46 protein-coding genes and 2 pseudogenes (2 of these 48 only partly in view) are annotated in these 57,419 nt (G+C 71.6%); 18 read left to right on the top strand and 30 right to left on the bottom strand.

The genetic code is table 11. The annotated features are described in order from the left end of the window. Together ACWD4G_RS06030 and ACWD4G_RS06035 are read right to left on the bottom strand one after the other, a co-directional pair. Window positions 1–4,238, bottom strand: partial view of a non-ribosomal peptide synthetase/type I polyketide synthase gene (locus ACWD4G_RS06030; RefSeq protein ID WP_451290980.1) — the 5' end (the start) only. It extends 5,539 nt beyond the left edge of the window; the window shows 4,238 of its 9,777 coding nt (coding positions 1–4,238); it begins with the start codon at window positions 4,236–4,238; its stop codon lies beyond the left edge, outside the window. 218 nt (window positions 4,239–4,456) lie between these two features. Beyond that, the gene (locus tag ACWD4G_RS06035; RefSeq protein ID WP_451290981.1) at window positions 4,457–4,693 is read right to left on the bottom strand and encodes a hypothetical protein; all 237 of its coding nucleotides are present in this window, start codon (window positions 4,691–4,693) and stop codon (window positions 4,457–4,459) included. 261 nt (window positions 4,694–4,954) lie between these two features. Between ACWD4G_RS06035 and ACWD4G_RS06040 the strand changes: the two genes are divergently transcribed. Next, a complete protein-coding gene (locus tag ACWD4G_RS06040) occupies window positions 4,955–6,358 on the top strand; it encodes an NAD(P)/FAD-dependent oxidoreductase (protein WP_451290982.1) in 1,404 nt (467 codons plus the stop codon). Here the strand turns inward: ACWD4G_RS06040 and ACWD4G_RS06045 are convergent. Then, window positions 6,297–9,071, bottom strand: a complete 2,775-nt coding sequence (locus tag ACWD4G_RS06045) for a cation-translocating P-type ATPase (RefSeq protein WP_451290983.1) — start codon at window positions 9,069–9,071, stop codon at window positions 6,297–6,299. The genes ACWD4G_RS06040 and ACWD4G_RS06045 overlap by 62 nt on opposite strands. Window positions 9,072–9,237: 166 nt before the next feature. On the opposite strand from ACWD4G_RS06045, the gene ACWD4G_RS06050 reads away from it, so the two are divergent. Further along, complete coding sequence (locus ACWD4G_RS06050; protein ID WP_451290984.1) at window positions 9,238–9,579, top strand: hypothetical protein; 342 nt, start codon at window positions 9,238–9,240, stop codon at window positions 9,577–9,579. A gap of 38 nt (window positions 9,580–9,617) precedes the next feature. On the opposite strand, the gene ACWD4G_RS06055 is transcribed toward ACWD4G_RS06050, so the two are convergent. After that, complete coding sequence (locus ACWD4G_RS06055) at window positions 9,618–10,148, bottom strand: hypothetical protein (RefSeq protein ID WP_451290985.1); 531 nt, start codon at window positions 10,146–10,148, stop codon at window positions 9,618–9,620. A 118-nt stretch (window positions 10,149–10,266) separates the two neighbouring features. On the opposite strand from ACWD4G_RS06055, the gene ACWD4G_RS06060 reads away from it, so the two are divergent. Together ACWD4G_RS06060 and ACWD4G_RS06065 are read left to right on the top strand one after the other, a co-directional pair. Next, a complete protein-coding gene (locus ACWD4G_RS06060; protein WP_451290986.1) occupies window positions 10,267–12,648 on the top strand; it encodes an ABC transporter permease in 2,382 nt (793 codons plus the stop codon). A 193-nt stretch (window positions 12,649–12,841) separates the two neighbouring features. Continuing rightward, window positions 12,842–13,744 carry a sigma-70 family RNA polymerase sigma factor gene (locus ACWD4G_RS06065; RefSeq protein WP_451290987.1) on the top strand — a complete coding sequence of 301 codons (903 nt, stop codon included), beginning with the start codon at window positions 12,842–12,844 and terminating at the stop codon, window positions 13,742–13,744. Here ACWD4G_RS06065 and ACWD4G_RS06070 read toward each other — a convergent pair. After that, the gene (locus ACWD4G_RS06070) at window positions 13,724–14,536 is read right to left on the bottom strand and encodes an RNA polymerase subunit sigma (protein ID WP_451290988.1); all 813 of its coding nucleotides are present in this window, start codon (window positions 14,534–14,536) and stop codon (window positions 13,724–13,726) included. The genes ACWD4G_RS06065 and ACWD4G_RS06070 overlap by 21 nt on opposite strands. 236 nt (window positions 14,537–14,772) lie before the next feature. Between ACWD4G_RS06070 and ACWD4G_RS06075 the strand changes: the two genes are divergently transcribed. Together ACWD4G_RS06075 and qcrB are read left to right on the top strand one after the other, a co-directional pair. After that, window positions 14,773–15,063 carry a WhiB family transcriptional regulator gene (locus tag ACWD4G_RS06075; protein WP_451290989.1) on the top strand — a complete coding sequence of 97 codons (291 nt, stop codon included), beginning with the start codon at window positions 14,773–14,775 and terminating at the stop codon, window positions 15,061–15,063. 68 nt (window positions 15,064–15,131) lie between these two features. Further along, window positions 15,132–16,757 (top strand): cytochrome bc1 complex cytochrome b subunit, encoded by a 1,626-nt coding sequence (qcrB, locus tag ACWD4G_RS06080; protein ID WP_451290990.1) that lies wholly within the window; start codon window positions 15,132–15,134, stop codon window positions 16,755–16,757. 7 nt (window positions 16,758–16,764) lie between these two features. Here the strand turns inward: qcrB and ACWD4G_RS06085 are convergent, their stop codons facing one another. Then, on the bottom strand, window positions 16,765–17,604 hold the full coding sequence (locus ACWD4G_RS06085; RefSeq protein WP_451290991.1) for a sigma-70 family RNA polymerase sigma factor: 840 nt from the start codon (window positions 17,602–17,604) through the stop codon (window positions 16,765–16,767). A gap of 245 nt (window positions 17,605–17,849) precedes the next feature. Between ACWD4G_RS06085 and ACWD4G_RS06090 the strand changes: the two genes are divergently transcribed. Together ACWD4G_RS06090 and ACWD4G_RS06095 are read left to right on the top strand one after the other, a co-directional pair. Continuing rightward, entirely contained in the window at window positions 17,850–20,621 is a 2,772-nt protein-coding gene (locus ACWD4G_RS06090; RefSeq protein WP_451290992.1) for a helix-turn-helix transcriptional regulator, read from the top strand. A 100-nt stretch (window positions 20,622–20,721) separates the two neighbouring features. Further along, complete coding sequence (locus ACWD4G_RS06095) at window positions 20,722–21,243, top strand: MarR family winged helix-turn-helix transcriptional regulator (RefSeq protein ID WP_451290993.1); 522 nt, start codon at window positions 20,722–20,724, stop codon at window positions 21,241–21,243. Window positions 21,244–21,436: 193 nt separating this feature from the next. Here ACWD4G_RS06095 and ACWD4G_RS06100 read toward each other — a convergent pair whose 3' ends face one another. After that, complete coding sequence (locus ACWD4G_RS06100) at window positions 21,437–22,087, bottom strand: FMN-dependent NADH-azoreductase (protein WP_451290994.1); 651 nt, start codon at window positions 22,085–22,087, stop codon at window positions 21,437–21,439. 178 nt (window positions 22,088–22,265) lie between these two features. On the opposite strand from ACWD4G_RS06100, the gene ACWD4G_RS06105 reads away from it, so the two are divergent. From ACWD4G_RS06105 to ACWD4G_RS06130, 6 genes are all read left to right on the top strand, one after another. Further along, window positions 22,266–22,934 (top strand): nitroreductase, encoded by a 669-nt coding sequence (locus tag ACWD4G_RS06105; protein ID WP_451290995.1) that lies wholly within the window; start codon window positions 22,266–22,268, stop codon window positions 22,932–22,934. Between the two features lie 104 nt (window positions 22,935–23,038). Next, window positions 23,039–23,989: an alpha/beta hydrolase gene (locus tag ACWD4G_RS06110; protein ID WP_451290996.1), complete on the top strand. Its 951-nt coding sequence runs from the start codon at window positions 23,039–23,041 to the stop codon at window positions 23,987–23,989. 184 nt (window positions 23,990–24,173) lie between these two features. Beyond that, window positions 24,174–25,082, top strand: a complete 909-nt coding sequence (locus tag ACWD4G_RS06115) for a patatin-like phospholipase family protein (RefSeq protein ID WP_451290997.1) — start codon at window positions 24,174–24,176, stop codon at window positions 25,080–25,082. Next, a complete protein-coding gene (locus tag ACWD4G_RS06120; protein WP_451290998.1) occupies window positions 25,079–26,302 on the top strand; it encodes a macrolide family glycosyltransferase in 1,224 nt (407 codons plus the stop codon). Before ACWD4G_RS06115 ends, ACWD4G_RS06120 begins: the two co-directional genes overlap by 4 nt. Window positions 26,303–26,305: 3 nt before the next feature. Beyond that, window positions 26,306–26,791 carry a hypothetical protein gene (locus ACWD4G_RS06125; protein ID WP_451290999.1) on the top strand — a complete coding sequence of 162 codons (486 nt, stop codon included), beginning with the start codon at window positions 26,306–26,308 and terminating at the stop codon, window positions 26,789–26,791. Then, the gene (locus tag ACWD4G_RS06130; protein ID WP_451291000.1) at window positions 26,788–27,726 is read left to right on the top strand and encodes a hypothetical protein; all 939 of its coding nucleotides are present in this window, start codon (window positions 26,788–26,790) and stop codon (window positions 27,724–27,726) included. Before ACWD4G_RS06125 ends, ACWD4G_RS06130 begins: the two co-directional genes overlap by 4 nt. A gap of 42 nt (window positions 27,727–27,768) precedes the next feature. Here ACWD4G_RS06130 and ACWD4G_RS06135 read toward each other — a convergent pair whose 3' ends face one another. From ACWD4G_RS06135 to aceE, 5 genes are all read right to left on the bottom strand, one after another. Further along, window positions 27,769–28,686: a UTP--glucose-1-phosphate uridylyltransferase gene (locus ACWD4G_RS06135; RefSeq protein ID WP_451291001.1), complete on the bottom strand. Its 918-nt coding sequence runs from the start codon at window positions 28,684–28,686 to the stop codon at window positions 27,769–27,771. A gap of 60 nt (window positions 28,687–28,746) precedes the next feature. Then, complete coding sequence (locus tag ACWD4G_RS06140) at window positions 28,747–28,935, bottom strand: hypothetical protein (RefSeq protein ID WP_451291002.1); 189 nt, start codon at window positions 28,933–28,935, stop codon at window positions 28,747–28,749. 70 nt (window positions 28,936–29,005) lie between these two features. Then, a complete protein-coding gene (locus ACWD4G_RS06145; protein ID WP_451291003.1) occupies window positions 29,006–29,752 on the bottom strand; it encodes an SDR family oxidoreductase in 747 nt (248 codons plus the stop codon). 76 nt (window positions 29,753–29,828) lie between these two features. Next, window positions 29,829–31,529, bottom strand: coding sequence for an L-aspartate oxidase (locus tag ACWD4G_RS06150; protein ID WP_451291153.1), 1,701 nt, complete (start codon window positions 31,527–31,529; stop codon window positions 29,829–29,831). Window positions 31,530–31,690: 161 nt separating this feature from the next. After that, complete coding sequence (gene aceE, locus ACWD4G_RS06155; RefSeq protein WP_451291004.1) at window positions 31,691–34,342, bottom strand: pyruvate dehydrogenase (acetyl-transferring), homodimeric type; 2,652 nt, start codon at window positions 34,340–34,342, stop codon at window positions 31,691–31,693. 167 nt (window positions 34,343–34,509) lie between these two features. Between aceE and ACWD4G_RS06160 the strand changes: the two genes are divergently transcribed. After that, window positions 34,510–34,953: a cupin domain-containing protein gene (locus ACWD4G_RS06160; protein WP_451291005.1), complete on the top strand. Its 444-nt coding sequence runs from the start codon at window positions 34,510–34,512 to the stop codon at window positions 34,951–34,953. Window positions 34,954–35,013: 60 nt separating this feature from the next. Further along, window positions 35,014–35,220 carry a hypothetical protein gene (locus tag ACWD4G_RS06165; RefSeq protein WP_451291006.1) on the top strand — a complete coding sequence of 69 codons (207 nt, stop codon included), beginning with the start codon at window positions 35,014–35,016 and terminating at the stop codon, window positions 35,218–35,220. Window positions 35,221–35,247: 27 nt separating this feature from the next. On the opposite strand, the gene ACWD4G_RS06170 is transcribed toward ACWD4G_RS06165, so the two are convergent. Together ACWD4G_RS06170 and ACWD4G_RS06175 are read right to left on the bottom strand one after the other, a co-directional pair. Next, window positions 35,248–36,159 carry an alpha/beta hydrolase gene (locus ACWD4G_RS06170; protein ID WP_451291007.1) on the bottom strand — a complete coding sequence of 304 codons (912 nt, stop codon included), beginning with the start codon at window positions 36,157–36,159 and terminating at the stop codon, window positions 35,248–35,250. A 141-nt stretch (window positions 36,160–36,300) separates the two neighbouring features. Further along, window positions 36,301–36,711, bottom strand: coding sequence for an FCD domain-containing protein (locus ACWD4G_RS06175; protein ID WP_451291008.1), 411 nt, complete (start codon window positions 36,709–36,711; stop codon window positions 36,301–36,303). Between ACWD4G_RS06175 and ACWD4G_RS06180 the strand changes: the two are divergent. Further along, window positions 36,668–37,218 (top strand): annotated as a pseudogene (locus ACWD4G_RS06180) (amino acid synthesis family protein). The gene ACWD4G_RS06175 and the pseudogene ACWD4G_RS06180 overlap by 44 nt on opposite strands. Window positions 37,219–37,294: 76 nt before the next feature. Continuing rightward, window positions 37,295–38,289, top strand: a pseudogene (locus ACWD4G_RS06185) (aldehyde dehydrogenase family protein). 58 nt (window positions 38,290–38,347) lie between these two features. Here ACWD4G_RS06185 and ACWD4G_RS06190 read toward each other — a convergent pair. From ACWD4G_RS06190 to ACWD4G_RS06265, 16 genes are all read right to left on the bottom strand, one after another. After that, complete coding sequence (locus ACWD4G_RS06190; RefSeq protein ID WP_451291009.1) at window positions 38,348–38,941, bottom strand: GNAT family N-acetyltransferase; 594 nt, start codon at window positions 38,939–38,941, stop codon at window positions 38,348–38,350. A 5-nt stretch (window positions 38,942–38,946) separates the two neighbouring features. Further along, window positions 38,947–39,213, bottom strand: coding sequence for an acyl carrier protein (locus ACWD4G_RS06195; protein WP_451291010.1), 267 nt, complete (start codon window positions 39,211–39,213; stop codon window positions 38,947–38,949). Next, a complete protein-coding gene (locus ACWD4G_RS06200) occupies window positions 39,203–40,723 on the bottom strand; it encodes an AMP-binding protein (protein ID WP_451291011.1) in 1,521 nt (506 codons plus the stop codon). The genes ACWD4G_RS06195 and ACWD4G_RS06200 overlap by 11 nt, the downstream gene beginning before the upstream one ends. Continuing rightward, a complete protein-coding gene (locus ACWD4G_RS06205; RefSeq protein WP_451291012.1) occupies window positions 40,720–42,735 on the bottom strand; it encodes a class I tRNA ligase family protein in 2,016 nt (671 codons plus the stop codon). The genes ACWD4G_RS06200 and ACWD4G_RS06205 overlap by 4 nt, the downstream gene beginning before the upstream one ends. Next, window positions 42,732–43,823 carry an NAD(P)/FAD-dependent oxidoreductase gene (locus ACWD4G_RS06210; RefSeq protein ID WP_451291013.1) on the bottom strand — a complete coding sequence of 364 codons (1,092 nt, stop codon included), beginning with the start codon at window positions 43,821–43,823 and terminating at the stop codon, window positions 42,732–42,734. Before ACWD4G_RS06210 ends, ACWD4G_RS06205 begins: the two co-directional genes overlap by 4 nt. After that, the gene (locus ACWD4G_RS06215) at window positions 43,820–45,133 is read right to left on the bottom strand and encodes a lysine N(6)-hydroxylase/L-ornithine N(5)-oxygenase family protein (protein WP_451291014.1); all 1,314 of its coding nucleotides are present in this window, start codon (window positions 45,131–45,133) and stop codon (window positions 43,820–43,822) included. The genes ACWD4G_RS06210 and ACWD4G_RS06215 overlap by 4 nt, the downstream gene beginning before the upstream one ends. Before the next feature lie 104 nt (window positions 45,134–45,237). Then, window positions 45,238–46,338 (bottom strand): saccharopine dehydrogenase, encoded by a 1,101-nt coding sequence (locus ACWD4G_RS06220; protein WP_451291015.1) that lies wholly within the window; start codon window positions 46,336–46,338, stop codon window positions 45,238–45,240. Continuing rightward, entirely contained in the window at window positions 46,338–47,570 is a 1,233-nt protein-coding gene (locus ACWD4G_RS06225; RefSeq protein WP_451291016.1) for an acyl-CoA dehydrogenase family protein, read from the bottom strand. The genes ACWD4G_RS06220 and ACWD4G_RS06225 overlap by 1 nt, the downstream gene beginning before the upstream one ends. 156 nt (window positions 47,571–47,726) lie before the next feature. Next, a complete protein-coding gene (locus tag ACWD4G_RS06230; protein WP_451291017.1) occupies window positions 47,727–49,586 on the bottom strand; it encodes an FAD/NAD(P)-binding protein in 1,860 nt (619 codons plus the stop codon). 33 nt (window positions 49,587–49,619) lie between these two features. Then, on the bottom strand, window positions 49,620–49,868 hold the full coding sequence (locus ACWD4G_RS06235; protein WP_451291018.1) for an acyl carrier protein: 249 nt from the start codon (window positions 49,866–49,868) through the stop codon (window positions 49,620–49,622). Window positions 49,869–49,903: 35 nt separating this feature from the next. Further along, window positions 49,904–51,124 (bottom strand): FAD-binding oxidoreductase, encoded by a 1,221-nt coding sequence (locus ACWD4G_RS06240; protein ID WP_451291019.1) that lies wholly within the window; start codon window positions 51,122–51,124, stop codon window positions 49,904–49,906. A gap of 25 nt (window positions 51,125–51,149) precedes the next feature. After that, complete coding sequence (locus tag ACWD4G_RS06245; RefSeq protein WP_451291020.1) at window positions 51,150–52,655, bottom strand: phytoene desaturase family protein; 1,506 nt, start codon at window positions 52,653–52,655, stop codon at window positions 51,150–51,152. A 71-nt stretch (window positions 52,656–52,726) separates the two neighbouring features. Beyond that, window positions 52,727–54,397 carry a class I adenylate-forming enzyme family protein gene (locus ACWD4G_RS06250; protein WP_451291021.1) on the bottom strand — a complete coding sequence of 557 codons (1,671 nt, stop codon included), beginning with the start codon at window positions 54,395–54,397 and terminating at the stop codon, window positions 52,727–52,729. Continuing rightward, the gene (locus ACWD4G_RS06255) at window positions 54,394–55,968 is read right to left on the bottom strand and encodes a lyase family protein (protein ID WP_451291022.1); all 1,575 of its coding nucleotides are present in this window, start codon (window positions 55,966–55,968) and stop codon (window positions 54,394–54,396) included. The genes ACWD4G_RS06250 and ACWD4G_RS06255 overlap by 4 nt, the downstream gene beginning before the upstream one ends. Further along, entirely contained in the window at window positions 55,968–56,888 is a 921-nt protein-coding gene (locus ACWD4G_RS06260; RefSeq protein ID WP_451291023.1) for a 4'-phosphopantetheinyl transferase family protein, read from the bottom strand. The genes ACWD4G_RS06255 and ACWD4G_RS06260 overlap by 1 nt, the downstream gene beginning before the upstream one ends. Further along, window positions 56,885–57,419, bottom strand: the 3' end of a protein-coding gene (locus ACWD4G_RS06265; RefSeq protein WP_451291024.1) for a C45 family autoproteolytic acyltransferase/hydolase. It continues 566 nt past the right edge of the window; only the last 535 of its 1,101 coding nucleotides appear in the window; the start codon falls outside the window, past its right edge; it ends in the stop codon at window positions 56,885–56,887. The genes ACWD4G_RS06260 and ACWD4G_RS06265 overlap by 4 nt, the downstream gene beginning before the upstream one ends.

Consider the following 57,419-nt stretch of genomic DNA (forward strand, 5'->3'; position numbering starts at 1 on the left):
GTCCGGCGGGCGGCCAGGAGCCGGGTGAGGTCGGTGGCGGAGGCGGGGTCGACGGTGGCGGGGCGGCCGTCCCCGGCGGCGCGGTACCCGGTGCCCGGCCGGACCAGCTCGCAACTGCCGCCGCGTGCGGTGATCCGCTCGGCCAGTGCCTCGGCGACGCCCTGCCGGTCGGCGAACAGCAGCCAGTGGTCCGGCTGCCCGGCCGACAGCGCGGAGGCACCCGGGGTGTCCGTCGTGTCGTGGGCGTCCGGCAGCTCCGTCCAGACCGGTTCGGCGAGCCAGCCGTCGATGGTGGCCGTGCCCACCGCAGTGGCGGCACGCTCGACATCGGCGGCCCGGAACCCGGTGATCACGCCGAGCGCCACGCCCCGCTCGTCGTACACCGCGAGGTCGCCGACCAGTTCGGTGCCGGTGTCCCGGGTGACCGTGGCGTGCACCCACAGCGGTCGGTCGCCGACCGGGTCCAGCCGGACCTCCTCGATGGCGACCGGCAGCCGGATGCCGGAGCCCTGGGCGAGCGGCGCCGCCAGCTGCGGCGTCAACAGGGTCTGGAAGAAGGCGTCCATCACCACCGGGTGCACCTGGTGGTCCGCGCCCTGCCCGGCGACCTCCGTCGTCGGCCGCACCCTGGCGAGCGCTTCGCCGGGGCCGATCCAGACCTCCTCGATGCCCCGGAACGCAGGGCCGTAGTGGTAGCCGAGCGCGGCCAGCTCCGCGTAGCAGTCGGGCCCGGGGAGCTGCCGGACGGCCCGCCCCAGGACCGCCGCGACATCCAACGGCCGGGCGGGACGGCGGCGTTGACCGGGCCGGACGGTGCCGACGGTGTGCACGGTCCGTTCCGTGCCCTCCCCGGCGGGCGTGGCGATGGTGAAGGCGCCGTGCTCGGCGGAGAGGGTGAGGTGGACGGCGCGGCTCTCCTCGTCGGACAGGAAGAGCGCCTTGCGCAGCTCGACATCGGCGAGCGCGGCGTCGGTGCCACCGGTCAGCGCGCGCACCGCCTGGACGGCCATCTCCAGGTAACCGGCGGCGGGGAAGAGCACATTGCCCTGGATGCGGTGGTCCTCCAGATACGGCAGCGCCTCGGCGTCCAGCCGGGCCTCCCAGGCCGGTTCGGCGCCGGGCAGCCGGCGGCCGAGCAGCGGGTGGTCCACCCGGCCCTGCCGGACCTGTGCGACCGGGCGGGGCTCGACCCAGTGCCGGTCCCTGCGGAACGGGTAACGCGGCAGCGGGACCGTGCGCCCGGCGGGCTGCAGCACCGACCAGTCGACCTCGACACCGAGGGTGTGCAGGGCGGCCAACGAGGTGGTGAATGTGGCCCGTTCGTCCTCCTGGCGGCGGATCGAGGGCAGCGTACGGACCTCGGGGAGCCCGGCGGCGCCGCCGACCCCGCGGATGCCGCCGGCGCGGGCGTCACCGGTTCGGGCGGTGGCGCGGTCGGGCGTGGGGGCGGTGGCGCGGGCGGCTGCGCGGGCCTCGACCGTCTCGACGATGGAGCGGCCGAGCACCGGGTGCGGGCCGATCTCCAGGAACAGCCCGTATCCGTCGTCGGCCATGCGCTCGACCGCCTGCCGGAAGCGGACGCTGTCCCGGACGTTGTGCCACCAGTAGTCGGCGTCCAGCTCGGTGCCGTGCGCGGTGCCCTCGCGCCCGGTGAGATAGAGCGGCACCTGGGCCGGACGGGCCTTGAGATCGGCCAGCGACTCCAGCAGCTCGTCCTTGATCAGCTCCATCCTGCTGCTGTGGTACGGCACTTCGACGGTCAGCGGGCGGGCGAAGACCTGCTCGGCGGTGAGCGCGGCGGCCAGCTCGGCCAGTACGGTCGTGTCCCCGGCGAGGGTGAGCGAGGTGGGGCTGTTGACGGCGGCCACCGACACCGCGTCGCCGTACGGGCGGAGCCGGCGGACCGCCTCGGCCTCGCCGAGCGCGACGGCGAGCATGCCGCCGCTGCCGGCCAGCCGCTGCTGGAGCCGGCTGCGGTGGACGACGACCTTGACGGCGTCGGCCAGGTCGTAGACGCCCGCTTCGTGGAAGGCGGCCACCTCGCCGGTGGAGTGGCCCACGACGGCGTCAGGGTGGACCCCGCGGCTGCGCCAGAGCGCGGCCAGTCCGACCTGGACGGCGAAGTTGGCGGGCTGGGCGAGCCAGGTCTCGGCCATCCTGGAGTGCGCCTCGTCGGCGGCGAGTTCATCGAGGAGGGACCAGCCGGTCAGCTCGGCCAGATGCTCGGCACAGCGCTCTACGGCGTCCCGGTAGACGGGCTCGGTGGCGAAGAGCTGCCGCCCCATCGCCCACCACTGCGGGCCCATCCCGGTGAACACCCAGGCCGATCGCCGCTGTTGGGGCGCGAGGCGGTGGCCCGTGACCACACGGGGGTGCGCGTCGCCGCGCAGATAGGCGCCGAGCGCCTCGTCCAGCGAGGTACGGGCGGCGGTGTCACGGGAGTCGTAGACCACCGCGAGCCGGGCATCGTGGTGCTGACGCCGATGGGCCAGGGTGTGACCGAGATCGGCGGGACGGGCCGGAACACCACCGCGCACCCCGGCCAGCTCGTCCCGGACACCGGCGGCCAACTCGGGCAGGGCGACGGCTTCCCGGGCGGAGATCGGCAGCACCGTCCAACAGGGCTGACCATCCCCCGCCCCCACCTGACCGCCTTCGTCGACGTCAAGCACTTCCTCGGGGACAGCGGCCTCCTCGTCCTCGACTGCCTCCGGCGCGGCCTCCAGCAGGACATGGGCGTTGGTGCCGCCGAAGCCGAAGGAGTTGACCCCGGCCCGGGCTGGCCCCTCGTGGGCGGGCCAGGGGGTGGGCTCGGTGGGGATCTCGTACGGCAAAGTGGTGGCGTCGATCGCGGGGTTGAGCCGCTCCAGGTTGATGTGCGGCGGGATCAGCCGGTGTTTCAGCGCCAGCGCGGACTTGATCAGCCCGGCCATGCCCGCCGCCGACTCGGTGTGCCCGATATTGGTCTTGACCGACCCGACGTAGCACCTGTCGCCCGGCCGCCGGCCGACCGCGAGGGCCCGGGCCAGCGCGTTCGCCTCGATGGGGTCGCCGACCGGTGTGGACGTGCCGTGCGCCTCGACGTACTGCAGGCTGCCGGGGACGATCCCGGCCTCGGCGCAGACACGCTCGATCAGGGCGACCTGGGCGTCGGGGTTGGGCACGGTGATGCCGTTGGTGCGGCCGTCCTGGTTGACCCCGCTGCCGATGACGACGGCGTGGATCGGGTCGCCGTCGCGTACGGCGTCGGAGAGCCGTTTCAGCGCGACCACCGCGACGCCCTCGGCCCGGACATAGCCGTCGGCGGACGCGTCGAAGGTGCGGGAACGGCCCTGGGGGGAGAGGAAACCGCCCTTGGTCTCGGCGATGGTGTACTGCGGGGTGAGGTGCAGCAGGGTGCCGCCGGCCAGCGCGAGATCGGTCTCGCCGCGCAGCAGGCTCTGTGCCGCGAGGTGGACGGCGACCAGGGAGGAGGAGCAGGCGGTGTCGAGGGAGACGCTGGGGCCGCGGAAGTCGAAGCAGTGCGAGATGCGGTTCGACACCATCGTCATCATCGTGCCGGTGGCGGTGTGCGCGGCGAGCGTCTCGAAGGAGAGGTCGGAGAACTGGACGATCTTGTAGTCCAGGGTGAACGCGCCGATGTAGACGCCGACTTGACGGCCCGCCAGCTCGGCCGGTTTCTGTCCGCCGTCCTCCAGCGCCTCCCAGGCCACCTCCAGCAGTTTCCGCTGCTGCGGGTCCATGTGGTCGGCCTCGCGTCCGCTGATGCCGAAGAAGGCCGGGTCGAACTCGTCGAACCCGTCGATGTAGCCGCCGCGTCCGCCGACCAGCCGCCCCGGCTTGGCCTTGTCCCGGCTGCCCAGGGTGGCCACGTCGTACCGGCTGCGCGGGGTGGGGGTGATGCAGTCCTTGCCCTCGACCAGGTTCTGCCAGAACGTCCGATGGTCACAGGCCCCGCCAGGCAGCCGGCACCCGATCCCGATGATCGCGATCTTCTCCGTGCCCTGGCCGGGGACGCCGACGGGGGGCGGGCCGGTGGGGGAGGGGGCGAGAGAGGGGGCGGGCCCGGCAGTGGTGTCCCGGGCGGCGGGGACCGCGGACGCCGTGGAGAAGGCGGCGGTGGGGACGTCCAACGAGGTGGAGAGTTCCAGGGCGTTGGCGGCCGTGGTGTCGGAGCGGGGACGGGCGGTGGTGGTATCGGCGGGGTCGGGGGAGGGGACGAGGCATGAATCCGTCATGGTCGAGTCCTTGAGACGCTGCGTTCGCACGCGCGGCCCGGTGTGGGGGCCGTACGGGCGTGGGGACGTCGGCGCGCGCCCCGGTCCGTGCGGGCCGGGAGCCGGGTCGGCCGCGGGGGCGCGCCGCGGAGGTCGGGATGGAGCGGGACGGTTTGACGATGGGGTGGCGACGGGGCGGTGGCGGGCCACGGTCGGCCGGCACGCCGGGCCGAGCGGGTCTAGCCGGTGGAGCGGCGCACCCCGGGTTGGCCTGGTGGGGAGTCGTCGGCGCGGGTGGGCCGGCGCCAGGCATGGAGACGACTGGCGAGCACCGCGCCGGTCCGGGGAGAGTCGGCCTGGTCGGGCAGCCCCGACGTGACCGTGCGCCGGCCGGGCCGCCGGGTGAAGCCGCCGAACGCGTGGTGGAGCGCCGGGTACGCGACATGGCGCAGCGGGATGCTCAACTGCCCGCGCATGACGCCCCCTTGTTCCCGTCACCGTCTGGTCACCGACAGTGTTCGCTTCGATACTAAGGGTGTTGGGCGGCTCAATGCGAGGGGGTCTCGGAAGGAATCGGAAGGAAAAGAATTGTTCGGATAATCAGTTGGAAAAACACCCGCCAGAAAGTGAGGTGATTCGGCCATTCGGGGGGTGTCACAGCGTGCTGCTCCGTCCGGTCTCACTGGTGAAAGACCTGCCCGGTCTCTCTGGTGACGGACGAGGAGCAGAGGTAGCCCATGCTTGAGATCCTGATCGTCGGTGGTGGTTACGCGGGCTTCTACACCGCGTGGGGCCTGGAGAAGTCGTTGCGGGCGGGTGAGGCGCGGGTGACCGTCGTCGACCCCCGGCCGTACATGACGTACCAGCCCTTCCTGCCGGAGGTGACGGCCGGTTCGGTGGAGGCGCGTCACGCCGCGGTGTCGCTGCGGAGGCATCTGCGCAGAACCCGGCTGATCGCGGGCAGCGTGACCCAGATCCGGCACGCGGACCGGACGGTCACCGTCCGTCCCGTGGACGGGAAGGACGACGGGAAGGGCAACGGGAAGGACGACGGGAAGGGCAACGGGAAAGACTACGAACTGCGCTATGACACGCTCGTCGTCACCGCCGGTGCCGTGACCCGCACCTTCCCGATACCCGGACTGGACCGGCAGGCCATCGGGTTGAAGCACGTGGAGGAGGCGGTGGCCATCCGGGACCGGCTGCTCACCGCGTTCGACCGGGCGGCCTCGCTGCCACCCGGCGCCGCACGGCGCAGGCTGCTCACCGTCGTGTTCGTCGGCGGCGGCTTCACCGGCGTCGAGGGCTTCGGCGAACTGCTGTCCCTGGCGACCGGGATACTCAAGCACTACCCCGAACTCGGCCCGCGGGACCTGTCGTTCCATCTGGTCGAGGCCCGGGACCGCATCCTGCCCGAGGTGACCGACGGGCCGGGCGCCTGGGTGGTGCGCTCCCTGGAACGCCGTGGCGCGCATGTCCATCTCGACACGCGACTCGTCTCCGCCGTGGACGGGCACGTCGTGCTCTCGGACGGGGAGGAGTTCGACGCGGAGTTGATCGTCTGGACCGCCGGCAACGCCTCAAACCCCGTCGTGCACAATCACACGGATCTGCCGGTCGACGAGCGGGGTCTGCTCGTGGTCCGCCCCGATCTGCGCGTCGGCACGGACGAGGCGCCCGTACCCGACGCGTGGGCCGCCGGAGACGACGCCGCCGTCCCCGACCTGGCCTCACCGGTCCCGGGCACCCGCACGGTGCCGAACGCCCAGCACGCCGTACGGCAGGGCAGGCGCCTGGCGAAGAACATCGCGGCGAGCCTGCGCGGACGCCGCGTCCGGGACTACCGCCACAGCGGCCTGGGCGTGGTGGCGACCCTGGGGCTGGGGCGCGGCATCTTCCAGTACAGGTGCATCGTCATCAAGGGACCGCTCGCCTGGCTGATGCACCGGGGTTACCACGTCCTGGCCGTGCCCACCTGGGAGCGCAAGGTCCGCGTGCTCGCCGTCTGGCTCACCGCGGCCCTGTTCGGCCGGGACCTCGTCTCCCTCGCCTCCGTCCAGCACCCTCGCGACGCGTTCGTCACCGGCGGCGAGGTGCCCCGCTCCGACGCCACGCGGACCGGCGACGCCACGGCCGTATGAGCACGGCCGACGCGGTCACCAGACACACGGCCCACTGGGGTGCGGTCAGCGGTACGGTCCCGAAGACCCCGCCTGCCCAGGGCAGTTGGACGACGGCGACCTGCACGGCGAGGACACCGGCCAGACACAGCCACAGCGCACGGTTGCGGAGCTGATGGCGGCCCAGCAGGGGGCCGTCGTCCGCCCGGGCGCTCAGGGCGTTGAACGGCTGGCACAGCACGAACGTGGTGAACGCCATGGTCAGGGCGGTGTCCGGACCGATGGACGAGCGGGCGACGGCGAACAGCGTCACGGTCGCCAGGGCCATGACCGCACCGGCCCAGCCGATGGCGAGGAGCCGGCGGAGGTCCAGGATGCGCTCACGGGGGTCGCGCGGCGGCCTGCGCATCACATCGTCGGGGGCGGGATCGACGGCCAGGGCCATCGCGGGCGGACCGTCCATGATGATGTTGACCCACAGCAGTTGGGCCGCCGTGAGCGGGGAGGGCAGTCCGGCGAGGGAGGCGCCGAGCAGGGTCAGGATCGCGCCGACGTTGGTGGCCAGCTGGAAGCGGACGAACTTGACGATGTTGGCGTAGATGGCCCGCCCCTCGCGGACGGCCCGCACGATCGTGGAGAAGTCGTCGTCGGTGAGGACCACATCGGCGGCCTCCTTGGCCACGTCCGTGCCGGTGATGCCCATGGCCACGCCGATATGGGCGGCCCGCAGCGCCGCCGCGTCGTTGACCCCGTCACCGGTCATGGCGACGATGTGCCCCCGGTCCGTCAGCGTCCGCACGATCACCACCTTGTGCTCCGGGGCGACACGGGCGAACACACCGATCTCGTCGACGCGTTCGGCGAGTTCCTCCTCCGTCATCCGGTCCAGTTCGGCGCCCGTCACGACATCACCGGCGATACCCAGCTCGCGGGCGATGGCCGTCGCCGTGTCGGCGTGATCACCGGTGATCATCTTGACGGCCACTCCCGCCGTGCGGCACAGCGCCATCGCCTCGCGTGCCTGCGGGCGGGGCGGATCGGCGATCCCGGCGATCGACACCAGGGTCAGACCGGGCAGCGCGGCCGGGGTGAACTCGCCCGGTTCGCCGTCCGGTTCGTCGCCCGGCTCACCGTCCAGCAGGGCGGTGGCCGCGCCCAGGACGCGTAGCCCGGCGCCGCCGAACCGCCCGGTCACGGCGAGGATCTCGGCCCGGTGTTCTGCGTCGAGGGGGCGCACACCGTCCTCGGCGCGGACGTCGGCGCACAGGTCAAGCAGCACGTCGACCGCGCCCTTGACGTGGACGCGGGTGCGGCCGTCGGGTCCGGTGTGGAAGGTGGCCATGTACTTGGTGGCCCCGTCGAAGGGCAGCTCGCCCGCCCGGGGCAGCTCCGTACGCAGCCGGTCGGCGTCCACACCGGCCTTGGCCGCCAGGACGACCAGCGCGGCCTCCGTGGGGTCGCCGATGACCCGGCCGTCGGCCACATGGGCGTCGTTGCACAGGGCGAAGGGCAGCACCGCGTCGCGGAGACCGTCGGAGGAGGACCCGCCCTGCGGGCCGTGGACGCGGAGGGCGCCCGCCGTTCCGTAGCCGTCCCCGGTGACGTCGTACAGCCTGCCCTCGGCCCACAAGGTGCGCACGGTCATCTCGTTGAGGGTCAGCGTGCCCGTCTTGTCGCTGCACACGACCGTGGCCGCACCGAGCGACTCCACCGACGCCAGCCGTTTGACGACGGCACCGCTTCGGGCCATACGGTGCACACCGAGTGCCAACGTCAGGGACAGCACGGCGGGCAGGCCCTCGGGGATCGCGGCGACGGCCAGGGCCACCGCCTGCAGCCCGACATCCGAGAGCGACGCGCCCCGGATGAGCGCGCTCAGGGCGTAGACGACGACCGCGGCCCCGCTCAGCAGGGCCAACCGTCGGCCCAGGCTGTCCAGTTGGATCTGGAGCGGGCTTGGCGGCTCCTTGCCCGCGCGCAACGCCTCGGCGACGGCGCCGAGTTCGGTGCGCATCCCGGTGGCCGTGACGATCATCTCCGCACGGCCCCGGGCCAGCGCGGTGTTCATGAACAGCATGCTGGTGCGCTCGGCGAGCGCCACCGGGGCGGCCGAGCCGGGCTCCACGGCCGTCACACTCTTGGCGACCGGCTGGGACTCACCGGTCAGCGCGGCCTCGGCGACCTCGACGCTCTCCGCGACCGTCAGCCGACCATCGGCCGGTACCCGGTCGCCCGCCTCCATCAGCACCACGTCCCCGGGCACCAGGGACCGCGCCTCCACCACCAGCTCGCCACCGTCGCGGCGCACCCTCGCCGTGGGCACCAACATGCCGCGCAGCGCCTCCAGACTGCGCTCGGCCCGCCGCTCCTGCCCATAGCCGAGCACGGCGTTGATCAGCAGTACCACGGTGATCACCAGCGCGTCCCGGAGATCACCGATGACTCCGGCCACCACGGCGGCGATCAGCAGGATGACGATCAGCCAGTTGCGGAACTGGTCCAGGAACTTCAGCCACTCGGGGCGCCGGGCCGGTTCCGACAACTGATTGGGGCCGTGGACCGCCGCCCGCTCGGAGACCTGGCGCGGGCTCAGCCCCACTCCCGGGTCGACCCCGAGCCGTTCCGCGACCTCGGCGGGGGTCTGCCGATAGGCGTCCGGTTCACCGGAGGGCGTCCGCGCCGCGATGTCCGCGCGTGCGACCTCCCTCGGTGGTTGCCCGTCCAGCGTCGTCATCGCTCGATTCCTCTCCGGCGGCGGTCATCACGAAGGGACACGGTTCCCCTCGTATGACCCGGCAGACGGTGTGGATGTGACACATGGCGTCGGCGACCACCCAAACGGTGTGTGTCACAGCCGGGCGGGCTGTCCGGTCCATTCCGTGTGAGGAAGGGAGCACGTCATGGACGCGAGCCAAGAGGTCAGGCGCGGCCTGATCGACATCGAGAACTTCCTGTACGAGAGGGCCCATCTGCAGGCGGCGCACGAGCGCGTGGCGGACTTCACCGCACGGGCGCCGGGGCTGACACCGGCACAACGGACGGACATCGAACGGTGGTATCTGCGGGAGCAGACCTATGTGGCCCACATGGTGACGGAACACATCGCCGACAGCATCAACGTCGTGGAGGAGCAGCACCGGGTCCGCATCCGGCGCTGGCTGAGGGGCACGCTGACCGCGATGACCCTGATCACCGTCACGATGATCGGTGTGTGCGTGGTGGTCGTGGAGACGGTGCGCTGAACGCCGGTGCGGACGGCCGCCGTCGGGACGGGGTGTGCCTAGGAGCGCCTGGCCCGGTACAGGCCCCGCCCGGCTCGCTCCACACGCGACGCGCCGACCAGACGGTCGAGGGTGCTGCGCACACCGTTGATGCTGCCGCTGTCGGTGTCACGGCCGAGCGCCGCGGCGACATCGCGGGCCCGTACGTCCACATCGCCGAGGCCGGCGAAGTACTCCATGATCTGCTCGGTGAGCCTGCCGTACGACTTCCGCCCGTCCGTGTCCACGGGTTCGGCCGAGACGGTCTCGACTCGCGGTGCGGACGAGGCGTGTTCACCCTTCGGCTCGCCCGCAGCGGACTTGACCCGCGGGTCGCCCGAGGCGGGCCCGACCTGCGGTTCGGACGCCGTCGCGGTCTGGGCGCGCATCAGCGGTTCAAGGGCGCCGAGGGCCCGCCGCACCGAACCGAGATGGGCCGACACCGCGGCCAACTCCCTTTCCAGCGCCTCCTTCTGGACCTTCAGACGGGCCAGGTCCGCCTGAAGGCTCTCGGCGGTGGCCTCGATGTCGTGCGCCGTTGCGGAGACCATGTGCACCCCTCGTCCTCGACCCGACGTCATCATAGGCAACGACCCGTGCCGCTGTGCCACCGTCTGACATCACCTCTTCTATGCACGCCATGTATACACCGCATGTATAGTCCCGCCCATGCCAATGAGTGACACCTTCTTCAAAGCGGGCGCGTGGCTCCGTGAACTTCGTCTCGGTTTACGCTTCGCCGTGGCCGGCGGCCGCGGCGGCTGGACGAGAACCGCGCTCACCGCGGTCGGGGTGGGGCTCGGCGTGGCCCTGCTGCTGCTCGCCGCGTCCACACCGAACATCCTGTCCGCCCGTGCGGAGCGCGGCGACGCCCGGCAGCCGTCGAACGTCATGTCCGAGACCTCGGTGGCGCGCTCGGACTCCTCCTTCCTGTGGCTCTCCGGCGACACCGACTTCCGGTCCGACCGTGTGGGCGGGCTGCTGCTGCGCGCCGACGGCCCCGGTGCGCCCACCCCGCCCGGAGTCGCGACGTTCCCCTCCCCCGGCGAGATGGTCGTCTCCCCGGCCCTGAGAGAGCTGCTCGACACGTCCGGGGGCGCTTTGCTGAAGGAGCGTCTGGACCATCGGATCGTGGGCACCATCGCGCCCTCGGGTCTGCTCGACGCCGGCGAGCTCCGCTACTACGCGGGCAGCGACCGCATCACCCCCGAGGGCGGGGCCGTACGCGCCGCGCGCTTCGGATACGTCTCCGACGACGACCCCCTCGACGCGTCCCTGTATCTGCTGGTGGTGATGGTCTGCGTCGTGCTGCTGGTGCCGGTCGGCATCTTCATCGCCACGGCGGTGCGGTTCGGCGGCGACGCCAGGGACCGCAGGCTCGCGGGGCTGCGGCTGGTCGGCGCGGACCGTCGTACGGTCGCCCGGATCGCCGCCGGGGAGGCGCTCTTCGGCTCGGTCCTCGGCGTCGCCGTCGGCGCGACGCTGTTCCTGGTGGGGCGTCAGACGGCCGGCCTCGTACGTCTGTGGGGCGTCGGCGCCCACCCGGGTGACATCGTCCCGCGCCCCGGCCCGGCAGTACTCGTCGCCGTCGCGGTGCCCCTCGCCTCGGTGGTGGTGACCCTGTCCGCGATGCGCTCGGTGGCGGTGGAACCCCTCGGTGTGGTCCGCCGGGCCCGACTGCGGCGCGGGCGGCTGTGGTGGCGGCTGGTTCCGCCGAGCGCGGGCATGGCGATCCTGCTGCTCTCCGACCGGGTCACCGCCCCCTCCCAGGAGGTCGCCGCGTTCCCCGTCGCCGTGGGGGCGGCGCTGGTGCTGGTGGGCCTCGCCGGTCTGCTGCCCTGGCTGGTCGAGTGGACCGTGGCACGGCTGCGGGGCGGCCCCGTGCCGTGGCAGCTCGCCATCCGCCGACTCCAGCTGTCCAGCGGCTCGGCGGCACGTGCCGTCAGCGGCGTCATGGTGGCCACGGCCGGGGCGATCGTGCTGCAGCTGATGTTCGGCGCCATGCAACAGGGCTTCATGAACCCTTCCGGAAGCGCGGACGGCGGAGGAAGCGGCGCGAGCGCCGGCCGGGCTCGGACACCGGACCTCACCCTGATGTCGACGCACGGAGACCCCGCCGCCACCACGCGGTTGGAGGACGGACTGCGCCGTACACACGGTGTGACAGCGTCGTTCGCCCTCACCTGGGCGTATGTGCACGGCGCCGAGCGGTCGTCGGTGACCTCCCTGACCGTCGGTGACTGCGCCCGACTGCGGAAAGTGGCCCGCCTCCCCTCCTGCCGGGACGGCGACACCTTCGTCGCGCACAACCCCGGTGACACGGCGGGCAGCCGGTATGTGGACGAGACGGCCAGGCCCGGCAAGGCCGTCACCCTCCAGGACTACGGCCTGGGCGGCGAGCGCCGCACACTGCGGTGGACGCTGCCGAAGGACAGCCCGGTGGTGACGACCGTGCCCGACCCGATGGGGGAGCGGCACGACGGAATCCTCGCCACCCCCGGTGCCCTGCCGCGCGGCGCCCTGCCGGGAGCCCAGACGCAGGCGGGCGTTCACACAGATCCCCGCGTGGCCGACGTGGCGGACCTCGTCCGCAACACGGCCGCCCGGGTGGACCCGGCCATCGATGTGACGGAACGGCAGAACCGGCAGCGGGACAAGGAGTACGAGTCGGTCCAGACGGGCCTGCTGGTCGGCGGCACGCTGATGATGGCGCTGATCGCGGCGAGCATGCTGGTGACCCAGATCGAGCAACTGCGGGAGCGCCGACGTCAGTTGTCGGTCCTGGTGGTGTTCGGTACGCGGCGCTCCACACTGGCCTGGTCGGTGCTGTGGCAGACGGCCGTCCCGGTCTTCGTCGGTACGGCACTGGCCTCCGCCGGAGGTCTGGCGCTCGGCCGGGTGATGCTGGACATGGTGCGGAAGCCCGCCGAGGACTGGTGGGTCTTCCTGCCGTACACAGCGGTGGCCGCGGGGCTGGTGCTGCTGGTGACCTTGGTGAGTCTGCCGCCGCTGTGGAGGCTGATGCGGCCGGAAGGGCTGCGTTCGGAGTGACCCTGTCACAAAACCGGGCCGAGCCCTGTCTTAAGAGGGAGATACGAGGGAACCGGTCGTGATCTTCCGCGACGGCGGGCCCCGAGGACCTCAGCCGTACGGCACGTCACGCGGTCGACGCGTGGTCACGCTCCTGGACGATCGCGACCGGAGGAACGGAGACAGCAGGACCATGGATCATGAGCCGGCCCCCATGACGAGTGACCTGGAAGAGGCCGTTTCCGTTTTCCTCCAGCACCGCAACAGGCTCTTCGGCATCGCCTACCGTGTGCTCGGCAGCGCGGTCGAGGCCGAGGACGTGGTCCAGGACGTGTGGCTGCGCTGGCAGAACACCGACCGCACCGTGGTGACCAGCCCGGTCGCCTTCCTCTCGACCGCGACGACCCGACTGGCCATCAACGTCGCGCAGTCCGCGCGGGTGCGCCGGGAGACCTACATCGGACCGTGGCTGCCCGAACCCGTGGACACCAGCGCGGACCCGGAGGTGGGCGCACAGCGCGCGGAGGCCATCGAACTGGCGCTGCTGCTGGTGCTGCAGAAGCTGAGCCCCGCCGAACGCGCCGCGTACGTCCTGCGCGAGGCGTTCGACTACGCCTATCCCGAGATCGCCGAGATCCTCCAGCTCAGCCTGGTCAACGTACGGAAGATCGTGAGCCGTGCGCGGAAGCATCTGTCGGCGGAGCAGCGGGAGAGCGTGGACACGGCGGAACACAGACGTCTGCTCGGCGTCTTCGTCTCGGCGGCCCGGACGGGGGACGTGGCCTCGCTGGAGGCCCTGCTCACCCCCGACACCGTCAGTCTGTCCGACGGCAACGGAATGCGCGGGTGCGCCCGAATCCCCGTGACGGGCCGGGCGCGGGTGGCCAAGCTGGTCACCTATCGGGTTCTCTGGCGGGAAGCGGAGACCAGACTGGTCGACGCCAACGGCTCCACGGGCGTGATGGTCTACCGGGCGGGCGAACCCATCGCGTTCATGACGATGGCCGCCTCGAACGAGGGCATCCACAGGCTGATGTGGCTGTTCACCCCGAGCAAGATCGCCGCATTCCTCGATTCGCGTTCCCGCTTCGCTCCCTCAACCATCGCCCCCCGGTGAGGGGTTCCGGCGCGAGCCGGGCGCACCGTGGGGTGGTGGCTGGTTCCAGGGGCGGAGTTTGTCGGGGTTGAGGACGGCCCAGACCTGTGCGACGCGATGGTCGGCGATGTCGAGGCTGACGACGGCGACGACCTCGTGGTCGTACCGGGCGACGAGCCCGGTGGCGCCGTTGACCGAGTGAGCCGCCAGGGTGGTGTGCGAGCGGGTGGTGCGCGAGCGGCCGGCCAGCAGGGTGAGCAGGCCGCGGGCGACCCGCTCGCTGCCGTGGACGGGGCGGGCCGGTACCCGGACCTTGCCGCCGCCGTCGAAGAACGCGGTGACGTCCCCGCACAGCAGCGACGCCAGCAGCTCGGCGTCCCCGCCCGCACACGCCCGGCACACGGCACGGGCCAGCGCGTCGTGCTCGGCCGCCGACGTGGGCCGCGCACGCCGTAGCCGAAGACTGCGCCGGGCCCGGTCGGCGAGTTCGGCGCACTCCCGCTCCCCGCGCCCAGCGATGTCCGCGTCCGCGCCCGGAGCCGTCCCGAAGGCGTTGTCGACGCTGTCGACGCCGTCGAGGCCCGGGAAGGCCGGCCGGCCCAGGCAGAGCCGCGCCACCGTCCTCGTCAGCCACCGCCGGGGCACCGGGATCTCCGCGCGCGCGGCGTCGGACAGCCCGTACCACCGCCGGTAGGCCGCGCCCACCACGGCCTCCGCCTCACCGGTGCCGCCCAGCATCCAGGAGGCGACATCCAGCAGTTGGCGGCGCTCCTCGACCAGCTCCCCGATCGACACCGCCCCGGTGTCGTCCATACGCCAACCTCCTCGCGCCCGGCTCAATCCGTTAGACCGGGAAGCCACGGATCTTGTGACACCGGCCGACGGGGCGCCGTCCGGTGTCACACATGGGCCGGTCGCGTGGTCTGAAGGGAAAGCCCCGGCCCCTTCACGGAAGACATGCCCTCTCCCGGAGACAAGGCTTCTCCCGAGAAACGTGATCGCATTCCGGAGCCTCTCGCCGAACGACGAACCCCGGAGGTTTGTTTGCCATGGCAGTTGAACGAGGAGACTACGCGACGTACTGGCGTGAACGGGCGGCCTGTCTGCGCGAAGACCCCGACCTTTTCTTCCCCATAGGAGCCGGCGGTCTGACCCTCGAACAGATCGACGCGGCCAAGGCCGTCTGCGCCCGTTGTTCCGTCCTGGAGCAATGCCTCGAATGGGCCGTGGAGACGGGGAACGTGGAAGGCGTCTGGGGCGGTACGACGGAGAGCGAACGCCGGGCGATGAGGCGGTACGGGACCCGCCGGGCCAAAGGCACGATCACCACCGCGGCATGACGTCACATCCACACCGTGTGCCCGGTCATATGAGACAACCCCAACGGTTCATGAATGGTGGTCGAGTCATGGGTGACGGGAGCCGGGACAGTGGAGCGCGGCCACGGAGGAAAGGGGAAAGGCTCGCCGATTGGGCCGATGGCCGCCTGGGCGTCCACGGCCTGATCAGGACCGGGGCGCGAAAAGCCTTTCCGGACCACTGGTCTTTCCTGCTGGGCGAGATATGCCTCTACAGCTTCGTCATCGTCGTCGTCACCGGTGTGTATCTGACGCTGTTCTTCCATCCGTCGATGAACGAAGTGGTGTATCAGGGCGGTTACGCGCCGCTGCGGGGTCAGAGAGTGTCGGAGGCATTCGACTCGACCATGCGCATCTCCTTCGACGTCCGTGGCGGACTGCTGATACGGCAGGCCCACCACTGGGGGGCACTCGTCTTCGTCGCCGCCATGCTCGTCCACATGATGCGGGTGTTCTTCACCGGCGCCTTTCGAAAGCCCCGCGAAATCACCTGGGTTCTCGGTTTCCTGCTGCTGATCCTCGGGATGTTCGGAGGCCTGACGGGATACGACCTTCCGGACGATCTGCTGTCCGGGACCGGGCTCATGGTCGTGAACGGCACTTTGCTGTCCATCCCGGTCGTCGGAACCTATCTGTCGATGTTCCTCTTCGGCGGTGAGTTCCCCGGGGAGGATCTGGTGGCGCGTTTCCACACCATCCATGTGCTGATCATCCCCGCCCTGATGGTGGCACTGCTCGTCGCCCATCTGTTTCTGGTGCTCCGCCACCGGCACACGCAGTACCCGGGGCCGGGGCGGAGCAACACCACTGTCGTGGGCCTGCCGCCGAAGGTGCGGGCCGTGAAGTCCGCCGGGTTCTTCTTCCTGGTCGCCGGCGTCATCTTCGTCATGGCGGCGGTCGCGCAGATCAACCCGGTCTGGCTGTACGGCCCTTACCGTCCCGACCAGGTGTCCGCCGGATCGCAGCCCGACTGGTACATGGGCGTGGCCGACGGGCTGCTGCGGGTCATGCCCGGCTGGGAGATCACCTTCTGGGGCCACACCCTCGCCCTGGACAATCTGATCCCGCTGCTGGTCGGCGTGGGGCTCTTCCTCGCCCTGGGCGCCTATCCGTTCATCGAGGCGTGGGTGACCGACGACGACGGCGAGCAGCACCTCCTCGACCGACCGCGCAACCGCCCGGTACGAACGGCACTCGGCGTCGCCTGGCTCACCTTCTATCTGGTGGCCCTGATCGGCGCCGCCAACGACATCATCGCCCTCCGCCTCCATGTCTCGGTCAACGCGGTGACCTGGGCCGTGCGCATCGGCCTCCTCGTGGCCCCCGTCCTCGCCTACGCCATCACCAAGCGATGGGCCCTCGACCTCCAGTACCGGGACCGTGACCTGGTGCTGCACGGCCGTGAGACCGGTGTCGTCAAACGGCTGCCGCACGGCGAGTTCGTCGAGGTGCACGAGCCGCTCGGCCAGGAGCGACTCCACGCCCTCACCCAGCACACGCAGTACGAGCCGATCGGGGCCGGCGCCCCGAACGAGGGGGACGGCCCCGCCGCCGCACCCCGCCTCGCCCGGCGGCTACGTGCCGGACTCAGCCGGCGCCTCTACGGCGAGGGAACCCAGATCGCCAAGCCGACCGCGCGGGAGTACAAGGAGATCACCGGCCAACACCGCCACTGACCACCCCTCACCGCCCCGGTATCGGCCCGCACGCGTGCGGGCCGTCGGCGTCCGCGACGAGCACCTCCTCCAGCCGGGCGAGGTCACCGGCCCGCGCCGCCGCGAGGAACGCCTGTACGAGACGGCGGTACGCGACGGAGTCCACCGGCTGCACGTGATCGTGCGCGGCGATGCGCTGCTGGGCGCGAGTGACCTGCTGCCTCGTATTGGCCACGCTCAGGCACAGGATCTCGGAGATCCGGCGGTACGGGTAGCCGAAGCCCTGCCGCAGGACGAACGCGGCACGCTGCCTCGGCGTCAACGTCTCCATCAGCAGGAGCACCACTCGCTCCACGGTGTCCTGCCGTTCGGCCGTCGCCTCCGGGGTCGCCCGGGTGTCCACCAGCTCGGGGAGCCAGGGGGTGGCACAGGATTCCCGGCGTCTCCAGGCGGACTGGACGACATTGATGGCCAGCCGGACGGTCGTCGTCCGCAACAGCGCCCGGGGGTTCGCGACGGCCCTGCGCTGTGCGCCGTGCCAGCGCACCCAAGTCTCTTGCAGTACGTCCTCGGCGTCGTTCGCGTTCCCGACGATCCCCCCGGCGATCCTGAGCAGTCCGGGCCGGGCACGGACGAACACCGAGGTCGCCTGATCCAGACCGTCGATCGCGGGGGCGGGCGCCGAAGCCGTCCCATGCGTGGCATCCGCCGTGCCTGCCGTACCCTCCGTACCTCCCGTGCCCGCGGTACCCCCCGTACCCGTCGCGTCCGTCGCGTCCGCCGTGTCCGCCGTGTCTGTTGTGTATGCCGTGTCCACTGTGTACGTCGTCCTCCGGCCTTCGCCGGCTTCGGCCAGGTAGGTGTCCATGACCGGTTCCTCCGCTCTGTGGGGCAGCGGCTCCAGGGCCGCCGGGACCAACGTGGAGCAGGGAGGGAGCCGATCGCGCCCTTGAATGCCGTAGGGCGCTTCGTGGTCGTTCCGTGGTGATCCGTGGCCGGGCTCGGCGACCTGGCCCTGCGGCGGTGCCGACTCACGCGGGTCGGACCACGGGCGTGGCGATCCGGAGTCGGATTACCATACCGATCGCGAAGATTGCTGACAGGGGAGTTGCCATGGCGAGGAGCCGTTCAGGGGCCGGACTCCTCGGCAGACGGAACGAGTGCCAGGCTCTCGACGATCTCGTGGCGGGCGCCAGGGCCGGGCGCAGCGGGGTCCTGGTCCTGCGCGGTGAGGCGGGGATCGGGAAGACGGAGCTGCTGAGACACCTCCTCGACCGCGCCACCGGATGCCGCACCATCAGGGCGGCCGGCGTCCAGTCCGAGATGGAACTCTCCTACGCCGGTCTGCACCAGCTCTGCGCCCCTCTGCTCACCGGACTCGACCATCTCCCCGAGCCCCAACGGGACGCGCTCGGCACGGCGTTCGGGCTGCGCGCGGGCGCGGCGCCCGACCGGTTCCTGGTGGGGCTCGCCACGCTGAGTCTCCTCGCGGACTCGGGAGGAGACCAGCCGCTGGTCTGTCTCGTCGACGACGCGCAGTGGCTCGACGAGGCGTCGGCGCTGACCTTGGAGTTCGTCGCCCGCCGGCTGCTCGCTGAATCGGTTGTGCTGGCCTTCGCCGTCCGGGAGCCCAGCGACGGCAGGGCTCTGTCCGGCCTCCCCGAGCTGCCCGTCCCGGGGCTGACCGAGCGCGACTCCCGCACCCTCCTCGACTCGGTCGTCACGGGGCCTCTCGACGAGCGGGTGCGCGACCGTATCGTCGCCGAGTCGCGCGGCAACCCGCTGGCCCTGCTCGAACTGCCGCGCGGACTGAACGCGGCGGAGAGCGCCGGCGGCTACGAGCGCCCCGACGCACGGCCGCTGTCGAGCCAGATCGAACAGGGGTTCCTCCGTCGTGTCCGGTCCCTCCCGGGTGAGACACAACGCCTGCTGGTCACCGCCGCCGCCGAACCACTGGGCGATGTGACGCTGCTGCGGCGTGCCGCCGAACGGCTGGGGGTCGATGTGGACGCCGCCCTGTGGCACCCGGACGCGGCGGAACTGATCACCGTCGGCACCCGGGTGCGGTTCCGGCACCCGCTGGTGCGCTCGGCGGCCTATCGCGCGGCGAGCCCGAGCGAGCGTCGCGAGGTGCACCGGGCGCTGGCCGACGTGACCGACGCCGGGACCGATCCCGATCGCCGGGCCTGGCATCTGGCCGACGCCGCCTCGGGACCCGACGAGACGGTCGCCGCCGAACTGGAGCGTTGCGCGGGCCGGGCGCAGGCGCGCGGCGGTATCGCGGCCACGGCCGCATTCCTCCAGCGCGCGACCGCGCTGACGCAGGACCCCGCCCCACGCGCGCGGCGCGCCATGGCGGCCGCGCGGGCGAAGCTGCAGGCCGGGGCGTTCGAGGCGGCGACCACCCTCCTCGCCACGGCGGAGGCCGGCCCCCTCGACGAGCCGGAACGCGCCGGGATCGATGTGCTGCACGCCGAGATCGCGTTCGCCCAGAACCGTGGCAACGACGCCCCTCCGCTGCTGCTGGCCGCCGCCCGCCGGTTCGGACGGCTCGATGCCTCGCTCGCCAGTGAGATGTACCTGGGCGCCGTCGCGGCGGCGATCTTCGCCGGACATCTTGCGCGGGGCACAGGACTGAGGGAGGTGGGCGAGGCCGCCCGGCAGGCGCCACGGGCGGCGACGCCGAGGGTGCCCGACATCCTGCTGGACGCCATGGCCGTACGCCTCACCGACGGCTACACGGCCTCGGCGGACAGGATGGAGCGCGCCCTCGAAACGCTCTGCGACGAGGAGATCCCCGTCCAGGAGCGGGTGCGCTGGCTCTGGCTCGGCTCCCTCATCGCCTCCGACCGCTGGGACGACGAGCGCTGGCACACGGTCGCGGACCGCCATGTGGAACTCACCCGCGAGGCCGGAGTGCTCAGCGCGCTCCCCGACGCCCTCGACTCCCGCGCCCATGTGCACCTCATCGCCGGGGAACTGGCCGCCGCCGCCGTGCTGTACGAGGAGGTGGAGACGGTGTGCGCCGCGACCGGCAACAGCAACCCGGCGCGCGTCGGACCCCTGGGCCTCGCCGTCTGGCGCGGCCGCGAGAGTGAGGCCCGTACGTTGATGGACACGATCCTGGCCGAGGCCGTACCGCGCGGCCAGGGAGCCAGCGTCACCGTCGTCCGCTGGTACGAGGCTGTGCTCTGCAACGGGCTCGGCCAGTACGCGCGGGCGCTGGCCGCGGCCCGGGAGGTGGCCGCCGACCGGCAACAGCTCTCCTCGCCGCAATGGGGCCTGGTCGAGATGATCGAGGCCGCCGTACGCAGCGGTGCGCCCGGGGAGGCGGCCGACGCTCTCGACCGGCTCTCGGAGATGACGCGGGCCAGCGGCACGGACTGGGCGCTGGGCCTGGAAGCGCGCTCGCGGGCGCTGCTCAGCGAGGGCGACACCGCCGAACGGCACTACCGCGAGGCCGTCGAACGCCTCGAACGGACCCGGGTACGCATGGACCTCGCGCGGGCTCATCTGCTGTACGGCGAATGGCTGCGCCGGGAGAACCGCCGGGTCGACGCCCGCGCCCAACTGGACGCCGCCCACGAGATGTTCAGCCGGTTCGGGGCCGGGGCGTTCGCCGAACGCGCGCGGGGCGAGCTGCAGGCCACGGGGGCGAAGGTGCGCAGCCACACCGTCGCGGCGCCCACCGCCCTCACGCCCCAGGAGGCGCAGATCGCCCGGCTCGCCGGTGAGGGGCTCACCAATCCCGAGATCGGCGCCCAGCTGTTCATCAGCCGCCATACCGTCGAGTGGCATCTGCGCAAGGTGTTCTCCAAGCTCGGCATCTCCTCCCGCAAGGAGATCCGCACGCTTCGGCTGGAGGGCGAGGCGACCTCGGCCTGAACCGCCGGCCACCCCGCGCGGGCGGTCGCCCGGGACGACGGGGCGCGTGCGGTTGCGAACGAGAACGTATCGAACGGATCGATGGCGGTACTGTGCCCCCATGGCAGCCGATGTCCCTTCCGACGGTCTTTCGTCGCGCAGTCCTACGTCGCGCAGTGATCCCTCGCGCGGTGTTCCCTCGCGTCTGACCGACCGCCCCGGTGACGCCTCGCCCTTCGCTCTCGGCCTGCTGCTGCGCCGGGCGCACTGGCGTGCCGCCGCCGTGATGGAGGAGGCACTCCGGCCGCTGGGCATCGAGCTGCGCCACTTCGGCGTGCTCATCGTGCTCGTCGACCGGGGGCCCACCGTGCAGCGGGACCTGGTGGCGGCGACGGGGTCGGACAAGGCCGGCATCATGCGGGTCGTGGACGACCTGGAGCGCAAGGGGCTGGCCGTACGCAAGGCCGTGCCGGGCGACCGACGGGTACGGGCGGTGGAGATCACCCCCGAGGGCGTCGAACTCTTCGACGCCGCCCATGTGGCGGCCGAACCCCTGGCCGAGCGCCTCGTCGCGGACCTGGAGCCGGGCGAACCCGAGCAACTGAGGGATCTGCTGACCCGGTTCGCCCATCCCGCGCCCTGAAAGGGACGCGGGGCGGTGCCGATATGCGGCTCCGCCGCGCGGCCGGGATGTTGCCTCGTTCGTCCGCGGCGCCGTCGTGGCTGGTCGCGCAGTTCCCCGCGCCCCTTACGGGGCGCTGCCGAACCGCAGCGGACTTCGCCTGCCCCGCTTGGGCGCATCGCCACCCCCGCACCCACGTCCACCTTGCCGTCGGCTACGCCGCCAGGCGTTCCGCGAGCTCCTTGGCCTTGGCCGTCGCCTCCTCGAAGGCCCGCTTGCGGGAGATCTCGTAGAGGGGGATCAGCTCGCTCATGGCCGGGTTCTTCGGCGCCATCGTGAGTTCCGGGACGATGAAGTCGAGGTCCAGGCCGAGGCTGTCCCTGAGGACGGCCTCCAGATAGTTCCGTACGTATTCGAAGCCCTCGCGCGGGGTGCCCGGCTCGTACGATCCGCCGCGGCTGGCGACGACGATGACGGGGGTGCCCTGGGCGGAGGGGTTCGCGCCCGCGGTGCGGCCCATCAGGAACACGTTGTCGATCCACGCCTTGAGGGTCGAGGGGATCGAGTAGTTGTGCATGGGGGCGCCGATCAGGACGGCGTCCGCCCGCTCCAGTTCCTCGATGAGCGGCAGCCGCGCGGCGAACGCGGCGGACTGCTCCGGCGTGCGCTGGTCCGCCGGGGTGAAGCCGGCGGTCCAGCCGGGGGCGGTGAGGTGGGGGACAGGGGCGGCGGCGAGATCGCGATGGATCACCGTGCCCTCGGGGTGCTGCTCCTCCCAGGCCTTGCGGAAGGCGGCCGCGACCGAGCGGGACGAGGACGCCTCGCCGGGCAGCACGGACGAGTCGATGTGCAACAGCGTGACCATGGACCTTCTCCAAGAAACGACGGTGCCCGAGGGGGGACCCAGGGGCCGGGGAACTTGCTCCCCACGATAGTTTAACGCGAGAAGGTATTGAATGATACCGTCGCAAGTGCAACGGATGGTGGGTGTGCCGAGCACGCGAACGCGGCCGGGCACACGAACACGAGGGAGGCAGGAGACCGTGGACGTCTATGAGGCCGTCAGGAGTCGGCGGGCGGTGCGCGCGTTCAGCGACCGGCAGGTCCCGAGACGGACCCTGGAGCGCGTGCTGTCCGCCGCGGCCTGGACGCCGTCCGCCTCCAACATCCAGCCGTGGCACGCCTATGTGCTGACCGGCGGCCCCCTGGCCGACCTCAAACGACGCACCGGCGAACGCCTGGCCTCGGGCGCCCCCTGGGACGAGCCGGAGTACCAGCAGTACCCGCCCGCGCTCAAGTCCCCCTACCGCGAACGCCGATCCGCCTTCGGCGAGCAGCGCTACGGGGCACTGGGCATCCCGCGCGAGGACATCGAGGCCCGGCAGCGGGCCGCCTCCGCCAACTGGCAGTGCTTCGGCGCACCCGCCGCCCTGTTCTGCTACATCGACCGCGACATGGGCCCGGCCCAATGGTCCGACGTCGGCATGTACGTGCAGACCGTCATGCTGCTGCTCCGCGCCGAAGGGCTGCACAGCTGCCCGCAGATGGCGTGGGCGAAGTACCACCGCAGCGTCGCGGAGGCGGTGTTACCGCCGGACGAACTCGTCCTCTTCTGCGGAATGTCGATCGGCTACCAGGACGACACCACACCGGACAGCCGTACGGCCCGCGCGCCGCTGGAGGAGACCGTCACCTTCGTCGACGATCACTGACAGCGTCCGGTCACACCTTTGGTTCTCGTGTCACACCTTCGGTGAGTGTCCTGTCATAAGGGGTGAGAGCAGGCGTGAACTCTGCCGACCCGAGGAGCGCAGTGATGACCGAGCCCGTTCTTGAGACCACGGCACAGGAGTTCGCCGACCTGGCGGCGAATCCGCCGTTCCTCCACGAGCTGGGGCCGGACGGCGCCCGCAAGGTCCTGGACGGTCTGCAGTCGGAGCCCGTGGAGAAGCCGGAGGTGGAGGAGAAGTGGATCACGGTGCCCGCCGAGGCGGGCACCGTACCGGTACGCGTCGTCAGGCCCCTCGGCGCTCACGGCACTGTGCCCGTGGTCCTCTATCTGCACGGCGGGGGCTGGGTCATGGGCGACGCCGGCACCCATGACCGGCTGGTGCGCGAACTGGCCGTCCGGGCGGACACCGCCGTCGCGTTCGTGGAGTACGACCGCTCACCGGAGGCCAAGTACCCGGTGGCCGTCGAGCAGGCGTACGCGACGGCCCGGTGGATCACCGCGCGGGGCGGCGACGAGGGGCTGGACGCCTCCCGGCTGGCCGTGGCCGGTGACTCGGCCGGAGGCAACATGGCCGCCGCGCTGACCCTCATGGCCAAGCGGCGCGGTGATGTGACCTTCGTGCACCAGTCGCTGTACTACCCCGTGACGGACGCGGCCCAGGACACCGCCAGCTACCGGCAGTTCGCGGACGGCCCCTACCTCACGGCCAGGGACATGGCCTGGTTCTGGGACTGCTACACCACCGATCCCGCGCAGCGGGCGGAGATCACCGTCTCGCCGCTGCGGGCGAGCCTGACGGATCTCCAGGGGCTGCCGCCCGCGCTCGTCATCGTCGACGACAGCGATGTGCTGCGCGACGAGGGCGAGGCGTACGCCCGCAGGCTGACCCAGGCCGATGTCCCCACCACGAGCATCCGCGTCAACGGCACCCTGCACGACTTCATGATGCTCAACACCCTCCGGGCCACCCCGGCGGCGACCGTCGCGGTGGAACAGGCCGTCCACGCCCTGCGCACCGCCCTGCACGGCGGCTGACCGATCCATGCCGGCGCCCCGGTGAGAAGAGGTGATCACTATGCGGTTCCGTGACCATGACAGGCGTCACGGCGTCACAGACGACAAGGGGACGCGTCCCCCGCCGATGAACCGGCCGGCCGGGACGCCGCCGAACCGATCGGCCGGGACGCCGCCGAACAGGACTGCCGGAACGCCGACTTCGGTGGGCGGCCTGCACGCCCTTCCCCGCCCCGTGGCCGCGGTGGTGGGCGCCGGTGGCGTGCTCGGCGCGGCCCATGTGGGGCTCGGATACGCGCTGGAGAAGCGCGGATTCGTCCCCGACATGATCGTCGGCACCTCGGTGGGCGCCCTCAACGGGGCCATCGCGGCCGCCCACCCCGACCGGGCCGCGCCCTGGCTGGACCAGGTGTGGACCCGGTTGAGCCGCCGTGAGGTGTATCCGCTCGGCCATCTCTCCTCGCGGGCCGGTGTGTTCACCGACCGAGGTCTGCGACGGCTGATCGCCCGGGCCGGACTGCCGTCACGGATCGAGGAGTTGGCGGTCCCGTTCACCGCCGTGGCCATGGACCTCGCCACCGGCGCCCCGGTCCCCCTTGACCACGGGGACCTCGAATCCGCGCTGCTGGCCAGCGCCGCCATCCCCGGCGCGCTGCCCCCGGTGGACCGCGACGGCCGCACGCTCGTCGACGGGGGAGTGGTCGCCTACGTCCCCGTACTGGCCGCCCTCCAGGCCGGGGCCGCAAGCGTCGTCGTGGTCGCGGCGGGGCCCGAGAGTTCACCGGTGCGCCCCGTCAGTCCGCGCCGCCGCGCCGGTGCCGTCGCCGCCCGGGCCGGGCTGCTGCTGTTGCACCACCAGATAGAGCGCGATCTGCGCGAGGTGTCCCGGCACATCCCCACCGTCGTCCTCCCGACCGGCATCGAGACCTGGCCCGCCCCCTGGGACTTCGGCCACTCCCCACGTCTGATCAGCACCGCCGCCCGCACGGCCGGCCGCTTCCTCGACGGGCTGTGCGTCTGCGGGCCCGGGCTGTACCGGGTCGACGACCCTTCCCCGACCTCCGCCGACCAGGGCGGCTCGTCGACTTCTTCCCCAGTGGAGGCAGGCCCGTGAGCACCATCGCGTTCCTCAACATCGGCATGCACGGACACATCAACCCCACGCTGCCGGTCGTCGCCGAACTCGTACGGCGCGGCCACACCGTCACCTACCACACCTCGCCCGCGTTCCGGGCGGAGATCGAGGCCACCGGCGCGACCGTCCGCCTCTACCCCGGAGGCGACCAGCCCTTCCCCGAGCAGCCGACCCCGGTCACCTGGATGGAAGCCCTCGCGACCACCAGCCTCCACTGGCTGCCCGCCGTGCTCGCCGACCTCCGCCGCGACCGGCCCGACCTGATCGTCCACGACAGCGCCTGCCTCTGGGGCGCGGTCGCCGCCCGCGAACTCGGCGTCCCGGCGGCCTCGTCGTTCACCACCTTCGCCTTCAACCGGCGTGTCCCGAGCCCCACCCGGGGCTCCTGGCAGCTGCTCGCCGACGCGCGCACCCGGCCCCGCAGCGTCCGCGGCTATCTGCGCTCCCGCCGGGAACTGCGCCGACGCCACGACACCCACGGGCTGCCCCTGATCGACGTGGCGAACATCCGCCAACCGCTCAACCTCGTCTACACCTCACGCGAGTTCCAGCCCGCCGTGCGGGACTTCGACCCGTCCTACCGCTTCGTCGGCCCCAGCATCGGCGCCCGCCCCGCCGACCCGTCGTTCCCCGTCGACCGGCTCCGGGACCCGGTGCTGTACGCCTCGCTGGGCACCGTGTTCAACGCCGACCCACACCTGCTGCGCACCTTCGCCACCGCCCTCGCCCCCCTGGGCGGCACCGTCGTCGTCTCCACCGGGCAGACCGACCCCGACGCGCTCGGGGCGCTGCCGGCGAACGTGCTCGCCCGCCGCTTCGTACCGCAACCGGAGGTACTGGCCCGCGCCGCGCTCTTCATCACCCACGGCGGTATGAACAGCGTCAACGAGGCCATGTACGCCGGGGTTCCGCTGCTGCTGGTCCCGCAGGGCGCCGACCAGCCGATGGTGGCCCGCCGCGTCGTCGAACTCGGCGCAGGCCTGTCGATGCGCACCCAGGACGTCGCCAAGGGTTCCGTGCGCGGCCTCGCCCGACGGCTGCTCCACGAACCCGGCTTCCGCAGGGCGGCGACGACCCTGAGGACCGCCCAGCACCGGGCGGGCGGATACGGAAGGGCCGCCGACGAACTCGAACGGTACGCGCACACCGCCCGCCCGGCCCCCGAGTCCGTTCCCGCCGACCCCTCACGGCGAGGCTGAGCGATGTCGTTCGTCGCCGTCATGCTGCTGCTCGCCGGGGTGTCGGAGGCCGTCGGGCGCATCCTGCCCCTGCTGGCCCGCAGACCCGGAATGCCGCGGACCCTCGTGGCCGGGCTGGTGTTCGCCGCGGGCCTCGTCGAGGGCGCCGTGTTCGCGCTGTGGCCGCTGACCGCGTGGAACCTGGCCGAACTGGTGATGTCCTCACCACCGCCCGGCACCGCCCTCGGCTGGACACCCGCCCTGGTCGCGCCGCTGCTGCTCTCCGCCGTCCTCGCGTTCCCGCTGCTCGGGCCCTTCCTCCATCTGCTGCTCTTCATCGGAGTCGGGGCCGCCCTCGCCGACCACCTCGCTACGGCGACCGGGCTCGGCTGGTGGAGCGCCGCCGGTTGCGTGGCCCTCGCCGGGGTCGGACTCGGAGTCACCGTGGAGATCGTCCGGCGGCTGGTCGTGAGGATCAGCGCGCCCCGGGCAACGGAGTCGCTCACATGAACTCGTTCCTGCTCTGGGCCCTCGCCCTCGGACCCGCCCTGCTCGCCGAGGCCCTGCTCGCCCGCCACGAGGTCCTGGTCTACGGCGCCGGACTGCGCACCCCGGCCAGTGTGCTGCCCGACGGGGTCCCCTACGCCCGGGGCGCGGACCCCGACCGGCCCCCCGCCGCCTATCTGGTCTACCTCGACGGCATCGGCAAACGCCGCGTCCGCGACACCCGGGACGGTGGCCAGCTCGTCAGGGCGGTGCTCGCTGGGGCACCCGAACTACGGGTACTGGGGCAGGTCCAGCCCTACTCGCCGCTCGCCGACCCGCTCGCCGACCGGCCGGTGTGGGCGTGGCTGCGCCGCCACATCGGGCTGCTGCTCTTCCTGCACAACGTCATGCAGGTCTTCGTCGCCGCCGACCACCGCTACCGCCCCCTGTACAACCGGGCCGTCGGCTCCCAGATCGCCACCCAGCTCCGGCTCGCCGGCTACCGGCCCGACAGCGGCATCCCCGTGGTGCTGCTCAGCTACAGCGGCGGCGCCCAGGTCGCCACCGGCGCCGTCGAGGAACTGCACTCCCGGCTGCGCGCCCCGGTCGTGGTGATCATGCTCGGCGGGTTCCACAACGGCGCCAACGACCTCACCCATGCCGAGCACGTCCACCAACTCACCAGCGCGTACGACCGGATCGAGCGGGTCGGCACCTGGCTCTTCCCCCAGCGCCGGCGTCTGTTCCGCCGCAGCGGATGGAACCGCGCCCTGCGGGCCGGGAAGATCACCGTGCACCGGCTCGACCCCGCCACCCACCTCGGGCCGAACGGCTACATCAGTCCGGAGGGCAGGCTGCCCGACGGCCGCAGCCACCTCGACCACACCACCGAGACCGTGATCGCCCTCGTCCGCTCCCACTACGGCGCGACCACGGTGACGGACGAACAGCCGGGATGAGGGCCTCGCCCCACAGCACAGAGCGCCGGCCAACAGCGCTGGTCAGCCGTTGTGTTCCGCCGGGCTGGCGCCGCCGAGGCCGTTGACCAGGCCGCGCAGCAGTGGCCCGTACTCCGGATGGGAGAGGGCGAACGCCATCTGGGCGACCAGATAGTCGGCCGGATTGCCGGTGTCGTACCAGCGGCCCTTGATGACCTGCCCGTACACCGCGCGGGTGGCCGCGTAGGCGTTGATGGCGTCGGTCAGATAGACCTCACCGGTGCGGTGCTCGTACCAGCGGCGGGTCTGCTCGCGCAGCTCGTCGATGATGCCGGGGGTGACGACATAGCCGCCGATGGCCGCGTACGCCGACGGGGCGGCGGAGGGCTCGGGCTTCTCGACCAGGCCGGTGATGCGCAGCTGGCCGTCGCCGAGGTCCTCCTTGACGATGGGCACGCCGTAGCGCTGGGACTCGGTGGGGTCCATCGGCAGCAGGGCCAGCACCGGGCAGCCGGTCTGCTCATAGGCCCGGATCAGCTGCTGGGCGCGGGGGACCTCGGCCACGAACACGTCGTCCGGCCACAGCACCAGCACCGGCTCGTCGCCGAAGGAGCGGGCGGCGTTCAGCACCGGGGTGCCGTTGCCGTACGGGCCGTACTGGTCGAGGTAGGTGATGTGGCCCCGGCGGGCCAGCTCGGCGACCTCCTCGACCGCGTCCGCGTACGCCGTCTTGCCGTCCGCGCGGAGTTGTTCGACGAGGGCGGGGTTGGGGCGGAAGTGGTCCTGGATGAGGCTCTTGCCACCGGAGACGACGATGGTGATGTCGGTGATGCCGGAGTCCACCAGCTCACGCACGGTGTGTTCGATGACCGGCTTGTCGCCGACCGGGAGCATCTCCTTCGGGGTCGCCTTCGTCAGGGGCAGCAGTCGGGAGCCGAGTCCGGCGGCCGGGATCACAGCCCGGCGGATCGTCGGGGACATCACGTTTCTCTCGGTCGAGCGGCACACCGCACCGGCCGGCACGGCATGGCACCGACCGTATCAACGCCGCCGATCACCGGTTTCGCCGGTCGCCCGGTGCAGGGCTTCGGTGACCGCCTCGATCCGCCCGTCGAGGTCCAGCAGCTCCCGGCGGATCTCGTCGGCGCGGGTCTCCAGCGCGGTGGCCTCGGCGGCCAGCGACACCACGGTGGCCGCCATGTCGCTCCGGTTCTCGGTGACTTGGTTCATCGCCGTCCTTCGTCTGCGCTTGATACGGCGGTGGCCCCCGCCTCGTCGGCAGGGGCCACCGGGCCGGGACCTACCGCTGCCGCGCGAGCCAGTCGGCGAGCTGGGTCTCGGCGAGGTGCGCCCCCGGACCCGGCAGAAGGGTGTTCTCCACCACATGGGCGCCGGAGTACGGGGCGTCCGGGTCCGTGACGACCGTACGGGGGTCGTCGTGGGCGGCGAGCGCCTTGCGGATGAGCGCGTCCATCTGGAAGACCTCGGGGCCGGCGACCTCCACCAGACCGTTGACGGGAGCACCGACCGCGGCGCGGCCGACGGCCGCGGCCACATCCCCGGAGAAAATGGGCTGGATCTTGACGGGTGCCAGCCGCACGGTGTCGCCGTCCGTCGACAGGTCCGCGATCCCCTTGATGAACTCGAAGAACTGGGTGGCGTGGACGATCGAATAGGGAATCCCGGACGCCTTGATCAGTTCTTCCTGGGTCTGCTTGGCACGGAAGTAGCCGCTCTCCTGGAGCCGGTCGGTGCCGACCACGGACAGCGCCACATGGTGGGTCACACCGGCTTCCGTCTCCGCCTTCAGCAGATTGGTCGTGGAGGTGCGGAAGAACTCCATGACGGCGTCGTCCGCGAAGGAGGGGGAGTTGGACACATCGACCACGACCGCCGCGTCCTTAAGGACCTCGGCCAGCCCCTCGCCGGTCAGGGTGTTGACGCCGGTGTTGGGCGAGGCGGCGACCGCCTCGTGCCCGTGCTCGGTGAGCTTGGCGACCAGCTGCGAGCCGATGAGTCCCGTTCCACCGATCACTACGACCTTCATTGCGGTTTCCTTTCCGAGAGGAATTCGGTCTGCATGAGAAGAGACAGGGCAGCGGCTCCATCTGTGACAGGGGTGGTCATTCGACGAGCTTTCCATCGGTCGAGACGTCCTGCATCAGCGAGGAAATCTCGTCCGGAATCGGCGGAATGCTTTCGTGGGTCACACCGGTCGTCGGAGACCACACGAGATTGACCTGGAGAGCCGGGTTCAGCTCCGGATGGTCGCTTCGGTTGTGGCAGCCACGGGTCTCCCGGCGCTCCAGCGCCGCTTCGAGGGTGGCCCGCGCCGCCAGCGCGGCCGACTTCAGGTCGAAGGCGTGTGCGAGGTCCTGATAGCCGGCGATGTCCGGGTGCACCCCGATGTCCTCCATCCGCTTCTCGATCACCGAGAGCTCCGCCAGCCCCGCGCGCAGCCCCTCCTCGTCGCGTACGACGCCGGCGTGCTCGGTCATGGTGTCGCGGATGGCGCGCTGCAGGGCCCGGACGTTCTCCGGTCCGTCGGCCGCGAGGAGTCCGTCGACCTCCGCGCGGGCCTCGGCGACGGCCGCCGCCGACCTCGGCTGTGCGGTCAGGGACTCCGAGTGGGCGGCGGCCGCCCGTCCTGCGATGCGGCCGAAGACCAGCAACTCGATGAGGCTGTTCCCCCCGAGCCGATTGGCGCCGTGCAGCCCGCTCGACGCCTCCCCGATGGCGTACAGGCCCCGTACGTCGGTGCTGTGGTCCTCGGGGCGCACCCACACCCCGCCCATCGAGTAGTGCGCGGTGGGCGCGATCTCGATCGGCTCGCGGGTGATGTCCAGCATCTGCAGGTCCAGCAGCGTCTGATAGACCCGGGGCAGCCGGCTCATGACCGTCTGCCGGGGCAGATGGGAGACATCCAGCCACACCCCTCCCTTGGGGGTGCCGCGCCCTTCCTTGATCTCCGTGTACGAGGCCAGGGCCACCCGGTCCCGCGTGGACAGCTCCATTCGGTCGGGGTCGTAGCGGGCCATGAACCGCTCCCCGAGCGCGTTGCGCAGCACCCCGCCCTCGCCCCGCGCTGCCTCGCTGACCAGGGTTCCGGCCGCGCTCTCCGGCTCGATGATCCCGGAGGGGTGGAACTGCACCAGCTCCGGGTCCCGCAGCCGGGCCCCGGCCTCCACGGCCAGCCGGAAGGAGTCCCCGGTGTTCTCGTCGCGCCGTGAGGACGTACGCCGCCAGATCCGGGTGTGACCGCCGGCGGCGAGGATCACCGCGTCGGCGTGGATCAGATACCGCCGGCCGCTGGTCAGGTCGAAGCCGTAGGCGCCGAAGACCGCGCCGTCGTGCGTCAGGAGCCGGGTGATGTAGACGCCGTCGAGTACGGGGATGTCCAGCTGTTCCGCGCGCCTGACGAGGGTGCGCTGGATCTCCAGGCCCGTGTAGTCGCCCGCGAAGGCGGTGCGGCGGAACGTGTGGGCGCCGAAGAAGCGCTGGGAGATCCGGCCGTCCTCCTCCCGGGCGAAGGCCATGCCGTAGCGCTCCAGGTCGTCGATGCCCCGGGCGGCCCCCTGCGTGACGATCTCGACCGTGCGGGGGTCGGCCAGCAGATAGCTCTCCTTGAGGGTGTCGGCCGCGTGCTGCTGCCAGCTGTCCTCCGGGTCCATGGTGGCCAGGGCCGCGTTGATGCCCCCGGCGGCGAGTGCCGTATGGGCGTCCTCCTTGGGGCGTTTGCCGACCGCCAGGACGTCGGCGCCGGCCTCGGCCAGTTCGATGGCGGCACGCAGCCCCGCACCTCCGGTGCCGATCACCAGCACCATCGTGGAAAGACGTTGTTCGTTGACAGCCACGGTTCACTCCGATCGCCGGCGTTGTCACTCAGTACGACAAGGTCGCGCCGGGATCTGTGACACCTTTCGTTCGCGAACCACCGGGTCGGTCACCGCCGCACGAGCCGCACCGCGAGCATGTGCCGAGGTGCTCAGCCCCGCCAGTCGTAGCGTTCCCGCGCCCGGACGACCGTCTCGGGGGCGACGGCGCCGGTCCGCGCCAACCGGTCCAGGGCGGCGACGACGATCGACTCGGCGTCCACCCGGAAATAGCGGCGCACGGCGTCACGCGTGTCCGACAGCCCGAAGCCGTCCGTGCCCAGCGACGAGTAGTCCTGCTCCACCCACTGACTGATCTGGTCCGGCACCTGCCGCATCCAGTCGCTGACCGCCAGCACGGGCCCCGGCGCCCCCGACAGCGCCTGGGTCACATACGGGACGCGCTCCTCACCCCGCAGCCGCGCCCGGTCGGCGCACAGGGCGTCGCGGCGCAGCTCCGTCCACGACGTCACCGACCAGACGTCGGCGTGCACTCCCCACTGGGACAGCAGCAGGTCCTGGGCGTCGAGCGCCCAGTGGATGGCCGTGCCCGAGGCCAGCAACTGGACGCGCGGCCCCGCGTCATGGGGCTCCGCCCGCCGGAAGGGGTGGATACCGCGCAGGATGCCCTCCTCGACCGAGGGGCCGGGAGGCATGGGCGGCTGGAGCTTGGGCTCGTTGTAGACGGTCAGGTAGTAGAAGACGTCCTCGGGCCGGTCGCCGTACATCCGCCGCAGCCCCTCCCGCACGATCACCGCGATCTCGTACGCGAACGCCGGGTCGTAGATCACGGCGGCGGGATTGGTGGACGCCAGCAGATGCGAGTGCCCGTCGGCGTGCTGCAGCCCCTCCCCGGTCATCGTCGTCCGCCCGGCCGTCGCCCCGACGACGAAACCCCTCCCCAACTGGTCGGCCAGCGCCCAGAACTGATCGCCCGTCCGCTGGAAACCGAACATGGCGTAGAAGATGTAGAACGGGATCATGGGCTCGCCATGGGTGGCGTACGACGTCGCCGCGGCGGTGAACTCGGCCACCGACCCGGCCTCGGTGATGCCCTCGTCGATGAGCTGGCCGTCCGTGGCCTCCCGGTAGCGCAGCAGCTGACCGGCGTCGACCGGCTCATAGGTCTGGCCCTTCGGGGAGTAGATCCCGGCCGTCGGGAACAGGGCCTCCATGCCGAACGTCCGTGCCTCGTCGGGGATGATGGGCACCCAGCGGCGTCCGGTCTCCTCGACCCGCATCAGATCCTTGACCAGCCGGACCAGCGCCATGGTGGTGGCCACCTCCTGCTTGCCGAAGCCCCGCTGGAGCGAGTCGAAGGGATCGGACGGCGGCCGCTCGATCGCCTTGGCCACCACCCTGCGCACCGGCAGGGGACCGCCCAGCGCGGCACGCCGTTCCCGCAGGTACCGCACCTCGGGCGAGCCCTCGCCGGGATGCCAGTACGGCACCACGTCCCCGCTCAACGCGCCGTCTGGGATGGGCAGTTCGAGGGCGTCGCGCATCTGCCGGAACTGGGCCATGGTCAGCTTCTTCATCTGGTGGTTGGCGTTGCGGGACTCGAAGTCCGGGCCCAGGGTGTGGCCCTTCACCGTCTGGGCGAGGACGACGGCGGGCTGCCCTCTGTGGTCGACGGCGGCCCGGTAGGCGGCGTGGACCTTCAGGGGCTCGTGCCCGCCCCGGGAACTCTGGAACAGTTCGGTGAGCCGCGCATCACTCAGACTCGACACAAGGTGTGACAACGTCCGGCCGGTGAAGAAGTGCTCGCGGACATAGGCCGCGTCCCGGGCCGCGTACGTCTGGAACTGACCGTCGGGCACCTCACCGAGGCGGCGGACGAGGGAGCCGTCCGTGTCCCGCCGCAGTACGGGGTCCCAGGCCTCGCCCCAGAGGGTCTTCAGCACATACCAGCCCGCGCCGCGGAACCGTGCCTCCAGCTCCTGCACGATCTTGGAGTTCGACCGCACCGGTCCGTCCAGCCGCTGCAAGTTGCAGTTGATGACGAAGGTGAGGTTGTCCAGGCCCTCGCGGGCGGCCAGTTCCAGCGCGGCCGTCGCCTCGGGCTCGTCGACCTCGCCGTCCCCGAGGAACGCCCACACCCGCGACCCGGACGTGTCCTTGATCCCCCTGTTGTACAGATAGCGGTTGAACCGGGCCTGGTAGACGGCGGCGAGCGGCCCGAGCCCCATCGACACGGTCGGGAACTCCCACAGCCACGGCAGCCGCCGGGGGTGCGGATAGGACGGCAGACCGTGCCCGTCGGCCTCCCGCCGGAAGCCGTCCAACCGCTCCTCGCCGATCCGCCCTTCGAGGAACACCCGCGCGTAGATGCCGGGCGAGGCATGACCCTGCAGATACAGCTGGTCCCCGGAACCCCCGTCGTCCTTGCCCCGGAAGAAGTGGTGGAACCCGACCTCGTACAGCCAGGCCGCCGACGCGTAGGTCGAGATGTGGCCGCCGAGCCCCCACCGGGAACCACGGGTCACCATGGCCGCCGCGTTCCACCGGTTCAGCGCGGTGATACGGGACTCCATGGCGAGGTCGCCCGGGTACGCCGGCTGGGACGACGCCGGGATCGTGTTGACGTAGTCCGTGGACAGCAGCCCGGGCAGGGACACCCCGGACCGGGCCGCGTACTCGTGCACCCGCCGCAGCAGTTGGGCGGCGCGTTCGGGCCCGGCATGCCGGATGACTTCGTCGAGCGACGCCTGCCATTCCCTCGTCTCCTCGGCATCACGGTCGGGCAACTGGTCGAGTTCACTCATCGCTGCATCCTCGGGTGCGGTGGAGTCGGAAACGCCACTGACTACGACAGCGGTCCCACCGTTGTTGTGACACGCACGGCGAACGGTGTGGGCAGGGCGACACCGCTGTCACAGAAGCTCCGTGTGCTCGGTCATCACTGCGAGACGACCCATGGAGGTGCAGCACGATGTCGGACAAGGAATCGAGCGGCGGGACCGATGAGCGGACGCGGTCCGGGGCCTGGCAGACGGCGGCGACGATGGTGCAGGACGTCGTACCGCCGTTCATCCCCGAGGGCGCCTCGGCGATGACCATCTTCGTCGAGTGGCCGCCCGGTGACCCCGGGACCCCGCCGCACCGCCATTCGGGGCCCGCCTTCGGGTACGTGATCGAGGGCGCCGTCCGCTTCGAACTCGAAGGCGAGCCGGAACGCGTGGTCAAGGCCGGGGAGACGTTCTGGGAACCCGGCGGCGACCTGATCCACTACCAGGACGGCAACGCCCTCACGGACGCGTGCACCCGGTTCACCGTGACCATGCTGTGCGCGCCCGGCCAACCGATGCTCACCCTGGTCGACGAGCGGGAACTGGCCGAGCGGGCCCATCGGCGCGCACCGCGCCCCACGGACTGACCCGCGCCGACCAGGCACAGGCACTGACAAGCGCTGACAGGCACTGACAAGGAGGCCACGGTGTTCGAACAGCGGACGGAGGCCGAGATGAGACTGCACTCCGAGAAGACGGCCAGGGAACTCGCCCTGAAACGACGGCAACAGGAGACCGGCGACACCCACGACACCGAAGACACCGACGGCGGCGGCGAGCCGGACGAGGTCACCGATACGTCGCCCGAGTCGTCCCCGGCCGGCGAGGCGCACACGACCGTGGAAGGCGGGTGACCGACCCGGCTCGCGTCGTCGACGGCGTCATCGCCGGACGGTGACCGGGGCGGCGCCGCGAACCACGGCCTCCCGCGCGATCAGACAGTCCTCCAGGAACGCCAGGGCACGCAGATGGTACGAGCGGGCCGACCGGCCGAGGCTGATGTTGTGTCCGGCGTCCGGCTGGCGGTCGACGGTCACCCGGGGCGCGGCCGTGAAGTGTGCGACCAGATCGGCGAGGGTCGCCTCATCGTGGCGCCACCAGGCCTCGTGCTCGGCGAAGGTGAACCGTACGGGCACCCGGACGTCGGGTGCGAGGGTCCGGAAGACCAGGGGCCAGCGGGCGAGTTCCGCCCGTTCCCGGGAGGGCATGGCCTCGACGACCGAGGCGCAGGCGCCGAAGGTGCCCGGCGGATAGAGACCCAGCGGTCCCCAGCTCCTGCGCCGCCCGTCACCGCCGTCGAGGGCGACCGGCAGATCCTGGGGCTCGACGGCGCAGACATGACCGCAGCCGGAGATGTCCAGCCCCAGCAGCGGCAGCCCCTCGGGGTCCGAGGCCAGGGTCAGGGCGACCTTGCCGCCGTAGGAGTGGGCGAGCGGGAACAGGCCCGCGCCCGTGGAGTACCGGGAGGCGAAGTCGCTCAGGGCCGCGCGCAGGGCGGTGGCCTGGTCCGCCAGGCCCTGTCCTTCGGGCAGCCGGGCGGCGGAGTGGCCGTAGCCCGGACGGTCCACGGCGAGGACGGTGTGGCCGAGGCTCGCCCCCAGGGTCAGCAGCGACAGGTGGGGGTGGGCCCGGCCGTCGAAGTAGCCCGCGTTCATCCCGCCGCCGTGCACGGCGACCACGACCGCACGCGGGGTGCCCTCGGGCTCGCTGAGCAGCGCGGACAGGGTCACCCCCGCCGCGTCCAGGGTGATCCGGCGCACCCCGCGCGAGGACTCGTCGGCCGGTCGGTTCATGGTCGTCCTCCGGGGCTGGGGCTGCGGGCGCCGTCCGCGGCCGGACGCGTCGTGAACGCCGGGCGGTGTCATACGTACCACCGTAGGCATGATCGACGCCCGTCAGCAGGTCGGCGGGCGCCAGGCGGACCCCTGTGCCGGTCAGAGGCCGCCCATGGCGTCGATGCCCGCCATCAGGGCCCGGCGGCTGGCGCGGACGTGGTCGCGCATGACGCGTTCGGCGCTGTCGCCGTCCTTGGCGATGATCAGGTCGATGACGTTGTGGTGCCCGCGGTCGGACTGGAGGGGGCGGCCGGGCTGGCTGAGGGAGGTCATCACCAGGCGGGAGTAGGCCAGTTGGTTCATGAGGATGCGGTAGTGCGCCTCCAGCTTGGCGTTGTCGGCGCCGGTGATCAGCAGTTCGTGGAACTCCTCGACGAGTGCGGCGTACCGCTCCTTGTCGTCGGCGGCCACCGCCGCGTCCGCCTCGACGCAGCCGCTACACGATCCAGAATCTGGAGACCGCCCGATGAACGTCCGCAAGATCGTCACCTTTGTCGACGAAGTCCTCACCGAGGGCGGGCGCCCCGTCGACCCGCCGGCCAGGACCGCCGTGGTCGTCGCCGTCGTCGACAACCCCTGGGCCGGCCGGGGCTTTGTCGAGGACCTCGCCCCCGGTATCGACGCCACCGCCTCCGACCTGGGCAAACTGCTCGCCCCCGGGTCGTCGAAGCCCTCGGGGTGCCCGTGGAGGCCTACGGCAAGGCGGCCGTCGTGGGCCTCGACGGGGAGATCGAGCACGGCTCGGGGCTCATCCACACGCTGAAGTTCGGCGACCACTTCCGCAAGGCCGCCGAGGCGACCACCCTGCTCCCGGCCGTCGAGAAGCGCGCCGGAGCCGGCACCGTCTTCGACATCCCGCTCAAGCACATCACCGACGCCACGATCCGCTCGCACCACCAGAGCATCGAGGTCCGGGTGGCGGACGCCCCCCACGCCCACGAGATCCTCATCGGCCTCGCGGCGGCCGGACAGGGACGCCCCCAGTCCCGGCTGGCACCGCTCTCCACCGAACAGTGACGACGTGATCCGCCACTCGGCCACCGGAACCGGCCCCGATGTCGTGCTGCTGCACGGCGTCGGGCTGGACATGAGGATGTGGCAGCGCTGTGTACCGGATCTCGTCGCCGCAGGTCACCGGGTGACCACCGTCGACCTCAGGGGGCACGGGTCCTCACCCCCGGCCCGCCCCGGGACCACCCTCGCCGACCTCGCGGGTGATGTCGTGGAGGTCCTGGACCACCTCGGCAGCGGGCGGGGCACTGCCAACGGCGGCCTGGCTTCCGTCCGCACCGGCCGGGTCCACCTCGCCGGCTTCTCGCTCGGCTCCCTGGTCGCCGCCCACCTCGCGGCCCACCACCCCTCCCGGATCGCCACCCTGTCCCTGGTCAGCAGCGACGCCGACATCGCCTCCGCCTCGATGGGCATCGTCGCCGGGATCTTCGCCGCCGCCGGACAGACCTGTGTCGCCGGGAGCCGGGTCTTCGTCCACCGCGACGTCTACGACGAGACCGTGGAGCGGGTCGCCGAGCGGGCCCGCACCATCCGCATCGGCGACCCGCTCGCCCCCGAGACCGAACTCGGCCCCCTGGCGATGGCGTCCCAGCTCGCCAAGGTCGAGGAGTACGTGGCCGTCGGCCGCAGGAGGGCGGCCGGGTCGTCACCAGCGGCACCCGCGCGGACATCGGCCTGGACGGCTACTTCTACGCACCGACCGTCTTCGTCGGCACCGACAACGGCATGCGGGTCAGCCGGGAGGAGATCTTCGGCCCGGTCGCCTCGATCATGCCGTTCGAGAGCGAGGAGGAGGCGATCGGGCTCGCCAACGACACCGGCTACGGCCTCGCCGCCGGGGTGTGGACCAGGGACCTGGCCCGCGCCCACCGTATGGCGGCGGCGCTGGAAGCGGGCACGGTCTGGGTCAACACCTACCGGGCCATGTCCCCCATGTCCCCGCGCTCCGGCTTCAAGGACAGCGGCATGGGCATCGAACACGGCACCGAGGCCATCAGGGAGTACACCCGCCTGAAGTCGGTGTGGGTCAACACGAGCGATGAACCGCAGGGCGACCCGTTCGTGCTGCGGTCGTAGCGGCGCCGAAGGGCGAGATCGGGGGCGGAGCCGGTCCGGCACCGCCCCTCGGCTGTGGTCAGTTCGGGTAGTCGGTGGTCAGATGCTGCTTCACCCGGGGCCATTCCGCGCGCAGGACGCTGTAGAAGACGGCGTCCCGGCGGCGGCCTCCGGGCATGTAGTTGAAGCTGCGGAGGGTGCCCTCCTCGGTGGCGCCGATGTTGCGCAGACCCTGGCGGGCCTGTTCGTTGAGGATGTCGGTCTTGAACTCGACGCGTTCGGCGCCCAGTCGCTCGAAGGCGTGCTCCAGCAGCAGGTACTTGGCCCAGCGGTTGACGCCCTTGCCTCGGAAGTCACGGCCCAGCCAGGACCAGCCGATCTCCAGCCGGGCGTCCGCCTCGGCCAGATTGCCGTAACTCATGCTCCCCGCGATCCGGCCGGACTGCTTGTCGGTGACGACGAACACGACACGGCGGCCGGCGGCCTGGTCGGCGAGACAGGTGTCGAAGAAGACCTTGAAGTCCGCCTCGTTCTCCACGGCCGCCACGAAGTACCGCCAGATGTGCGCGTCCATGGCGACGGCACGGATGCCCTCGCGATCCGCCTCGGTGACCGGATGGAGCTCAACGTGCTTGTTTTCCAGGACTGTTGATGCTTTCTCTGCCCAGGTCATGGCGATCAGTTTTCCATGGGGCCCGCGTGTCGGGCGAGGGCTTCGGTGACGTCGCGCAGCGTCCGCATCCGGGCCAGGTCGTCCTCAGTGAAGTGGGCGAGGTCGACCTTGGTGGTCTCGCACAGCTCGGTGAGGAACAGCACCTTGTTGAGGGACGTCAGCGCGTAGTGGCCGACCATGTCGGCGTCGAGGTCCAGGGCCGCCGGGTCGACCTCATGGGTCAGCACGGCGGAGAACTGTTCACGGGCCGCGGTTTCCAGCTCAGCGGGCATGGATTCCTTCCTCGGGGTCGTGGACGGCGCTGTGGTGGGCGGCGAGGATCTGCCGCCGCTTCGGCTTGTACTGCGAGGTGAGCAGACCGTTGTCGATGGTGAAGGGCTCGTCGGCGACGACGACCCGGGCGATCCGCTCGTCCGCCGTGAGCGAGGCGTTGGTGAGGGCCAGCCGGGCGGTGATCGCCTCCCGGTCGGCGGGCACCGAGGCGGGGGACACCACCGCCACCAACTCGGTCTGGCCGGGGCAGAACAGCACGCACTCGGCGATCGCCGGGTCCGCCCTCAAATGCTCCTCGATCGGCCGGACCACCACCTTCTTGCCGTTGTCGAGGACGATCACGTCATCCGCCCGGCCCCGGATGAACAGAAAGCCGTCCTCGTCCAGGTAGCCCAGGTCACCGGTGCGGACCGTGCCGTCCGGCTCGAAGATCCGCTCGGAGTCACCGGGTTTGGCGTACGCGTAACGGACATTGACGGGGTGGTCGCTGCGGACGCGGACCACGCCGTCCTCGCCGATCAGCACCTCCTTGCCGCGCAGCACCTGGCCGACGCTGCCCTCGCGATGGGCCTTGGGGTGGTTCTTGGTGACGATGCAGGTCTCGTTCAGGCCGTAGCCCTCGAAGATCGGCAGTCCGGCGTCGGTGAAGAAGCGCAGCACGGCGGGGCTCGCGGGCGCCGACCCCGTCCAGAGGTAGCGGACGCGGTCGCCGAACACCGCCTGCGCCGCCCGCTCCAAGGACACGCCCCCGCCACGGCGCAGCCTCGCCTCGATCTGCCGCTTGGCCGTCTCGTAGAACGCCGGGACCCCCATCACCACGGTCGGCCGCGCCCGGCGCAGTGCCGCGAAGGCCGCCTCATAGGTGCTGACGGTGACGTCATGGCCGTGCAGCAGCGCCGAGTAGATCCAGTAGCGCTGCTGGAGGAGGGAGAGGGGGAGGAAGACGAACAGGTCGTCGCCGGGGCCGTGTTCGAAGATCTCCTGGACGGCCTTCAGCGAGCTGTCGATACTGCCCGCCGTCGCGCCCAGGCCCTTCGGCTCGCCGGTGCTTCCGGACGTGAACTTGACGGTCGTGACGTCCTTCGGGCCCCACCTCACCGGCGGCAGCGGCGGACCGTCCACGTCCTCCCGCTCGGCCGCCTCCGTCACCTCGGCCATCGGTACGGCGCCGGGGGCGTCGGCGGGGCGGTCCGTGAACAGCAGCTTCAGGTCGTAGCGGCGCATCAGTTCGACAGTGGGGTCGAACTTGCCCGGCTCAAGACCGGCCGTCTCCGCCTTCAGCCGCAGGGCCGCAAGATCGAGCAGCACCCACTCCAGGCCGTTGGCCGCGAGGACACCGATACGGTCGCCGGGACCCACCCCGCGGCCGCGCAGCCAGCGGGCCACCCGGCCCGAGCGCAGGAACAGGTCGGCCAGCGGCAGCGTGCGCGTGCCGAGGAGGCTGGCGAAGGAGATGGTCCCGGCCGCCGGTTCGGCGGAGACGAGACGGCCGAGGGTGTCGTCGGTCATCGGGCCGACCCCTGCCGCGCACGCGCCTCCGACTCGGCGCTCGGCCTGAAGAACACCGCGTCGGCGAGGCGGATCTCGCTGCCGGGGGCGAGCAGTTCCACCGTCCGCGGCCAGTCGGTGGGCTCCGGCAGGCCCAGGGCCGTCGCCAGTCGATCGGAGAAGCGGGGCATCACGGGCCGGGCGGCGTACGCGAGGAGGCGCGCGGCCGCCAGCTCCAGGGCGATCGCGGTGCGGGCCTCGTCCTGCCAGCCGGCGGACTGCGCCGTACGGGACTCCTGGCGGGAGAAGCGGACGGCGTCCTCGATCAGGCCGTCCAGTTCCGCCGCGGCCTGGTTCAGGGAGAAGCCGTCCGCGCGCAGCGCGCCGGTGACCGCCGTGAGCCGGGCGCCCAGTCGGGCCAGGAACGCCGAGTGCTCCGGCGTCCAGATCCCCGCGTCCGGCGCCTTGCCGTCGTACTGCTTGGTGATCCGGGCGCCCAGGTCGTTCAGCCACTGCTGCCAGGTGCCGATGAGCCGTTCGTCCAACGCCGTCTCATAGTCGGCGCGGCGGAAGTTGGTGCGCTCGCCCTCCGGCCGGGTGCGGGAGAGGAAGTAGCGGACGGCGTCCACGGAGTCCTCGCTGAGGATCTCCTTGCCCCAGACGGCGTGGCGGCGGCTGGTGGAGAACTTCTCGCCCTCCAGCAGATAGAACTCGTTGACGTGGTAGTCGATGTCCGGCGCCCAGCCGGGGTGGGCCAGCCGGTACAGCACCGGGTAGAGCACGGAGTGGTAGAAGCTGTTGTCGTAGCCGAAGAAGTGGACGATCTTCCAGTCCCGCTCCGGTGTCCCCGCCCGCCAGCCCTTGCCGAGCCGCCGGCCCAACTCCTGGATGCCGTGCAGAAAGCCGTACGACATCTCCGGCCAGACCCAGATGACCTGGCCGTCGACGTCCGTCTCGTGCGGGGCGACACCCCAGTCGGACGGGTGGCTGATGGGGATGTCCAGGTCGGGGCGGGCGAAGAGGCGGTCGCCGAGTTCGCGCAGGCGGGCCGGGACGCGGCCGAGGCTGTGATGGGTGGCGACCTCCTCGCGGAACATGTGCAGCGGCAGCGACCAGCGGGCCAGCGGAGCGCGCCGGGGCTCGGCGTCCGAGGCGGTGGACCGCGGCTCGGCCAGGTCCACCACGGTGTTGGGCTCGCCGCACTCCTCGCAGATGTTGCCGCTGGTGCCCGCACCACAGCCCGGGCAGCCGCCCTTGACATCCACCTCGTACAGGTACTGTCCGCTCTCGCTGTCGAACAGCGCGTCCCGCTCGGCGACCGTGACCCAGCCGGAGGCGACGATCCGGGAGAAGAAGTCCCGCAGACCGTCGGGGTAGCCGGGGTCCGCGTCGGTGACCGTGTACTGGTCCGGGACGATGTCCATCAGCGCGAGCGTCCGCGCGATCTCGGCGCTGTAGTGGGCGGCCGTCTCGGCGGGGGCTCGGCCCTCGCCGCGCGCACGGCCCACCACATAGCTCTGGTAGTCGTCGCTGCCCGTCAGATGCCAGGCGTCGGCGCCGTTCATGCGCTGGAATCGGACGAAAGCGTCGGCGCCGAGGTACGGGCCGGAGAGATGCCCGAGGTGCAGATCGCCGTTGGGGGTCGGCGGGGTCGAGAACACGAAGACCGGGCGGTCGCCGAACGACAGCCGGTCCTCGTCGCCCGCCGACCTCTGGGCCCGGACGGGGTCGCGCCAGTACTGGGTGAGGAAGACCAGGTCGGCGTCGCCGGTGTTCTCCAGTACATGCGACTCGAACGGCTCGAAGAGCGCGAGGGTGCCCGGCCGGGCCGGGTGACGGCGGCCGTCCACCACGAACTCGCCCTCGCCCGCGACGATCACGAAGAACTCGGTCTCGTCGTGCTGATGGCTGGTCGACGCCCCGCCCGGGACGACCCGCCCCCAGCCGGCGCCCACCCCCAGCCCCTCCACACTGCTCATTCCGATACCGAAGGCCTGCTGGAGGGCGCGCGGATCGTAGGTGCTGATGATCATGTCATGACCTTTCCGGACAGGGGCTGGGCGGACAGCAGACGTACGGCCTCCCGCGCGACCGCCGGTGCCAGGCGGTACCCGGAGCCGCTCGCCGCCCCCGCGAACAGCAGTCGCCCGTCGCCGGTGAGCGGGCGCACGATCGGCGCACCGCCGGGGGCGTACGCGTCGCAGAAGACCCGGCCGGAGACACAGTGGTCGACCAGACCGGGGGCGTAACGGGCCAGCAGCTCGCGGGCCTCCTCGCAGTGCGCGGGGGTGAGGCCCGGCTCGACGGCGTCGGGGTCGACGTCCCACTCCGCGCACGTGTAGCTGAACAGCCAGTGGCCCCGGTGCGCGTACGGCAGCAGGAAGGCGTCCTCCTCCTGGAAGACGATCGCGCCGTCACCGGGGGCCGGGGGCCGCTCGATGTGCAGGGCCACGATCTTCTTGACCCGCGCGCCGAGGGGTTCGACCAGATGCCGCCACGCCTTGTCGGCGAGCCAGGGGCCCGGCGCCAGCACCGCCCGCTCGGCGGTGAGGGTGACACCGGTGGCGAGGGCGATCCGTACGCCGTCCGCGTCGGAGGAGATGTCGGTGACGGTGACGCCCTCCAGGAACTCCACCCGCTGCTTCGGCCGCAGTTCGGCGGCCAGGGCCTGGGTGAGGGCCAGGACGTCCGCGTACTGGCAGCCGTCGCCGGTCCAGGCGGCCGTGCCCTCCGGGAGCGTCACGCCGTCCGGTACGTCGGTGACGCGCCGCAGGCCGGACTCCGGCAGATAGGTCTCGCGGAGCCCGGGCTCGGTCCGCTCGGGGGCGACCACCGTCATACCGAGCCGATGGATCGGCAACTCCGGTCGTACGGCGGTGAGTTCGGCGTAGTAGCGCTGGCTCTCGGTGGCCATGGCACGCAGGGTGGGGTTGGCGCCGCGTGGGAAGTGCAGGCCCGCCGAGCGGCGGGTGGCGCCGGAGGCCACCAGATCGCGGTCGAGGACGGTGACCGAGGCGGTGGGGTCGGCGGCCGCCAGCTCACGGGCGATGAGGCAGCCGAGGATGCCGGCGCCGACCACCACCGTCTCGCGGTCCCGGTCGGCGACGCTCATGTGGCTCATGTGGTCCTCCCCGCGCGGGGCTTGGAGGACCACTCGATGAACGACGGCAACTGCTCGTTGCTGGACACCTTGCCGAGGCGGTCGGCGATGCGCTGGCTGCGCCAGGCGTTGAGGCTGAGGTTGGGGTCGGCGAGACCGCGCTGTCCCCGGGCGGCGTTCTGCACGAAGACCCGGCGGTCGTCCGGGCCGTCCCAGTGCACGGCGTAGTCCTCGTCGATCCGGAACTCCTCGCCGTCCCGCTCCAGCCGGTCGGCGATCGGCGCGAGGAAGTCCATGTCGGTCGGGCGGAACCCCGTCGCCCAGATCACCACGTCCGCCTCGAACAGCTCGGTGGCCTCCGGGTGGTCGTTGTGCCGCGCCGACACCTGCCAGCCGCCGTACACCCCGGTGCTGACCCCGGTCACCTCACGGTTGGGGTAGAGGCCGACCAGGTCGACATTGCCGTCCACGAAGCGGTGGAGGTAGGCGCGCTGGTAGATGTCGCGCAGGGTGCTCTCCGAGATGCCGTCGCTGGAGAGGACGTTCTGCCGGTTGAAGGCCTGCCGGGCCTCGCGGTCCAGGTCGAAGAAGTAGTCCGCGTAGCAGGGCATGTAGTAGTCGTTGGTGAACGGCGAGTCGTCGATGGGGAAGTAGTTGCCCCGACGGGAGATCCAGGAGACCCGGCGCGGCAGCGCGTCGTCCGGCTGGGAGATCAGATCGAGGAACGCCTCGGCGCCGGACTGGCCGCCGCCGATCACCACCACCCGCTTGCCGCCCAGATCGTCGGCCGCGCTCAGATAGTCGCTGACGTGGAACTGGGTGGGCCCCAGCCGGTCGCGGACCTCGGACGGCACCCAAGGGCGGCTGCCCACCCCGACGACCACGTTGTCCGCGGTGACCGTCCGCCGGTCGGTGCGCACCGTGAACACCGTGTCGAAGGAGACCTCCCGCACGGTCTCCCCGAAGACGATGTTCTTGTTGCGACTGCTGGCCCACGCCAGATAGTTGCGGAACTCCACCCTCGGCACGGCGTCGAACTGGGCGTTGAGGAAGTGGTACAGCCTGCCGTTGTCATGCAGATACGACAGGAACGAGAACGGGTTCCTGGGGTCGGCCAGTGTCACCAGGTCCTTGAACAGGGAGACCTGCAAGGTGTTCCCCGGCAGCTGCTGACCGTCGTGCCAGCTGAAGGAGTCCTTCCGGTCGAGGAAGAGACTGGTGATGTCCGGCCGGGTGTGCAGCAGGGACGCCAGGCTCAGATTGGCCGGTCCTACGCCGACTCCCAGGCAGCGGTAGTGCTCCGCGCCGGAGCGAGTTGGCTCTTGCACCATGTCGGGCTTCTCCTTTGGGCGGGTCGCCGCGCTCGATGAGGGTGATGCGGGTGGGGCGGGTGTCCGGTGGGTCGGCCTCCGGCCGGCCTGGGGTCGTCATGGCGTCATGGCGGGGGTCCGGGCGAGCGGGACGGGCTCTCGTCGACCACCGCCACCACCGCCGCCGCGAAGGCCCGACGGCAGCGGACCCAGGCCCCGGCACCGTCGTTCAGACGGAGCAACTGCGGCCACAGCTCGGCGGAGAAGGCGCGACTGGACTCGACCGGGACGAGGGCGGGGAGATTGTCCACGGCGATGACGTCCAGCGGGCGGTCGCCGTCCCGCAGCCGCCGGGCGGGCTCCGCCCAGTCGGTGACCGCGTCGTACACCGGCAGCACATTGCACTCCGAGTGCACGTCACAGGTGACGTCCGCGACGACGGACAGCCGGCGGCCGGGGGAATCCAGATCGGCCGGAGTGAGGAACGGCGGCACCGGCCGGGTCACCAGCACGGCGTTGACGAGGAGGTCGTACGAGAGGAGCGCCGCCCGGTCCAGTACGCGGGTCTGCGTCACGCCCCAGCGGACCGGGGTGACACCGGCGGCCTCCAGGGCGTCGCAGGCCCCTCGCCCGCCGCGACCGCGCGCGCCGATCACCAGCGCGGGGCCCCCACCACCGTCCGGCCGTGGTCCGTCGCCGTCGACCCCCGCCCGGAGCAGCGCCTCCCACCCCGGTCGGTCCAGGGGGCGCAGCGGAGTGGCGAGGGTGCCGCGTCGGTGGAGTACGGCGAGGGCGGCGCCGATGTAGCCCGCCCAGTAGCCGAAGGCGACCAGCCGGCGGCCGTCGTCGTCCACCAGATACTCCAGGTCCAGCAGCGTGCCGCCGCCCGCCGTGAACCGGGCGAGCAGGTCCCCGGCGCCCGTCTGCCCCTTGTAGGCGTGCCCGAAGTAGATGTGCCGGTGCCGCAGTTCGCGCGGCTCGGCCGGCAACTCCTTGACCCCCAGCACGTAGTGGTCCTCCGGCGCCTCGACCCAGCTGCCCGCCGGTGCCGTGGCGCAGCCCGCGCGCACGTACGCGGCGATCGGGAACACCCGCTGCGGCGACTCCTCCACGGTGATCTCGACGCCCTCGCCGACCAGCCGAGCGGCGTCCTCGGGCACCAGCGGCGCCCGGCGTTCGGTGGCCCGGGACTCGTGCCGCAGCCACAGGCGCAGCGGGGCCGGCATCAGCGAAGCTCCTGTGCGGCGGATCGATCCCCGGCGATGTCGGCGGCGGCACGACCGGCCCGCCGTACGTCCAGGGCGTCGGCGACGGCGAGCCGCAACACATCCGTGCTGCCCTCGTAGATCCGCAGGGAGCGGATCTGCCGGTACAGGCGCTCGGTGAGGGAGCCCTGGATCACCCCCGCGGCACCGAACAGCTGGACCGAGGTGTCGACGATCCGCTGGGCGGCCTCCGTGGCATGGACCTTGGCGATGTTGGAGTGCTTGGCGAAGCCCCGGCCGCCCCGGTCGCACTCCCAGGCGGCCCGTGCCGTCAGCAGCGCGGCGGCGCCCAGCTGGACCTCCATGTCGGCCAGCGAGGCCTTGACCAGCTGGAGGTCGAAGAGGGTGCCGCCGTAGGCGTTCCGCGTCCTGGTGTGGGCCAGTGCCGCGTCGGCGGCCCGGCGGCCGAAGCCGAGCGCGGCGGCGGCGACCGTCATCCGGAACCGTTCGAGAAGGTCGACGGCGACCACGAAACCCTTGCCGGGGCCGCCGAGTACCGTTTCGGCGGGCACCCGGCAGTTCTCGAACAGCAGATGACCGAAGGAGCGCGGGGCGATGGCGTCGAGAGGTTCGACCCGAATTCCCGGGGTGTCGGCGGGCACCAGGAACGCGGTGAGCCCGAGCGGGCCCGGTCCCTCGCCGGTACGGGCGATGACGACGTACAGGTCGGCGATGGTGGCATGGGCGATCCACGCCTTGGCGCCGTCGAGGACGAAACCGCCGTCTCCGCTCCTGCGGGCGCTCAGCCCGACCGCCGCGACCTCCGACCCCGCCGCCTTCTCGGAGACCGCGAACGCGCCGACCACCAACCCCTTGGCCATGCCCGGCAGATAACGCCGCCGCTGCTCCTCGTCGCCGAAGCGGATGATCGGGGTGGCCGACAGCGACTGGATGGAGTACGCGAAGTCCGCCAGGTCCTCGGTGTAGGCCAGCGCCTCCCGCGCGAGACAGAGGGCACGGAAGTCGGTGGGCAGATCGTACGGCCCGGCCCCCGGGTCCAGCCCGGCGAGCCACCCGTCCTCCCCGAGCAGCTCAACCAGCCGCCGCCCGGCCTCATCCGGCGCCAACCGACGCACGGTGTCCCAGACCTCGCCATAGCTGTCACACCAGATACCGATCTGATGCGCGAACTGACGGTGCCCGTCGTCATAGAGGGGGAGACGGAGCATCTCGGGGTCGAAGATCGACGTCATGTCCACTGGGCGACTCCGTGCAGGGTTCGGGGGATGGAAAGGGGGTGCTGCGAGCCGTGGGGCCGGGGGACGCGCCCCGTCTTTAGGGGCGCGGGGCGTTGTCGATTTGCGGCTCCGCCGCGGGGCGCGACCAGCCCCCACCGGCCCGCAGATACATCACGGCGGCGCAGCCAACGCATCAAACACCGCCCGAGCGATCCCATCGGCGTCCTCCAAAATCACAGACCCGACCCCCGGTCGAATTCCGGCAGCCGTAGCCCAGTGGACGCCCTCCGTGGGCACCCCGTAGGCGAACCGGCGCGGGTGGGGCACGCCCGAGGCGTTCACCACGCGATACGGGCGCGGGGTGACATCAAGGCCCCCGCTCTCGTACGCGCAACCCTCCGCATCCGGGATGCGATACGGCCGGCACTGCCCCGTGGCGAGCAGCTGCCGCAGCAGCGGATTGCCGCTGCGCCGCAGACCCGGCTCCGAGATCCGCGCCTCGATCAGCGTGCCGGTGACGACCTCCGGTCCGGGGAGCACGGCGGAGCCCATGAGGAAACCCCGCCCGTGGGGGTCCCGGCGGACCCGGGTCCCCGGCCCCATGACCTGGAGTACGCCGGACTCGATGAGCGCGGCCATCTCCCTGATCCGGGACCGGGGCGGCCCGATGGACAGAAAGGCGTTGAGCGGCGTGAACCAGCCCACCACCTCGTCACGGTAGGACGCCCCGGTGATCCCGGCGTGGTCGATGGCGAGCCGGACCTCGTTGCGCAGATCCCGCAGCACATCCAGGGCCGCCTTGAGCGGGTTGTCCACATTGCCCCCTGCGGCCTGCCGGGCGTCCTCCCGCAGATGGCCGACCAGCCACCGCGAGAAGTCCGCGCGACCGGTGAACTCCCGCCGCCCCCAAGGACGTTCGATCCGCCCCCAGTCCCAGTCGTCCCGCTCGCGCACCCCGAAGCGGCGGGCCACGGCGGTGCGTTCGGCCTCGGGGGCGGCCACGTACTCGGCGAGGAAGCGGTCGGCGGTGGCCCGATCCGTGCGCTCGGCGACGAGGGCCCGGTGATGGACGGCACGCACCTCCGCGTCCAGCAGCGGCCACACGTCCCGCCGGAAGGTGGCGCCCGGGGTGGCCCGTATCCGGCGGACCGCGTCCAAGGTCAGGAACAGCGGCTCATGCCGACCGGACGGCCCCTTCTGGTTCTCCCCGCGCGCGTGGTACGGCACCCCGCGTCTGGACCCGGCGTACAGCACGGGCTCATGGCCGGAGGGGAGATACAGCAGGCCCCCGGGGGCGGACACGAACTTGCCGCCCCGGCCCTCGGTCAGCAGCGCCAGCACATCGAAGAACGCCAGCCCCAGCCCCCGTACGGCGACGCGCTCGCCGGGCTTGATGTCGTCGAGGTCGACATCGGCGGGGTTGCCCGGGGGGACGTACCGCAGATAGTGACGGTCGGCGTACTCGGTGAACTCCCGTTCCTCGTCCGTCGGTTCGGCGGTCCCGTGGCCGAGGGCGAGCACGACGGCGTCCAGGCCGGTCAGCCGGGTGCCGTTGTCGAGGGTGAGGCGCTGGCCGTTCGTGCCGTCGTCCAGAGCCGTCGCGGTCGCGCGGTGGACGAGGACGCGCAGGCCGGCCGGGGCGGTCTCGACCAGGTGCCGGAACACCCATTCCAGGTAGTGGCCGTACTGGGCGCGGGACGGGTAGTCGTCGGGCCCGAGCGGTTCGGGGTCGGCCCAGCGCCGCTCGGACTCGGACCGGCCCCGCTCGGACCCGGGCGCGGTCCGCACCAGCCATTCGTACAGGCTGGGCCCCGGCCGGACGGGACCGGCGCAGGGGACACTGTCGTCGGTGAACTGGCTGATCTGGGAGGTCACCGTGTTCATCAGCAGATGGGGGGACTGCCTGGTGCGCCAGGTGTGTCCGGGCCCCGGCGGGTAGGGGTCCACCATGTGGACCATGAGCCGGTGCCCGTCGGTGTGGTTGGCGCATAACCGTTCGAGGACGGCGAGGCCCCGTGGGCCGGCCCCCACGACGCATATCGTCCTGGTCGGCCGCGGCACGGGTTACTTCCCCGCGGCGCGGCGATTCGCCTCCTGGGCGAATTCGCCGAAGGTCATGCCGGTCAGCTGCTCCATCTCCTCGTCGGAGAATTCCACGCCGAAGGTGTCGAGCTGCATGACGAGTTCGGCGAGGGAGAGCGACTCCAATTCGAGCCCGCCGTCGCCGAGCGGCGTCTCGTCGGTCACCGAGTCCACCTCGAAGTTCATGTTGCGGAGCGTGTCGACCATGACTTCACGCAGGTCAGAGGACATCTGAAAACCTCCTGTGGGATTTATTTTCTGGGGGGCTAGAAGTCGCCGTCGGGCTGGAATTCCACCTCGATGTCGGTGAGCGGATACGCGACACAGGAATGCGCGTAACCGAATGTCACGTCCGACATCCGCAGTTTGGCCTCCTCGGCGTGGAAGACCTCGCCGGAGCGGATCTTGACCCGGCAGTCACCGCATTCGCCGGAGCGGCAGGAGGCGGCCGGGGGCATCCCGTTCTCCTCCAGGGCGTAGATCAGCTCCCGGCCGCGCGGCATCCGGAACGTCTCGCGGCCCCGCACACTGACGGTGACCTCTTCCTTGGTGTCGACGCCCACGGGCCAGCGGGGGTCCTCCGCAGGCGTCATGGCGACGTAGTTGGCCTCCTTGCGGATGCGCCGGCCGGGGTGGCCAAGGGACGCCAACTCGCCCGTCAGATACGGATACTTGTACGCCGGGCCGCACATGTACGCCATCCGCCCGGCCAGTGGTCCGGCGAGCTTGTCGATCAGCTCGGCGTCGAGAGGCTTCACCGCGCCGGTCCAGTCGGGGCCGGCCTCGGCGAGGACATGGTGCACCACGATGTTCGGGTGCCGCCGTGCGACGGTGTCGAGTTCGTCCTGGAAGATGATGTCGTCCGCGTGCCGGGAGCCGTAGAGCAGGGTCATCCGCCGGGGCAGACCCAGTTCGGCGATCTCGCGGATCATGCTCATCGCCGGGGCGACGCCGGAGCCGCCGGCGAGGAAGACGATGTCCTCGCCGTGGAACAGCGGATCGTGGCAGAAGCTCCCCATCGGCCCCCCGCTGGTGAACCGGTCGCCCACCCGGACGTCGTCGAGGAGGTGGTTGCTGACCAGCCCGCCCGGCAACCGGCGCACGGTGAGGTCGTAGTGGTCGCGTCGCGTGGGGCTGGACGAGAGGGAGAACGCCCGGTTCGTCACGACGTCACCGACGCGGACATCGAGGCTGATGTACTGCCCGGCGCGGAACGGCGGAAGATTCCCGCCCCCCGTGCGCCGCAGCCGGAGGGTCTTCGTCGAGACGGTCTCCTCGATGATCTCCGCCAGGGTCAGTTCGAGCTTCCTCGGGTGGTGCGGCTCGACCTCGGACCGGGCGTTGGCCGGATGCTCGCCCTGGGCCTCGGCATGCGCCCTCATCCGGGCGACGACCTCGTCCGCCCCCTCCAGCAGCCGAGCCAGCGGATTGACCGCCGGGCTGTACGGGCCATCCGTGCCACCCGGGCCATCAGTCCTGTCTGTCATGTCCCACTCCGCTTGTGTCAGGGGGTCAGACGCCCGCGGCGAGCAGCCGCTGGCACCGCCGGGCGGCGGTCACGAGGTTGGAGTTGTAGCCGCCGGCCGTGGTCCAGTTGCTGGTGAGGAGGAGGCCCGGCACGTTCTGCTTGAGGTCGTCGTCGTGGAACAGCCAGCTGTCGGTGATGTCCTGGTCGAAGCCGTAGATGGCCCCGCCGGGCTGGTTGGTGTACCGCTTGAACGTCAGCGGCGTGGCCAGCTCCGCCTCCTCGATCGCGTCCCGGATACCGGGCACCAGGGACTCCACGAGGTCCAGCTGCGACTGGGCGTACCTGGTCTTGGCCGCCGCGTACTCCTCGGGTGCCAGCGCCTCCCACGGCTCCGCGTACTGGATCGACGACAGCACCACCTGCGAGGACCCGCTCGGCGCGAGCCCGGTCGGCTGGACGTCGTAACAGGTCGCGATCATGAACGGGCAGGGCTCGTCCAGCGAGTACGCGCCCCGCAGGATCGCCTCCTCGTCCAGCCCGGCCGTCAGGAACGTCGTCGCCGTGCCGAAGCCCAGCTCCCGCGCCGACGCGTCCACCCCGAGGAAGAGACAGGTGGCGGACGAGCCGAGCCGCCGGGAGCGCAGATCGGCCAGCGTATGGGCGGGGACCGCGTCCGGGTCGTCCAGCAGCCGCAAGTACGTGGTGGTCGACGGGGCGTTGGAGACCACGAACCGGGAGAAGACGGACTCGCCGTCCTCCAGCCGGACCCCGATCGCGGTGCCGTCCCGGGTGAGAATCCTCGCCACGTTCGTGTTGAGCCGGATCTCGCCGCCCGCCTCCTCGAACGACTCCACCAGCGCCGAGGACAGCGCCTGGCTGCCGCCGACGACCTGGTACGGCTTGGTCTCGACGTAGAGCGCCAGCAGCCGCGCCATGTCCACGAACGCGATCCGGTGCGGCACCTGGCCGTTGTAGCTCCAGTACGACGACAGCACGATCTTCAGCCGTTCATCGGTGAAGAACTCGTCCAGCACCTCCCGGAACGTCTTCAGCGCGTAACGCCGCACATCCGGCAGCGTCTTGAGCCACTCCAGCTGCTCCTTCATCCTGTGCAGACTCACCCGCGCCGTCAGCTGCCACAGCCCGGTCTCCCGCACGATCTCCAGGAACCGTACGATCCGGTCGCGCTGGCCGGGCGCGATGCCGTCGAGGACGTCCGCCAGGCCCTCCCAGTCATGGGGCAGCCGCACATCGACCTCGCCGGGTACGAAGGTCCGGCACAGCTCGCGGTCCTCCAGCCACTCCACCCTGCGCGTCACATCCAGCTCGTCCAGCACGGCCTTCAACGGCTCATGGCCGCCCATGCCGCCGAGCTGGTGCAGCGACACCTCGAACTCGAAACGGCCCCGCACGAACGAGGTGGCCGCGCCGCCCGGAACACTGTGGCGCTCCAGCAACAGCGTGCGCATGCCCCCGCGTTGCAGCGTGGTCGCGGCCGAGAGCCCGCCGAGGCCCGCCCCGATGACGATCACGTCGTAGTCGACGCTCATTCCCAAGTCCCTTCCTCAGCAGACCGGGTGGGCGACAGCGCGCCACCCACCCGGTCGGGTCATGGACGGCGTCAGCCTCCGGCGACCAGTTCCCTGGCCTGTTCGCGCAGAATCCGCTTGAGGACCTTGCCGGTGATCCCCACCGGGATCGCGTCCTCGCCGACCACCGCGGCGCCCGCCACCAGCGGCAGCCCGTGCCGGGCCAGCGCCTCGTTCACCCAGGCCGTCGGGTCCTCGGGCGCGCTCGCCCCCTCCATGAGGTTCAGCAGCAGATACGTCTTCGCCACACCCTCGTCCTCCCAGCCGAACCGCACCCCTTCCTCGGCCAGCCCGACCACCGTGCAGTCCCGGATCTCCGGGTACTCGCTCAGCAGCAGCTCCTCCGTGTACGCGCTGAACACGAAGCCCTCGTTGGTGCGGATGGCGTCGGAGGTGCGGTCCAGGTGGTAGAAGTTGTTGCCGCCGTCCCGGTACACCAGGTCACCGGTGAGGAAGTAGCCGCCGAGCCACTGCTGATGCCAGCGCACGTTGTCGTTCCAGAAGCCCGGTGTCAGCGACTTGGACCGCACCCCGAGCCGGCCGACCTTCCCCGGCGGCAGCACATCACCGTCCTCGGACAGCACCGCCGCCTGGGCGAACCGCATCGGACGGCCGATGCAGCGGCCCATGTTGGGCCCGCCCGCCCGGTGGACGTAGTCGAACAGCACATAACCCATCTCCGTCGACCCGAAGATGTCCAGGAAGATCGCTCCGGGCGCGGTCTTGGGCTTCAGGTCGCGGCCCGTCACCGGGTGCTGCCCCTTGGCCAGCAGCCGGTTGATGTGCACCACGTGCATCGCGTCCCCGGAGGCGTAGAACCCCTCCACACACGACAGGTCACGGTCCGTCAGATCCTCGCCCGCCATCTCCGTGAGGGTGTGCGTGAACCCGAACACGATGGTCGGACGGAACTTCTCGATCCCGTCGAGGACGGCCTTCCCGCTCGGGTCGGTGAAGTGCACCACCGGAGCCCCGAGGAGCAGCCCCAGCAGGGTGTTCGACATCGCCGAGACATGGTGGCCCGGCAGCGCCAGCAGCCGCTTGCGGGTGGAGCAGTCCAGCCCGTCCGACAGACGGCTGAGCGCCCCGTGGAACAGGGTCTCGTGGGTGTGGAACGCCGACTTCGGGATGCCCGTCGTGCCCGAGGAGTGGGAGATCAGGATGGGGTCGCTGGGTGCGTGGTGGAACGGATACCTCGCCGGCCGGTGCTCCCGGTCGTCCGGGGTGATCTGGGACTGCAGCGCCACGAACCTCGGAGGGAGGTCGTCGTCCAGATGCTTCAACAGCTCGCCGTGCCACGGCTGTTGGGTCATCACACCGACCACCCTCTGCCGGCGGATGTACTCGCGGCGCACATCGACGGGCATATTGGCGTTCACCAGCGACGCGATCGCGCCGAGGCTCGTCAGCGCCATCAGGTTCAGCGCGAAGTCGGTGATGGACGTCGTCACGATGGCGACGGCGTCCTTGGCCCGCACACCGGCCCGGTGGTAGAAGCCGGCGTAGATCGCCACGACCTCCTCCAGCTCACGGAGGGTCAGCACCTCGGGGTGCCCGCCGTCGGGCGCGCGCCAGGTGCCGTCCAGCCACAGCACCTGCTCGTCGGGCGACCGTCCGTACAGGGGCAGCCGGTGCAGCACATTGCCCGCACCGAGCGCCCGGTCGTCGAGAATCCTCCGGCGGAGTTCCTCACTGATCATCATGTCGCGGTCTCCAGTTCTTCGGACGGGACGAGGGGGTTGGGGTCAGGCGGTGCGGGGTCGTCGTGCGGCTGTGCGGGAGGTTCGGCCGAGGCGCAGGCCCGGTGCACGGCACGGTCGACCAAGGGTTCGGCGGCGCCGAGAAAGCGCTCGGGATCGAGCAGTTCGTCGAGAGAGCCGAGCGAGTCGAGAGCGTCCTCCGGTACGTCGGTGAGGTCGGTCTCGGCCAACGCGTGCCGTAGCGCCTCGGCCGCCGGAACCCCCGTCTCCGTGGCCCGTACCGCCCGCGTCACGGCCTCCTTGGCCCGCTGTCGGCCCAGCTCCCGGCCGAGCGTGGTGGACAGCCGCTCGGCGACCACGCCGCTCCCGGTGAGCAGCAGGTTGGCCCGGGCCCGGTCCGCCGAGACGACCAGCCCCTCGGCGAGTTCGGCCGCCGTGTGGGTCGCTCCGGCCGCGAGCCGCAGGCACTCCCGCAGCGGCTGCCACTCGGCGTGCCAGGCCCCCGCGGACCGCTCGTCCTCGGCGACCATCGACTGCTCCAACACCAGGGCGTACACCGGGAGTTGACGCGCGGCCGTGGCGACCAGCGTGCTCAGTACGGGGTTCCGCTTCTGCGGCATCGCGGAGGACTGCCCCCGCCCCACCGCGACCGGCTCGGCGACCTCGGCGATCTCGGTCCGGGACAGCACCAGCACATCCGCGGCGAACTTCCCGAGCGCCCCGCCGACAAAGCTCAGCACAGCGGACAGATCGGCGATCGGGGTCCGCGCCGCATGCCACGGCACCGTGGGCTGGGCCAGCCCCAACCCGGCCGAGACCAGCGCCGCCAGCAGTAATTCGGGGTGGTCGCCGGAGACACCGGCATCGGTGAGATGGTCGTGGTAGGCCGACAGGGTGCCGGCGGCGCCGCCCAGCGACAGCGGCAGCCCCTTCTCCAGCAGGGCGTCCACCCGGTCATGGGCGTCACACACCAGGGTGAGCCAGGTGGCCGCCTTGACGCCGAAGGTCGTGGGCACCGCGTGCTGGGTGAGCGTCCGGGCCACCGCCGGGGTCGAGCGATGGTCCCGGGCGAGCGCGGCCAGGGCGGCACGCATCCGGTCGAGGTCGTCACGGACCAGCGTCAGCGCCCTGGTGGCGACCAGCATGGCCGCCGAGTCCAGCACGTCCTGGCTGGTGCACCCCGCGTGCACCGACCCGGCCGCCTCCGTGTCCACCTCCGCGACCAGCTCGGTCAGCCGCTTGACGAAGTGGACGACGGGGTTCGCGGCCTCCCTGCCGAGCCGCGCCAACTCCGCCGGGTCCAGCCCGCCACCGGGAGCCTCGGCCCGCCCCGCACCGGCCGCCCGTACGACGCCCGCCTCGCGGATGGCCGCCGCCGTCCCCGGTGGCACCGCTCCGAGCCTCGCCTGCGCGGTGGCCAGCTCCGCCTCGAACTCGACCATCGCCGTCAGCCACGCCTCGTCCGAGGTGACCGCCTCGACCGGGGTGCCGGCCCAGACGGGCGACAGCAGCCCCGAGTCGGTACCGGCGGCCCGGGGGCCTTCCTGGGGGGACCTCGCCACGTCAGGGGTCATCACAACTCCTCGAATACGGACGGCCGTTGGGTCACCGGGAGAGTGCTTACGAGAGGCGGCGGCGCGTCCGGGAGCCGCCAGGCGCGGAGCCGGAACGCGGCCGCCGACCCCCGCGTCACCACGGCCGTCATCACCTCGGCGGCGGCGGACGGGCGTACGGCGGACGCCAGCGCCCCGGCGGACGACACGGGCCCGGCGGACGCCACCGGCCCGGCCGAGGACACGGGCCCGGCAGGCGGCCGGAACCCGGCGGGCAGCGCCACCCGCTCCGTACGGCCTGACCAGACGGCCCCGTCGGCGTCCCGGACACCGGCCAGCTCGCACCGAAGCGCGCCCGGCGGCCGGTACAGCTGTACCTGCCGGGCCCCTCGCGCCATGCCCCGCCCGGTCGCCTTGACCGCCGCTTCGAGCAGGGTCCAGGCCGAGAAGAACGTCTCCGGCTCATGGAACTCACCGAGTGCGTGGACGCTCGGACAGAACGTCCGCAGCACCTTGGCGGGCGACTCCACGGGCCGGATCAGTTCCACGTCGACCCCGATCGGGGCGCCCCGGCACACCCCGACGAGCAGCACATTCCTCGACGCCGACCAGCTGACGTACAACTCCGGGTGGTCCGGCAGTACGGGCTTGCCGCCGGGCGCGGTGGCGATGCGTATGTCCGCAGGGGCCTCGGCCACCAGATGCGCGAGCACCCGGCGAACCGCGGCACGGACGCGCATGAACGCCACGGCCGAGGCGGGGCCGCTGAGCCGGTCGGCCCGCCGGCACTCCTCCTCCGAGAGCACGGCACGGCAAGCCTCGTCGTCCCACGGCCCGTTCACGCCGTCGCCGTCTTCAGCGGGGTCCACGCCGTCGCTGCCCCTCGTCGGGTCCACACCGTCGTCCAACGTGATCAGCCAGCCCTCCGCCTCCGCCCTCATCCGCCCGCCGCCCCGCTCATGGCACCCAGGGCTCCGGCCGTGAAGACCAGGGGCGCCGCACACGGACGCGAGCCCAGCAGCCGCACCTCGCCGAGCGCCGGGCGCATCGCCACCACCGCCACGGTCCGCTCACGGCGGATGTCACCGTTGTCCGGCACGAAGATCGGCGGTGTCGACAGCAGCCCCAGATGGTCGCCGGGCGAGGCGTCCTCGGGCAGTGCCTTCAGCCGTACGGCGCAGGCGTCCAGCCGGCGCAGCGAGCCGTTCTTGGCGAAGATGTTCAGCTCGTCGTAGGGCATGAAGTCCGGGTGGAGGAAGTGGTTCGTGTGGACCAGCACCGAGCCCTCGACCACGCGCATCCGCCCGTCCAGGAACTCGACGTACGCGGCCCGGTCCCGGTCGCACAGCGTCAGCGACCGGGAACTGGCGAGCCGCAGCCCCTCCAGCGCCCCCAGCGCCTCGTCCACGGACCCGGCGCTGTCGAGGACATGGCGCACCGCCAGATACGGCGGCACACCGGGCCCCCACTCG

The sequence above is a fragment of the Streptomyces sp. NPDC002643 genome, from assembly GCF_053592555.1.

Coding starts and splice junctions, on each gene's coding strand:
- ACWD4G_RS06035 (WP_451290981.1), bottom strand. CDS start 4,693: ATGCGCGGGCAGTTGAGCATCCCGCTGCGCCATGTCGCGTACCCGGCG.
- ACWD4G_RS06040 (WP_451290982.1), top strand. CDS start 4,955: ATGCTTGAGATCCTGATCGTCGGTGGTGGTTACGCGGGCTTCTACACC.
- ACWD4G_RS06045 (WP_451290983.1), bottom strand. CDS start 9,071: ATGACGACGCTGGACGGGCAACCACCGAGGGAGGTCGCACGCGCGGAC.
- ACWD4G_RS06050 (WP_451290984.1), top strand. CDS start 9,238: ATGGACGCGAGCCAAGAGGTCAGGCGCGGCCTGATCGACATCGAGAAC.
- ACWD4G_RS06055 (WP_451290985.1), bottom strand. CDS start 10,148: ATGGTCTCCGCAACGGCGCACGACATCGAGGCCACCGCCGAGAGCCTT.
- ACWD4G_RS06060 (WP_451290986.1), top strand. CDS start 10,267: ATGCCAATGAGTGACACCTTCTTCAAAGCGGGCGCGTGGCTCCGTGAA.
- ACWD4G_RS06065 (WP_451290987.1), top strand. CDS start 12,842: ATGACGAGTGACCTGGAAGAGGCCGTTTCCGTTTTCCTCCAGCACCGC.
- ACWD4G_RS06070 (WP_451290988.1), bottom strand. CDS start 14,536: ATGGACGACACCGGGGCGGTGTCGATCGGGGAGCTGGTCGAGGAGCGC.
- ACWD4G_RS06075 (WP_451290989.1), top strand. CDS start 14,773: ATGGCAGTTGAACGAGGAGACTACGCGACGTACTGGCGTGAACGGGCG.
- qcrB (WP_451290990.1), top strand. CDS start 15,132: ATGGGTGACGGGAGCCGGGACAGTGGAGCGCGGCCACGGAGGAAAGGG.
- ACWD4G_RS06085 (WP_451290991.1), bottom strand. CDS start 17,604: ATGGACACCTACCTGGCCGAAGCCGGCGAAGGCCGGAGGACGACGTAC.
- ACWD4G_RS06090 (WP_451290992.1), top strand. CDS start 17,850: ATGGCGAGGAGCCGTTCAGGGGCCGGACTCCTCGGCAGACGGAACGAG.
- ACWD4G_RS06095 (WP_451290993.1), top strand. CDS start 20,722: ATGGCAGCCGATGTCCCTTCCGACGGTCTTTCGTCGCGCAGTCCTACG.
- ACWD4G_RS06100 (WP_451290994.1), bottom strand. CDS start 22,087: ATGGTCACGCTGTTGCACATCGACTCGTCCGTGCTGCCCGGCGAGGCG.
- ACWD4G_RS06110 (WP_451290996.1), top strand. CDS start 23,039: ATGACCGAGCCCGTTCTTGAGACCACGGCACAGGAGTTCGCCGACCTG.
- ACWD4G_RS06125 (WP_451290999.1), top strand. CDS start 26,306: ATGTCGTTCGTCGCCGTCATGCTGCTGCTCGCCGGGGTGTCGGAGGCC.
- ACWD4G_RS06130 (WP_451291000.1), top strand. CDS start 26,788: ATGAACTCGTTCCTGCTCTGGGCCCTCGCCCTCGGACCCGCCCTGCTC.
- ACWD4G_RS06135 (WP_451291001.1), bottom strand. CDS start 28,686: ATGTCCCCGACGATCCGCCGGGCTGTGATCCCGGCCGCCGGACTCGGC.
- ACWD4G_RS06140 (WP_451291002.1), bottom strand. CDS start 28,935: ATGAACCAAGTCACCGAGAACCGGAGCGACATGGCGGCCACCGTGGTG.
- ACWD4G_RS06145 (WP_451291003.1), bottom strand. CDS start 29,752: ATGAAGGTCGTAGTGATCGGTGGAACGGGACTCATCGGCTCGCAGCTG.
- ACWD4G_RS06150 (WP_451291153.1), bottom strand. CDS start 31,529: ATGGTGCTGGTGATCGGCACCGGAGGTGCGGGGCTGCGTGCCGCCATC.
- aceE (WP_451291004.1), bottom strand. CDS start 34,342: ATGAGTGAACTCGACCAGTTGCCCGACCGTGATGCCGAGGAGACGAGG.
- ACWD4G_RS06160 (WP_451291005.1), top strand. CDS start 34,510: ATGTCGGACAAGGAATCGAGCGGCGGGACCGATGAGCGGACGCGGTCC.
- ACWD4G_RS06170 (WP_451291007.1), bottom strand. CDS start 36,159: ATGAACCGACCGGCCGACGAGTCCTCGCGCGGGGTGCGCCGGATCACC.
- ACWD4G_RS06190 (WP_451291009.1), bottom strand. CDS start 38,941: ATGACCTGGGCAGAGAAAGCATCAACAGTCCTGGAAAACAAGCACGTT.
- ACWD4G_RS06195 (WP_451291010.1), bottom strand. CDS start 39,213: ATGCCCGCTGAGCTGGAAACCGCGGCCCGTGAACAGTTCTCCGCCGTG.
- ACWD4G_RS06200 (WP_451291011.1), bottom strand. CDS start 40,723: ATGACCGACGACACCCTCGGCCGTCTCGTCTCCGCCGAACCGGCGGCC.
- ACWD4G_RS06205 (WP_451291012.1), bottom strand. CDS start 42,735: ATGATCATCAGCACCTACGATCCGCGCGCCCTCCAGCAGGCCTTCGGT.
- ACWD4G_RS06210 (WP_451291013.1), bottom strand. CDS start 43,823: ATGAGCCACATGAGCGTCGCCGACCGGGACCGCGAGACGGTGGTGGTC.
- ACWD4G_RS06215 (WP_451291014.1), bottom strand. CDS start 45,133: ATGGTGCAAGAGCCAACTCGCTCCGGCGCGGAGCACTACCGCTGCCTG.
- ACWD4G_RS06220 (WP_451291015.1), bottom strand. CDS start 46,338: ATGCCGGCCCCGCTGCGCCTGTGGCTGCGGCACGAGTCCCGGGCCACC.
- ACWD4G_RS06225 (WP_451291016.1), bottom strand. CDS start 47,570: ATGACGTCGATCTTCGACCCCGAGATGCTCCGTCTCCCCCTCTATGAC.
- ACWD4G_RS06235 (WP_451291018.1), bottom strand. CDS start 49,868: ATGTCCTCTGACCTGCGTGAAGTCATGGTCGACACGCTCCGCAACATG.
- ACWD4G_RS06240 (WP_451291019.1), bottom strand. CDS start 51,124: ATGACAGACAGGACTGATGGCCCGGGTGGCACGGATGGCCCGTACAGC.
- ACWD4G_RS06245 (WP_451291020.1), bottom strand. CDS start 52,655: ATGAGCGTCGACTACGACGTGATCGTCATCGGGGCGGGCCTCGGCGGG.
- ACWD4G_RS06250 (WP_451291021.1), bottom strand. CDS start 54,397: ATGATGATCAGTGAGGAACTCCGCCGGAGGATTCTCGACGACCGGGCG.
- ACWD4G_RS06255 (WP_451291022.1), bottom strand. CDS start 55,968: ATGACCCCTGACGTGGCGAGGTCCCCCCAGGAAGGCCCCCGGGCCGCC.
- ACWD4G_RS06260 (WP_451291023.1), bottom strand. CDS start 56,888: ATGAGGGCGGAGGCGGAGGGCTGGCTGATCACGTTGGACGACGGTGTG.